Genomic DNA, 56820 nt, shown 5'->3' with positions numbered 1-56820 from the left:
ATCTGCCACGACCGGGCGGTCGTACGGCATTTCGCGGACCGCGTGGTGGAGATGCGGGACGGACGGATCACTTCCGAGTGGCGGCCTGTCACTTCCGAGTGGCGGCCTGAAGCACCTGACGCAACCCCTCGGTGAGCTGCTCCGCGTCGGGCGCGGTCTTCGCGTCGAACGTCCACTGCGCGATGAGACCTGTCATCAGGGTCACGTAGAACATGCCGAGGGTGTCCAGCGTCTCGTCCGGGACGTCTTCCTCCCGTCCGCCCATGAGCAGCGGAATCAGACCGCGCGCGGCCTCCCGCTGAGCCAGCGCCAGATGGTCGCGGACCTCCGGCAACTGGTCGCCCATGACGACGATCTCCATGCTGAGGTGCCACAGCGAGCCGGGCCCGCGCATGGTGCCGATGATGTTCGACCACACCTCCTGGAACCGTTCGATCGAACCGGGCTCCGCGCTGATCCCGGTGGTCCCGCCGCCCTCGAAGGCGTCGCCCATCCCCTCGACCAGCGCCACATACGCCTGCGCGAGCAGCGCGTCCTTCGAGCCGTAGTGGTAGCCGATCGAGGCCAGGTTGGTCCCCGACTCCTTGACGATGTCCCGCGCCGTCGTGCGCACGAACCCCTTGTCGAGCAGGCAGCGCTTGGCGCCCTCGAGCAGATCCTCACGGTGTCCCATGCGACCACACTACCGCCGATCCATACGACCGTCCCATACCAGCGTCTTATACGTACGTTCTAGACAAGCGTTTAAGACGCGCGTACATTCACCGCCATGACAACCAACCCGACGAGCACCACCACGCCGCCGCCCCCGCCCGCCCGCGCCGGCCGCCGCGAATGGACCGCCCTCGGCGTGCTGATGCTTCCGCTGCTGCTGGTCTCGATGGACGTCTCGGTCCTCTACTTCGCGATCCCGTCGATCAGCGCGGACCTGGAGCCGAGCGGCACCCAGCAGTTGTGGATCTTCGACATCTACGCCTTCGTCCTGGCCGGCCTGCTGATGACGATGGGCTCGCTCGGCGACCGCATCGGCCACCGCCGCCTGCTCCTGATCGGCGCCGCCGCCTTCGGTACCGCCTCACTGGCGGCGGCGTACGCGAACAGCGCCGAGATGCTGATCGCGGCCCGAGCGGTCCTCGGCATCGGCGGTGCGACCCTGATGCCGTCGACGATGGCCCTGCTTCGCACGATGTTCGCCGACCCCGGGCAGCGCGCGAAGGCCATCGGCATGTGGTCCGGCGTGATGACGGCCGGGATCGCGCTCGGCTCGGTGATGAGCGGGGTACTGGTCGAGTTCTTCTGGTGGGGCTCGGTCTTCCTGGTCAACCTGCCCGCGATGGCGCTCCTGCTGGTCCTCGGCCGGCTCCTGCTCCCCGAGTCGAAGGACCCGGCGCCCGGCCGCTTCGACCTGCTGAGCATCCCGCTGTCGATGGCGGCCGTGCTCCCCGTGATCTACGGCCTCAAGGAGATCCCCTCCGAGGGCTGGTACGTCCGCTACGTCGTCTCGATCACCGTCGGCCTGCTGTTCGCGGCCCTCTTCGTGCACCGCCAGCGCACGGCCGCCGCACCGATGATCTCCCCGGCCCTGTTCCGGGGGCGGGGCTTCGCGCCGTCGGTCGCCCTGAACCTCCTGTGCATGTTCGCGGTGATGGGGTCGGCCTACTTCACCACGCAGTATCTGCAGTCGGTGCTCGGCAAGGGCGCGCTGGAGGCGGCCCTTTGGGCGCTGCTGCCCTCGGTGCCGATCGGGGCCGCGGGGCCGGTCGCGACCCAGCTGGTGCAGCGGGGCGTCAACCGCGCCTACGTCGTCACGGCGGGCTTCGCGATCGCCGCGGCCGGTTTCGCGCTGCTGGCCCTCGCCGGAACGGACTCGATGTGGCTGGTGCTGACCTCGTGCGCGGTCCTCGCCGTCGGAGGCGTCACGGTGATGTCCCAGATCATGGACCTCGCGATGGGCACCGCCCCGGTGGAGCGGGCCGGCGCCGCGTCCTCCCTGATGGAGACCGGCGCGGAGTTCGGCGGGGCGCTGGGCATGGCGGTGCTCGGCTCGATCGGCACGGCGATCTACCGCCACGAGATCCCGGCGTCGGCCCCGGACGTGGCCCGCGAGACGCTGGGCGGGGCGCTGGCGGTCGCGGATCAGGTCCCGGGGCTGGCCACCGCGGCTCGGGAGGCGTTCACCAACGGGATGCAGGGGGCGGCGATCGCGGGCGCAGTACTGCTGGCGGGGGCGGCGGCGCTGGCGGCGGTGACGCTGCGACGGGTCGTGCCGCGGGAGCCGGCATGCAAAACGCCGGACGAGCCGAGTCACCTCAGCCCGTCCGGCGTTTGAGGACGAGGCCCCTTCAGGGCCGAAAGCGGGGGTCTGGGGGCCGCAGCCCCCAGCTACCGCGACCTCAGACCAGGTTCACCGCGCGAGCGGACGTCGCCCCGATCTCCTCGGCGACCTCGGTCAGCACCCCGGCCGGCACCGTGTCGTCCACGGTCAGGACGGCCAGCGCCTCGCCACCGGCGACCGCACGCGACACCTGCATACCGGCGATGTTGATGCCCGCCTCGCCAAAGATACGACCGACCGTGCCGACGACACCCGGACGGTCCTCGTACTTCAGGACGACCATGTGCTCGGCGAGCGCGAGGTCCACGTCGTAGTCACCCACCGCGACGAGCTTCTGCAGGTGCTTCGGGCCGGCCAGCGTGCCGGACACCGACACCTCCTCGCCGTTGCCGAGCGTGCCGCGCACGGTGACGACGTTGCGGTGGTCGGTCGCCTCCGAGCTGGTGGTCAGCCGCACCTCGACGCCGCGCTCCTGGGCGAACAGCGGGGCGTTGACGTACGACACCGTCTCGTCGACGACGTCCTCGAAGACACCCTTGAGGGCGCTGAGCTCCAGCACCTTCACATCGTGCTGGGTGATCTCGCCGTAGACCTCGACGTCGAGGCGGACCGCGACCTCACCGGCGAGCGCCGTGAAGATACGGCCGAGGCGCTCCGCGAGCGGCAGACCCGGCTTGACGTCCTCGGCGATGACCCCGCCCTGGACGTTCACCGCGTCGGGCACGAGCTCACCGGCGAGGGCGAGACGCACCGAGCGGGCGACGGCGATACCGGCCTTCTCCTGCGCCTCGTCGGTGGAGGCACCGAGGTGCGGGGTGCTGACGACCTGGTCGAACTCGAACAGCGGGGAGTCCGTGCAGGGCTCCTTCGCGTACACGTCGAGACCGGCGCCGGCGACGCGGCCCTCCTTGAGCGCCGAGTACAGCGCCTCCTCGTCGACGATCCCGCCGCGCGCGGCGTTGACGATGCGCACGCTCGGCTTGACCTTGCGCAGCGCCTCGTCGCCGATGAGGCCGAGGGTCTCGGGGGTCTTGGGCAGGTGGACGGTGATGAAGTCGGAGACCTCCAGCAGCTCGTCCAGCGACAGCACCTTGACGCCCATCTGCGCGGCGCGCGCGGGCTGCACATAGGGGTCGTACGCGACGACCTTCATACCGAAGGCGGACATGCGCTGCGCGACGAGCGCACCGATGCGGCCGAGGCCGACCACACCGAGGGTCTTCTCGGCGAGCTCCACACCCGTGTACTTGCTGCGCTTCCACTCGCCGACCTTCAGCGCGGCGTTGGCCTGCGGGATGTTGCGGGCGGTGGCGAGCAGCAGACCGCAGGCCAGCTCGGCGGCGGTCACGATGTTCGAGGTGGGGGCGTTGACGACCATCACGCCGGCCTTGGTGGCGGCGGAGACGTCGACGTTGTCCAGGCCGACGCCGGCTCGTGCGACGACCTTGAGCTTCTTCGCCGCGGCGATCGCCTCGGCGTCGACCTTGGTGGCGGAACGAACCAGGATCGCGTCCACATCGGCGATGGCCGGGAGCAGCTCCGCCCGGTCCGCGCCGTTGCAGTGGCGGATCTCGAAGTCCGGGCCAAGCGCGTCCACAGTCGCGGGCGACAGCTCTTCAGCGATGAGTACGACGGGTTTCGAGCTCACGTGAGTCCTCACAAGTCCAATGCGGACGGCCGTCCCGACGGCCGCAGGCGGTGGAGGGTACTGGCCGCGTGGAAGACGCACGACGCTGTGGGCCTGACGCGTATGTTGTGCGCCAGTGTAGTGGCGCGGCGGAGGCAGTCTTGCGCCTCTGCGGAAGGATCACCCGTCCGTGATGCGACGGGTTGGACAACGGGGCCGGAGCGGCATGCTCCGGCCCCGTCGGCTGAGGCTTACGCCTCCTCGTTCACCCAGCTCATGAGCTTGCGCAGCTCCTTGCCGGTGGTCTCAAGCAGGTGCTCGGAGTCCTGCTGCTTGTACTCGTTGTACTTCTTCAGACCACCGTGGTACTCGTCCATCCAGGCCTGGGCGAAGGTGCCGTCCTGGATCTCGGCGAGGACCTTCTTCATCTCGGCCTTGGTGGCGTCGGTGATGATCCGCGGGCCGGTGACGTAGTCGCCCCACTCGGCGGTCTCGGAGATCGACCAGCGCATCTTCTCCAGGCCGCCCTCGTACATGAGGTCCACGATCAGCTTCAGCTCGTGCAGGCACTCGAAGTACGCGATCTCCGGCTGGTAGCCGGCCTCGGTCAGCGTCTCGAAACCGGCCTTGACCAGCGCGGCCGTACCACCGCAGAGAACGGCCTGCTCACCGAACAGGTCGGTCTCGGTCTCCTCGGTGAAGGTCGTCTTGATGACGCCGGCGCGGGTGCCGCCGATGCCCTTGGCGTACGAGAGGGCCAGCGCGAAGGCGTTTCCCGTGGCGTCCTGCTCGACGGCGGCGATACACGGAACGCCGCGGCCCTCCTCGTACTGGCGGCGGACCAGGTGGCCCGGGCCCTTGGGGGCGACCATGCAGACGTCGACGCCGGCCGGGGGCTTGATGAAGCCGAAGCGGATGTTCAGGCCGTGACCGAAGAACAGCGCGTCGCCGTCCTTCAGGTTGTCCTTGATGTGCTCCTCGTAGACCTGGGCCTGGATCGGGTCCGGGACGAGGATCATGATGACGTCGGCCTCGGCGGCGGCCTCCGACGGGGTCACCACGCGCAGGCCCTGCTCCTCGGCCTTCGCCTTGGACTTGGAGCCCTCGTGCAGACCGACACGCACGTCGACACCCGAGTCACGGAGCGACAGCGCGTGGGCGTGGCCCTGGCTGCCGTAACCGATGACCGCGACCTTGCGGCCCTGGATGATGGACAGGTCGGCGTCGGCGTCGTAGAACAGCTCGGCCACTTTGGGTTCTCTCCTTGTGTGCAGGTGTTGCGTCCCACCGTATGCCGGGGGGCGGAAGGGAAGTCGCGGGGTCTCGGTATACGGGCGGCCGGTGTCCCCCGGCCGCCCGTATCCATCGTTACGCCGACCGGTCCAGCGCGCGCAGCGAGCGGTCCGTGATCGAACGCGCGCCGCGTCCGATCGCGATCGTGCCGGACTGGACGAGTTCCTTGATGCCGAACGGCTCCAGCATCTTCAGCATGGCCTCCAGCTTGTCGCTGGAGCCGGTGGCCTCGATGGTGACGGCCTCCGGGGAGACGTCGACGGTCTTGGCGCGGAACAGCTGGACGATCTCGACGATCTGGGAGCGCGTCTCGTTGTCGGCGCGCACCTTCACCAGAACGAGTTCGCGCTGAACGGCCGCACCGGGCTCGAGCTCGACGATCTTCAGCACCTCGACGAGCTTGTTGAGCTGCTTGGTGACCTGCTCCAGCGGCAGGGCCTCAACGCTCACCACGATCGTGATGCGGGAGATGTCGGCGTGCTCGGTGACGCCGACGGCGAGCGAGTCGATGTTGAAACCGCGGCGGGAGAAGAGGGCGGCGATCCGGGCCAGGATGCCCGGCTTGTTCTCCACCAGGACGGAGAGCGTGTGCTTGGACATGTCTCTTGGGTCTCTCTCGCTCAGTCGTCTTCGTTGTCGCCGAAGTCGGGGCGGACGTCCCGAGCGGCCATGATCTCGTCGTTGGAGGTGCCGGCGGCGACCATCGGCCACACCATCGCGTCCTCGTGGACGATGAAGTCGACGACGACGGGGCGGTCGTTGATGGAGTTCGCTTCATCGATGACCTTGTCGAGGTCCTCCGGCCGCTCACAGCGGATCGCGTAGCAGCCCATGGCCTCCGACAGCTTCACGAAGTCGGGGACGCGGGTGCCGGCGCTCGGCTGCTTGCCGTCGGCCTCGGGGCCGGAGTGCAGCACGGTGTTGGAGTAGCGCTGGTTGTAGAAGAGGGTCTGCCACTGCCGGACCATCCCGAGGGCACCGTTGTTGATGATGGCGACCTTGATCGGGATGTTGTTCAGGGCGCAGGTGGTGAGTTCCTGATTGGTCATCTGGAAGCAGCCGTCGCCGTCGATCGCCCAGACCGTCTGGTCCGGCTGACCGGCCTTGGCACCCATCGCGGCCGGAACCGCGTAGCCCATCGTGCCCGCACCACCCGAGTTCAGCCAGGTCGCCGGCTTCTCGTACTGGACGTAGTGCGCGGCCCACATCTGGTGCTGGCCGACGCCCGCGGCGAAGATCGTGCCCTGCGGCGCGAGTTGGCCGATGCGCTCGATGACCTGCTGCGGGGCGAGCGAGCCGTTGTCGGGCTGGTCGTAGCCCAGCGGGTACGTCTCGCGCCAGCGGCTGAGGTCCTTCCACCAGGCGGTGTAGTCGCCCTGGTGGCCCTCGGCGTGCTCCTTCTGGACGGCCTGGACCAGGTCGGCGATGACCTCGCGGGCGTCACCGACGATCGGCACGTCGGCGGCGCGGTTCTTGCCGATCTCGGCCGGGTCGATGTCGGCGTGGACGATCTTGGCGTACGGGGCGAAGCTGTCCAGCTTGCCGGTGACGCGGTCGTCGAAGCGGGCTCCGAGGGCGACGATCAGGTCGGCCTTCTGCAGCGCGGTGACGGCGGTGACCGCACCGTGCATGCCCGGCATTCCCACGTGCAGCGGGTGGCTGTCGGGGAATGCGCCGAGCGCCATCAGGGTGGTGGTGACGGGCGCTCCGGTGAGTTCCGCGAGGACCTTCAGCTCGGCGGTGGCGCCGGCCTTGATGACACCGCCGCCGACGTAGAGGACCGGCCGCTTGGCGGCGGTGATCAGCTTGGCGGCCTCGCGGATCTGCTTGGCGTGCGGCTTGGTGACGGGCCGGTAGCCGGGCAGGTCCATCACGGGCGGCCAGGAGAAGGTGGTCTTCGCCTGGAGGGCGTCCTTGGCGATGTCGACCAGGACCGGGCCCGGGCGGCCGGTGGAGGCGATGTGGAATGCCTGCGCGATCACCCGCGGGATGTCCTCGGCCTTGGTGACCAGGAAGTTGTGCTTGGTGATCGGCATCGTGATGCCGACGATGTCCGCCTCCTGGAAGGCGTCCGTGCCGATCGCCTTGGACGCGACCTGCCCGGTGATCGCCACGAGCGGCACCGAGTCCATGTGCGCGTCCGCGATCGGCGTGACCAGGTTGGTGGCGCCGGGGCCGGAGGTCGCCATGCAGACGCCGACCCTGCCGGTGGCCTGCGCATAGCCGGTGGCCGCGTGGCCGGCGCCCTGCTCGTGACGGACCAGGACGTGGCGCACCCTGGTGGAGTCCATCAGCGGGTCGTACGCAGGCAGGATCGCACCGCCCGGAATGCCGAATACCGTGTCGGCGCCGACCTCCTCGAGCGAACGGATGAGGGACTGCGCACCCGTGACGTGCTCGGGGGCGGACTGCTGTCCTCCGGATCGGGGCCGCGGCTGCGGATTATGGGCCCCGGTGGCCTGCTCGGTCATCGGCATTCTCTTCTCGATGCTGAGGGTTTTTGCGAAGTTTGAGCGGAGTTTCGGTGCTGCACCGACTGGGCCTGTGCAACAAAAAACCCCTCGTGCCATAAGGCAAGCGAGGGGAGCGCGCCGGATGCGGTCGCTGGGAGTTCCGGGTCGGTCCGGACGTCACCAGCTTCAGCCGACGCGCTTTCCAAGTACGAGAATTCGGGTGCGCATGGCACTGACCCTCCCCCCGGCACACACCCACTGTCAAGCGGGTGGGACGGGAGTCTCATTATGTGAGCGAAGGGCACTTCCGCCTCCGAGAACGGCCGACACACCACTGGTGTACACCCCGGAGCCGCCACCCGCGAACGCGGGCTCCACCGGTCCGTGCGGCACCGGATAGTGGCCGGAACCGATCGCCCGGCGCAGCCGGTACTCGTCCAGCGGCCCGGAGAACGCCATGCCCTGCCCGTGCGTGCACCCCATCGCCCGCAACGCGACGACCTGCTCCGGCAGGTCCACGCCGTCGGCCACGGACTGCAGCCCGAGGTCTCCGGCGATCCGCAGCAGCCCGCCGGTGATCTTGTGCAGCCGAGCGGACTCGACGACCCCCTCGACCAGACCGCGGTCGAGCTTGAGGACGTCGACGGGAAGCCGACGCAGGGCCGTGATGGCGCCGTATCCGCTACCGAAGCCGTCCAGGGCGACCCGGACACCGAGTCTGCGCAGGCCGCTCAGGCGGCGCTCCAGTTCATCCAGTGAGACACGGGGGTCCAGGTCGGACAGCTCGATGATCAGCGACCCGGACGGCAGCCCGTGCCGGGTCAGCAGCGCCTCGATCGAGCCCAGCGGCATCGACCGGTCCAGCAGCCGACGCGCACCCAACCGCACCGCGACGGGTACCGCGAGCCCGGTCGCGGTGCGCTCGGCGGCCTGCTCGACGGCCTCCTCCAGCATCCAGCGGCCCAGCTCGGCGGTCTTGTCGCTGTCCTCCGCCACTCGCAGGAACTCGGCCGGTGTGAACAGCACCCCTTGCGAGGACCGCCAGCGCGCCTGGGCGGCGACCGACGTGATCCGGCCGTCCGCCAGACACACCACCGGCTGGTGCAGCAGCGCGAACTCGCCGTCGTGCAGCGCGGCACGCAGGCGCGTGGCCAGCTCCGCCTTGCGTACGACGTCCTGCTGCATCTGCGGCTTGTAGAGCTCGACACGGCCCTTGCCGCCCGCCTTGGCGCGGTACATGGCCAGGTCGGCGTTGCGCAGCAGCTCGCCCGCGCCGAGGCCCGGCTCGGCGAAGGCGACGCCGATGGAGGCGTTGACCCGGACATCGTTGCCGTCGATGAGGTACGGCTGCGACAGCGTCACCCTGAGGCGGTCGGCGAGCTCCAGGATGTGTCGTTCGCGGGCGGTGCGGTCACGGGTGTTGTCCCCGACGATCAGTGCCGCGAACTCGTCACCGCCCAGCCGGGAGGCGGTGTCCCCGTGCCGGACCGCCTCCTGGAGTCTGCGGGCGGCCTGGACGAGCAGTTCGTCGCCGGCCTGGTGTCCGATCGTGTCGTTGACGCCCTTGAAGCCGTCGAGGTCGATGAAGAGGACGGCGGTGTTGCGCAGGGCGAGGCCTCGGTCGGTGGCGCGGCGGCCGGACAGGGCCTGCTGCACGCGCTGGGTGAACAGCGCGCGGTTGGGCAGGTCGGTGAGCGGGTCGTGCTCGGCGTTGTGCTGGAGCTGCGCCTGGAGGCGCACTCTTTCGGTCACGTCCCGGCTGTTGAAGATGAGGCCGCCGTGGTGCCGGTTGACGGTCGACTCGACATTGAGCCAGCGGCCCTCGCCGGACCGGAAGCGGCACTCGATGCGCGTAGTGGGTTCCTCAAGTGGGCTGGCGGCGAGGAAGCGGCGCACCTCGTGCACCACGCAGCCCAGGTCCTCCGGGTGGATGAGATTGGCCAGTTCCGTACCCACGAGTTCCTCGGCGGAGCTGCCGTAGACCCCGGCGGCGGCCGGGGAGACGTACCGGAGGATCCCGTTGGGCGCGGCGATCATGATGACGTCGCTGGAGCCCTGCACCAGGGAGCGGAAGTGGTTCTCCTTCTGCGCCAGTTCCTGGGTGAGGGTGATGTTGTCGAGCAGCATGATGCCCTGGCGCACCACGAGGGCGAGCACGACGGTGCCGCCGGTGATGAGCACCACGCGGTCGACGCTGCGGCCGTTGAGGACGTTGTAGAGGATCCCCAGGGTGCACACCGCAGCGGCGAGGTACGGCGTGAGCGCGGCCAGGGAGCCGGCGATCGGCCGGGTGACCGGGTACCGGGTGTGATCACCTCCCGGCGCGGGTGTGTGGTGATGGCTGGTGGCGCGCTGTCCGGGCACATGCTCGTGCACCACGCGCGTGTGCCCTGTGTGGTGCCGGTCGGCCTCCTCGTGCCCCCGCCAGGGCGTGGCCCACGGCGCGTATGCCAGGAGCAGCGAACCGGCGAACCAGCCCGCGTCGAGCAGTTGGCCGGAGCGGTAGCTGTTGTGCAGCAGCGGCGAGGTGAACAGGGCGTCGCACATCACGGTCAGGGCGAGCGCGCCGATCGCGGTGTTGATCGCGGTGCGGTTCGTCGAGGAACGGCGGAAGTGCAGCGCGAGCACCATGCTGACCAGGGCGATGTCGAGCAGCGGGTAGGCGAGCGAGAGCGCGGTGTGCGCCACGCTCGCCCCACCGCCGGCGTCGATCTTGGCCGCCTGAGCCAGGGCGAGGCTCCACGCCAGCGTCAGCAGTGAGCCGCCGATCAGCCAGGCGTCCAGCCCGAGGCAGACCCAGCCGGCCTTGGTCACCGGCCGCTTGGCGAGCACCAGGAGTCCGACGATGGCGGGTGGCGCGAAGCACAGGAAGAACCCGTCGGCGTAGGAGGGGCTGGGCACGGGCCGCTCCAGGACGACCTCGTACCACCCCCAGACCAGGTTGCCGAGGGCGGCCATCGCCGAGGAGAGGGCGAACAGCAGCCAGGCGGGCCTGAAGCGGATACGGCCGCTGCGGGCGTAGCGGAAGCAGGACACGGCGGCGGCGCCGGCCGCGGCCGCCAGACCGAAGTCGCCCATGATCAGCGCGAGTTGGGCCGAACCCCAGCCGAGCGCGGCACCGACGGCGTATCCCGCGCACACCACGGCCAGAACAACTTGCGGGAGCAACCCCGAGCCGTCGCCACAGGACGACAAACGGGGCAGCATCGCGCCGGGCGAAGACTGTGCCCGCAGCGCCGAGTCGAGAGTGGTCGTGGAGGGCGGCGGGCTCACCGGGCCCTCCCGGTCCCCGCCGCTCCCGGGTCCCGAGTGTCCCGGAGCGCCGGCTGCGGATGCCGCCTGCGACTGCTGTGCGTGCGGGGGTGATGGGTGTGACGGCAGGCGTGGCTGCCGTGGTGGCCGCGTCTGCGCGTGGCCGTACCCCAGGGTCGCCGACGGCGGCCCCGCCGCGTCGGATCGCTCGTCCATAGGCCGTGCATCGCCCGTCGCCCCCCTCACAAATCTGAAATGTCCATCCCCGGCGCCGAATGTGCGCGGCGCAACCCCTGTCCGGACGATACACCAGTCTCGTCACTCAGGGACATAGTGCCTCTACGCTCCGTGACGACCAGCGCATATGCGAGTACGGACCGCTTCCACAGGGTTGCGGAGGGTACTCGGACCGGATGAAAAAGCTGTTACGCGCCCGTCGTAAGGATCACGTTGCGCAGAGGTTCGCGGTTCACATAACGACTCAACTGGTCCACCAGGAGCCGCTTGGCGCGCGGTAGGAACGCGGACGTCGGCCCGCCGACATGCGGGCTGATCAGCACGCCCGGCGCACGCCACAGGGGGTGTTCGCGCGGCAGCGGTTCGGGGTCGGTGACGTCCAGGGCGGCGGTGATGCGCCCGGTCTCCAGCTCGGCGAGCAGCGCCTTGGTGTCGACGACGCCTCCCCGGGCCACGTTGACCAGCAGCGCGCCGTCCCTCATGCGGGCGAGGAAGTCGGCGTCGACCAGGTGCCGGGTGGCGTCCGTCAGGGGCGTGGACAGGATGACGACGTCGGCTTCCGGGAGCAGAGCGGACAGTTCGGTGAGCGGATGCACAGGTCCGCGCGCCGTGGTGCGCTCAGAGCGCGCGACGCGCGCCACCCGCGCGAGTTCAAAAGGCGTGAGCCGGTCCTCGATCGCGGCCCCGATCGAGCCGTATCCCACGATGAGGACGTTCTTGTCCGCCAACGCGGGCCGGAACCCGCCGCGCCACTCCCCCTTGTCCTGGGCGCGCACGAAGTCGGGGATGCCGCGCAGCGAGGCCAGGATCAGGGTGAGGGTGAGCTCCGCGGTGCTCGCCTCGTGCACCCCGCGCGCATTGCACAGCCGCACGCCCGGCCGCAGGTGCTTCAGGCCCGGCTCCACATGGTCGGTGCCGGCGGAGAGCGTCTGCACGACCTCCACGGAGCTCATCTCCGGCAGGGGACGCTGCCCGAGCGCGGGCGGCTTCATGTACGGGACGACGTAGAAGGCGCAGTCGGCCGGGTCGGCGGGGAAGTCCTCGGCGCCGTTCCAGAAGCGGTAGTTCGGGCCCTCAGGAAGGCCTTCGATCTCTTCCGGTGGGATGGGGAGCCACACGTCAGCAGTCATGGTCAGGAGGCTATGTCAGGCGAACAGGAGTGCAGAGGTTAGGTTGGGGTGCCGGAAGAGGGAGGGTTACGGCCAGGTGGAGCGTAGGACGATCGGCGCGGCGGCACTCGCGGTGGGAGCCGTCGGGCTCGGGTGCATGCCGATGAGCTGGGCCTACAGCTCGTCGCGGCAGCGGGGCGAGGAGTCGGTCAGGGCGGTGCACCGGGCGCTCGATCTGGGCTCGACGCTGCTGGACACGGCCGACATGTACGGCCCGTTCACCAACGAGCTGCTGGTGGGGCGGGTGTTGAAGGAGCGCCGCCAGGATGCCTTCGTGTCGACCAAGGTCGGCCTGCTGGTCGGCGAACAGCACATCGTGGCCAACGGCCGCCCCGGCTATGTGAAGCGAGCCTGCGACGCCTCTCTGCGCCGCCTGCAGACGGACGTCATCGACCTCTACCAACTGCACCGCGCGGACCCCGAAGTTCCCGTCGAGGAGACGTGGGGCGCGATGGCGGAACTCGTCCAGGCCGGAAAGGTACGGGCGTTGGGGCTGTGCGCGATGGGCGCGCGAGGCGGCCGCCGCAACGGAGCGCGCCTGCACGACGCGACGATCCGGCAGTTGCGGCGGGTGCAGCAGGTCTTCCCGGTGAGCGCCGTGCAGGCGGAACTGTCGGTGTGGTCGCCGGAGTCGCTGGAGACGCTGCTGCCGTGGTGCGAGGCGCGTGGCGTCGGCTTCCTCGCGGCCATGCCCCTGGGCAACGGCTTCCTGACCGGCACGCTGACCCCCGGGCAGGGCTTCGAACCGGACGACGTCCGCGCCCGGCACCCGCGCTTCACCGCGGAGATGATGGCGGCGAACCAGCCGATCGTCGTCGGCCTGCGCCGGATCGCGGCCCGCCACGGGGACGGCGTCACGCCCGCGCAGGTGGCGCTGGCGTGGGTGCTGGCGCAGGGACGGAACGTGGTCGCGGTGCCGGGGGCCAAGCAGGAGCACTGGGTGACGGAGAACGCCGGGGCCGAGGGGTTGCGGCTGACGCGGGAGGACCTGGCGGAGGTGGCGGAGCTGCCGGGGGCGCGCGGATCCTGGGACTGACGTCCGCAAGGCCCCGGCGGCTCTGATTCAAGGTTCACGGATCGGGAACCTCTGAGGCGCGAGCGGTGTAAGAAAAGTAGAACCCGCCGCGTCGAAGGGACCTTGATCGTGCAACGTCGAGTTGTGGCGGCCGTGACGGCCGCTGCCGCACTCCTGCTGACGGCCGGCTGTTCCTCCGACGGCGGGGGAACGCCGGACGAGGGCAAGAGCGGGGCGTCCAGCAGTGCGGATCCGGGATCGTCGCCCACCCGGCAGGCGGCGGAGACCCCGCCCGCGCAGGGCACGGTCAAGGTGGTGCGCACCGTCGCCGAGGGCCTGAACACCCCCTGGGGCCTGGCCCCGCTCCCCGACGGCGACCTGCTCGTCTCCTCCCGCGACGAGGCCACGATCACGCGGGTCGACGGGGAGACGGGCAAGAAGACCGAACTGGGCGAGGTACCGGGGGTGTCACCGGCAGGCGAGGGCGGCCTCATGGGCCTGGCGCTGTCGCCGGACTACGCCTCGGACCACATGGTCTACGCGTACTTCACCTCGGCCTCGGACAACCGCATAGTCCGCATGCTGTACGACGAGCAGCGGCCGTCCGGCGAGCAACTGGGCGCGCCCGACACGATCTTCAAGGGCATCCCCAAGGGCTATATCCACAACGGCGGCCGGATCGCCTTCGGCCCGGACAAGATGCTGTACGCGGGCACGGGCGAGAGCGGTGACACCGGGCTGTCCCAGAACAAGGAGTCCACGGGCGGCAAGATCCTGCGCCTGACACCGGAAGGCGAACCGGCCCCCGGCAACCCCTTCCCGAACTCCCCGGTGTACTCGTACGGCCACCGGAATGTGCAGGGCCTGGCCTGGGACGCCCAACAGCGCCTGTTCGCCGCCGAGTTCGGCCAGGACACCTGGGACGAGCTGAACGCGATCAAGCCGGGCGGCAACTACGGCTGGCCCGAGGTCGAGGGCAAGTCCGACGACAGCAAGTACCAGAACCCGCTGGCCCAGTGGGGCACCGACGACGCCTCCCCCAGTGGCGTCGCCTACGCCGAGGGCTCCGTCTGGATGGCCGGTCTGAAGGGCCAGCGTCTGTGGCGCATCCCGCTGAACGGCACGGAGGCCTCGGCGGACCCGCAGGCGTTCCTGGAGGGCGAGTACGGCCGTCTGCGCACGGTCGTCCCGGCGGGCGGCGACAAGCTGTGGCTGACGACGAGCAACACGGACGGACGGGGCGATCCCAAGGACGGGGACGACCGGATTCTGGAGGTGCAGGTGAGCTGAGAGCCCCCCTACTCCGCCCCGTCTGTCTCCTCCGCCGACGGCTCGGGCGGCCGTACGACCACCTTCCCGGACGCGAGATCTATCGGACCCCGCCCGGGGTCGTTGTCCCCGACGTCCTCACGGGTCAGTTCCAGACGGTTCTGCTCGTCGCGGGTGTGCTTGCGGCCGGGAGCGAAGAGTTCCTCGAAGGCGTTGAACACCGAACCTCCCTTGGCCGACGCGACGTCCCTTACAGCGTAAACCTCAGCTTCTCGTTCCGGATGTGACTGTTTCAGCCGAGAACAACCCCATCCGATGCGCCATCGCGGCTGCTTCCCCTCTCCCTGAGACGCCGAGCTTCCCGAGAATGTTCGAAACGTGGACGCTGGCCGTCTTCGGGGAGATGAAGAGCTCCTCGGCGATCTGGCGGTTGGTGCGGCCGGCGGAGACCAGACGCAGGACGTCCCGTTCCCGGGTGGTGAGGCCGAGGGAGTCGGCCGGGTCGGCCGGGGGCGGGGCCGCGGTGAGGGAGAGGCGGGCCCGCTGGGCCAGGTGGGCCGTGGCCTCGGCGAGGGGGCGGGCACCCAGGTGGGTGGCGGTGGCCCGGGTCAGGCGGAGCAGTTCCGTGGCGCGGGCGCGCTCGTCCTCGCCGCCGATCTCCAGCAGTGCCTCGGCGAGGCGGTGGCGTACCTGGGCGAGGTCGTAGGGGCGCTCCAGGGCTTCGAAGGCGGTGACCACGTCCGACCAGGTGTCGGCGGTGGCCCGGCTCTGGGCGCGGTCGAGTTCGGCTCGGGTCCACTTGTCGTAGGCCAGCCACAGGGGTGCGCCCGTGGTGAGCTTGCGGACGGTCTCGAAGAGCCGTTCCAGGTAGGCGGCGCGGCCCTTCTGCGCGGCGGGCAGCGTGTGGGCGCGGGCGTCGGACTCGGCGAGGGCGGCGGCCAGCAGCAGCGGCCAGGCGTAGCGCTGGGTGCCGGGTGGGAAGCCGGCGCTCAGGGCCCGGTCACCCTCGGCTCGGGCGTCGAGGAGGCGGCCCTCGGCGGCGGCTATGCCGATGGTGAGGCAGGCCATCGGCAGGTTGCTCTGCGGCACGGAGTCGTGGGTGCCGTAGGTGGCGCGGGCGGCGGCCAGATGGCCGGCGGCCTCGCCGACCTCGCCACGGGAGAGCGCAAGGTGGGCAAGGCTGTTGGCGCCGCCGCCGTGCGGCTTGGCGGCACGCCCCGTGCGCTGGGCGTTGATCGCGGCCTCGACGGCCTCGTCCCAACGGCCCAGGGCGATCAGTGACTCGGCGAGGTTCGCCCAGATCCAGGCCTCGGTGTCGCGCAGGCCCGTCTTCTGGGTCAGCAGCAGTCCCTCCCGCAGAAGGCCCACGGCCTCCTCGGAGCGGCCGACGCCTTCCAGGACGGACGGCAGGTTCACATGGCTGCGTCCGACCACGGCGGTGAGACCGCGAGCCAGCGCCTCGTCCTTGACCTCGTACATCTGGGCCAGTCCGGCCTCGATCTGGCCGGCGTCGACCATGAGTCCGCCGAGTGTGAGCCGCGCGTTGAGTTCGATGTCCTCGGCGCCGACCATGCGCGCGTACTCGACGGCCCGCTCGGCGGCGGACATGGCGTCGGGGCCGGGGTCACGCAGCATCGACCAGTTGGCGGCGGCGGCGAGCACCTCGGCGTGCACCTCGGACGGCGGCAGACCGCGCACCAGCTGCTGCGCGGTGGCCAGCTCCTTCCAGCCGTCGCCGCGGGCCTGGGCCTGGACCAGTCGGGAGCGCTGGACCCAGAACCAGGCGGCGCGCAGGGGGTCGCCGTCCTCCTCCAGCAGATGCAGGGCCCGCTTGGTGATCTTCAGGGCGCGTTCGCGCTCCCCGCAGAGCCGTCCGGCGACGGCGGCCTCGGCCATGAGGTCGAGATAGCGCAGGGGTGTGGTGGCGGGATCGCAGCCGCAGGGAGGATAGACCTCGGTGTAGTCGACGGGGCGCAGCGTGGCCCGTACGTCCTCGGGGGCGGAGTCCCACAGCTCCATCGCGCGTTCCAGCAGCCGCAGTTGCTCGGAGTGGGCGTGCCGGCGGCGGGCGGTGACCGAGGCGTCCAGGACGGCGGGCAGGGCCTTGGCCGGGTCGTGGGCGTGGTACCAGTAGCTGGCCAGCCGCATGACGCGTTCGTCGGCCGGGACGAGCGTCGGATCGGTCTCCAGGGCCTCGGCGTAGCGGCGGTTGAGGCGGGAGCGCTCGCCGGGCAGCAGGTCGTCGCCGACGGCCTCGCGGACCAGGGAGTGCCGGAAGCGGTAGCCGTCGCCGCCGGGCGCGGCGGCGAGGATGTTGGCGTTGACGGCGGCCCGCAGCGCCTCGATGAGGTCGTCCTCGGCGAGCCGGGCGACGGCGGCGAGCAGCGGGTACTCGACGGTGGAGCCGCCCTCGGCGACGATCCGGGCGACCCGTTGTGCGCTCTCGGGCAGTCGCTCGACGCGGACCAGGAGCAGGTCGCGCAGGGAGTCGGTGAGGCCGGTGCAGCTGCCCTCGTGGGCGGCGACGGCGAGTTCCTCGACGAAGAAGGCGTTGCCGTCGGAGCGTTCGAAGATCGCGTCGACCTGGGCCGGGTCGGGTTCGCAGGCCAGGATTCCGGCGATCTGGCGACCGACCTCGGCACGGTTGAAGCGGCCGACTTCGATACGGCGGACCGTGCGCAGGCGGTCGAGTTCGGCGAGGAGCGGGCGCAGGGGGTGGCGGCGGTGGATGTCGTCGGAGCGGTAGGTGGCCAGGACGACGAGGCGGCCGGTGCGCAGGGTGCGGAAGAGGTAGGCGAGGAGGTGGCGGGTGGAGGCGTCGGCCCAGTGCAGGTCCTCCAGGGCGACGACGACGGTGCGGTCGGCGGCGAGGCGTTCCAGGAGGCGGGCGGTGAGTTCGAAGAGGCGGGCCATGCCCTCCTCGTCGGACCGGTCCGCGCCGCGGGCCGGCGCCGTCTCGCCCAACTCGGGCAGCAGCCGGGCCAGTTCCTCCTCCTGGCCGGCGGCAGCGGCGGCGAGCTCGTCGGGGAGTTCGCGGCGCAGGGCGCGCAGTGCGGTGGAGAACGGGGCGAACGGCAGTCCGTCGGCGCCGATCTCGACACAGCCGCCGAGCACGACGACGGCGCCCGCGCGGGCGGCCGCGTCGGCGAACTCCTCGACGAGGCGGGTCTTGCCGACCCCGGCCTCGCCGCCGATCACCAACGCCTGCGGCGGCGCGGGCGAGGGAGTCGTGCAGCGTCTCCAACTCTGCTGCGCGACCTACGAATACGGGGCTGACGGACCGGCTCTCCACTTGGCCGAGCATCGCACGTGGTGGGGGCAGATGGGCAACGGTTTTCGCCGGGCTCGGCGTCTTGGGCGCCGCCCTCTGGGCTGGGATTGCCTCCCCCGCCTTCACGCGGCACGCGGACGTCGGTGCCTTCGGCTGCGCCAAGTATGCGACTCCGCCTCCCCCACCCCCTCAGCGGAGCGTTCCCCGGCCTGGCGGCGGGTCGCCCGGCGGGAGCGGACGGCCTCACGGACCAGGCGCTCGTGCTCGGCCCGGCGGATCAGTTCGGCGGAACGGATGTGGTGGCCCTCGTAGTCGTACACGGGTGGTCCCTCGTTTTCCCTGGTGAGACGCGGGTTCTGGCGTCGCATTGCGCGATGCCTCCACCTTCGTCTCCCAGGCGGGTCCGCCACATCGGGAGAGTTCCGCATCTTCGCCGGTGGGCGGGGCCTTAGACACGCGTGAGGGGCCTCAGGGCGCCGTCTGAGGTGCTTACGGCGGCCCTGGGACCCCTCGGGGACCTGCGGTGACTCAGCTCGCTGTCGGCAGGCCGAGCAGGACGTCGGTGTACTTGAGCACGGCCAGTAGCAGGCCGATGACGCCGAGCGCGACACCGCCCCAGGCGACCGACTTGATCCACGTGGCCTGCGGCTTGCCGGGCGCGCCGAAGGCGGGACGGGCGAGCACCACGACGCCGACGATCAGCGCGGCGAGCGCGAACACGCCGGCCCACACGGCGGAGGTCTGCCAGGCGTCGCCGTAGACCTCCTTGATCTGCTGGGCGACGCTCGCGTTCGAGGCGGTCTCCAGCTGGCCGACGAGGGTCTCGCGGGCGGCGGCGACCGTACCGATCCAGCCGCCGGTCAGGGAGACGAGGCCGAGCGCCGCGGAGACGATCGCGCCCGCGCCCTGGCCGACGCCGGTGGGGCCCTCTTCCGTGGCCTCGGCGGTCACCTCGTCCTCGGCCTCGATCTCGTCGTTCTCCGTCACCTCGTCGGAGTCGGTCGCCTCGGGGGCCTCAGTGGCCTTGGTCGTCTTGACGACGTCCACCTTCTCCTCGTCGGTCTTCGCCTCGGTGCCGGAGTCGGCTCCGCTCTCGTCCACTGTCTTCGTTCCCATGCCTCGCACCGTACGGACGCTGTCTGAGAGGTCTCTTAATTTTCGCCGAGGCCTCTTATCGGTCGTTGTGAGCGGCACGCGTGCGTGCCTCACGCCACTCGGGGGCCAGGATCGACCACACCTCGAGGTCGTGCCGCACCCCACGATAGGGGTAGCTCTCCCGGCGCACCCCTTCGCGGGTCATTCCGAGCCTCCGGGCGACATCGAGGCTCGGCGTGTTCCCGGCGGACGCGATCCACTCGACGCGGTGGATGCGGCGCTGCTCGATCGCGAAGTCGATGAGGACACGCATCGCGCGCGTGACGAGCCCGCGTCCGGTGCCGGCGGGCTCCAGCCAGCAGCCGACCTCGGCGTTGCCGTTCTCGGCGTCGAAGTTGAGGAAGAGCACCCCGCCGACGAGTTTGCCGTCCAGCCAGATGCCGTGCAGGGAGCCGATGTCGGCGGCGCGCATGTCGGCGTAGCGCTGGAGCACCTCGCGCGCGGAGTCCACGTCCGTGGCCTTCGCCCCGAAGGGGATGTACTGGTTGATGAAGTCGCGCCCCCGCTCCAGGTGGGCGAGGAACTCCTCGGCGTACCAGGGCTCCAGGGGGCGCAGTTCGGCTCCGTCGTCACCCAGCGATATCGCGTACATCCCGCTGTCGCTCCTCCTTGGCCAGCACGTCCGCCACCTCGGCGTCCGTCGCGGCGGCCAGCCTCTCATGGGCGGCGCGGGACTCGGGCGGCTCGATGCTGATGCGGGGCAGGCGCCGGTCGAGCCAGCGGGGCAGCCACCAGTTGGCGCCGCCGAGCATGTGCATCAGGGCGGGGACGAGGAGGGTGCGCAGGACGAAGGCGTCCAGGGCGACGGCTGCGGCCAGCGCGATGCCGAACATGGCGATCACGCGGTCGCCGCTGAGGACGAAGGCGAGGAAGACCGAGATCATGATGACCGCGGCGGAGTTGATCACCCGGCCGGTCTCGGCGAGGCCGATCCGCACGGCCCGCCGGTTGTCGCCGGTCTCCAGCCACTCCTCGTACATCCGGCTGACCAGGAAGACCTGGTAGTCCATGGACAGGCCGAACAGCACCGACACCATGATCACCGGAAGGAAGGGCTCGATCGGGCCCGCGCGGCCCAGCCCGAGGAGCTCGCTGCCCCAGCCCCACTGGAAGATCGCGACGACGACACCGAAGGCGGCGGCGACGGCGGCAACGTTCATCGCGGCGGCCTTCAGGGGGATCCCGACGGACCGGAAGGCGAGCAGGAGCAGCAGACAGCCCAGGCCGATGACGACGCCCACGAACAGCGGCAGCTTGCCGACGATCACGTCGGCGAAGTCGTCGTAGCCGGCCGTCATGCCGCCGACGTGCACATCGAGCGAGGTGCCGGTCTCGGCGCGCGGCAGGTCCTCGTCGCGCAGCCGGTCGACGAGCTCGCTGGTCTGCCGTGACTGCGGGGAGGACTCCGGTACGACGGTGAGGTACGCGGTGTCACCCTCGGCGTTGTACGTCACCGGGGTCACCGACGCGACGCCCTCGGTGCCCCGCAGGGTGGCGTCGAGGTTGTCCAGGGCGAGCTTGTCGTCGCCGCCGTCGACCTGGGTGACGAGGGTGAGCGGGCCGTTCACGCCGGGGCCGAATCCGTCGGCGAGGAGGTCGTAGGCCTGGCGGGTGGTGGAGGACTCCGGGTTGTTGCCCTGGTCGGAGGTGCCGAGGCGCAGGCCGAGGGTGGGCAGGGCGAGGACCGTGATGACGGCGAGGGCGATCGCGCCGAGCGCCTTGGGGTGGCGCTCGACGAACGCCGACCAGCGGGCGGCGAACCCGGTCGGCAGCTCGGGCTCGGGCCCGTGCTCGACCAGCCGGCGCCGCTCGCGGCGGCTCAGGGCGCGCATGCCGATGAAGGACAGCAGGGCGGGCAGCAGGGTCACGGAGGCGGCGACCGTCAGGACCACGGTCAGGGACGCGGCTATCGCGACGCCGCCCAGGAAGCTCAGCTGCAGGATCAGCATCCCGAGCAGGGCGATGCACACCGTGGCACCCGCGAACACGACCGCACGTCCGGTGGTGGCCACGGCGTTCGTGATCGACTCGGTGACGGCCAGTCCGCGTTTCAGTCCGCGGCGGTGTCTGGTGACGATGAACAGCGCGTAGTCGATGCCGACGCCGAGCCCGATGAGCATCCCGAGCATGGGCGCGAAGTCGGCCACGGTCATGGTGTGCCCGAGCAGCACGATCCCGGCGTACGCGGTGCCGACGCTCACCAGCGCGGTGGCGATGGGCAGCAGCGAGGCGGCGAGCGAGCCGAAGGCGAGGAACAGCACGACCGCGGCGACGGCCACCCCGACGGCCTCGGCGAGATGCCCGCCCGGCGACTCGGTGAGCCCGACGGCGCTGCCGCCCAGCTCCACCTGGAGCCCGTCGGCCTCGGCCTCCCTCGCGGCGTTCACGACGGCCTGCGCCTCGCCCTTGTCGAGGTTCTCGGCGCTGTCGTCGAAGGTGACGACGGCGTACGCCGTGTGCCCGTCCTCGCTGATCCGGGCGGCGCCCTGCTTGCCGTACGGGCCGCCGACGGTCGCGACACCGGGCAGCTCCGCGATCTCGTCCAGGGTGCGGGTCATGGTCTGTTCGACGTCGGCGGCGCGGACGGTGCCGGACGTGGTGTGCCAGACAACGGTGTCACTGTCGCCGCCGAGGCCGGGGAAGCCGTCCTCCAGGAGCTGGGTGGCACGGCCGGACTCGGTGCCGGGGACGTGGTAGTCGTTCGAGTACGCGGAGCCCGTGACGGCGGCGGCCGCGGTCGCCCCGCCGAAGGCGAGCAGCCAGAGCAGTACGGCGACGAGGCGACGTCGGACACACCGGCGTGCAAGAGCTGCCACGGACGTGCTCCCGGGGACTATGTGTGGATCTTTGACCGGGATCAGTCGTTCAGAAAAGTGAACAGCCCGCAAAGAACGCATGAGCGATGTGAGGCAAACTCTGGCAGGCGGTGGAGATCGTTTAGCGCGTTCATGGGTTTATTCACACGAGTGGGAGGCAGATCACAGGACAGTAACGGCCGCTCTGTCGTTCACGCGTGACGCCTCTCACATCAGTCGAACTGGTCGCCCATCGCCATCACCATCACTCCGCCGACCAGCAGCCACAGCGCCCGCCGGGTACGACCCCGGGACCCCAGGAACGCGGCGAGCGCGCAGACAGCGGCCCCGAAGGCGTAGGCGGCCGGGACGAGGGCCGGGGCGGAACCTGTGGCACGAAGGGTCGATGCGGCCAGCCCCGCCAGGGCGAGGAGCATGCCGGTCACGACCGCCGTCCAGCGGGCCCGCCGCGCCACCTGCGCCGGATCCCCGACGTCCGCCAGGTCTTCGTCGCGCTCGTCCTCCAGCGCCTCGGGCTGCTCCGCCTGCTCCTCCCGCGTCTCGGATATCTCGGAATCACCGCGTCCACTCATGGCGGGCGAGCGTAGCGCGTCGCGCTGAGAAACCAGATGCCGGTCCGAAGGGCGGGCTGCTAGCTTCCGAAGGTCAGCCATGACCGCGGCACACCGCCGCCGACCTGGGCAGGTGCATTGTTTGAGCGTCCGACCGAGCTCCTCCGTATCCCCTTCCGCTTCCCCGGACTCAAGGAGCCCGTTCACCGATGCCAGACATCATCCCGCCGGCGACGGGGCCCTCGAATGAGGATCTCGCCAAGCGGCTGACCCACCCCCGCTACCCGCGCAGCAACAGCTACGACCCCCGCTGGGTCGTCGACAACCAGATGGGCCCGAACGCACTCTGGCTGCTGGAGTGGCTGGCCCCCGCCCTCGGCCTGGACGCCCTGCGCCCCTGTGCGCGCGTCCTCGACCTGGGCTGCGGCCGGGCGATGACCTCCGTCTTCCTGGCCAGGGAGTACAACGCCCAGGTCACCGCCGCCGACCTGTGGATCAAGCCCGACGACAACGCCCGGCGCGTGGCCGAGGCGGGCTTCGCCGACCGTGTGCTGCCGGTACACGCCGAGGCGCACGACCTGCCGTTCGCCGAGGGCAGCTTCGATGCGATCGTGAGCATCGACGCGTACCAGTACTTCGGTACGAACGACCTGTATCTGCCCACGCTCACCCGCCTGTTGAAGCCGGGCGGGCGGATCGGCGTCGTCGTGCCGGCGCTGCGGGAGGAGCCGGACGGCATCGAGCCGCCCGAGCATCTGGGGCCGTGGTGGGAGCCCGACTTCTGGTGCTTCCACTCCGCCGACTGGTGGCGCCGGCACTGGACGCGCAGTGGCGCCGTCGAGGTCGAGGCGGCCGACTGGCTGGACGACGGCTGGCGGGACTGGCTGCTGTGGTGCGACGTGATCGCCGAGGAGAGCCCCGAGGAGTTCCATCGCACGATGGCCCGCCGGGTCGGCGAGATGGTGCGGCTCGACGAGGGCCGCGCGCTGGGCTTCGTACGGCTCGTAGGACGCCGTAAGTGACCCTGTGAGCACGACAACGGCCCCGGAGGTACTGCCTCCGGGGCCGCTTGTCCGGGTCTCGGCGCTCAGCCCTCGCTGACGCCCAGCTTCTCCAGGATCAGTTCCTTGACGCGCGCGGCGTCGGCCTGGCCCCGGGTCGCCTTCATGACCGCGCCGACCAGGGCGCCGGCCGCGGCCACCTTGCCGCCGCGGATCTTGTCGGCGATGCCCGGGTTGCCGGCGATGGCCTCCTCGACGGCGGTGGTGAGCGCGCCCTCGTCGGAGACGACCTTCAGACCGCGCTTGTCGACGACCTCGTCCGGGGTGCCTTCGCCCGCGAGAACGCCCTCGATGACCTGGCGGGCCAGCTTGTCGTTGAGGTCGCCCTTCGAGACCAGCTCGGAGACGCGGGCGACCTGGACCGGCGTGATGGCCAGCTCGTCGAGCGACGTGCCCGACTCGTTGGCGCTGCGCGCCAGTTCGCCCATCCACCACTTGCGGGCGGAGGCGGCGTCGGCACCGGCGTCGATCGTGGCGACGATCGGGTCCAGCGCACCGGCGTTGAGGATCGCCTGCATCTCGACGGTGGAGATGCCCCACTCGGCGAGCAGCCGGGTGCGGCGGGCCAGCGGCATCTCCGGCAGCCCGGCGCGGATCTCCTCGACCCACTCGCGGGACGGAGCCACCGGGACGAGGTCCGGCTCGGGGAAGTACCGGTAGTCCTCGGCCTCTTCCTTCACCCGGCCCGAGGTCGTGGACCCCGTGTCCTCGTGGAAGTGCCGGGTCTCCTGGATGATCGTGCCGCCGCTGCTGAGGACGGCCGCGTGCCGCTGGATCTCGAAGCGGGCCGCACGCTCCACGGAACGCAGCGAGTTCACGTTCTTCGTCTCGGAACGCGTGCCGAACTTTTCGGTGCCGTTCGGGCGCAGCGACAGGTTCACGTCGCAGCGCATCTGCCCCATCTCCATGCGGGCTTCCGACACCCCGAGCGCCTTGATGAGCTCGCGCAGCTCACGGACGTACGCCTTGGCGACCTCGGGGGCGCGCTCGCCCGCACCCTCGATCGGCTTGGTGACGATCTCGATGAGCGGGATGCCGGCGCGGTTGTAGTCGAGCAGCGAGTGCGAGGCGCCGTGGATACGGCCCGTCGCGCCGCCGACGTGCGTCGACTTGCCGGTGTCCTCCTCCATGTGGGCGCGCTCGATCTCCACGCGGAAGGTCTCGCCGTCCTCCAGCTGGACGTCGAGGTAGCCGTTGAAGGCGATCGGCTCGTCGTACTGGGAGGTCTGGAAGTTCTTCGGCATGTCCGGATAGAAGTAGTTCTTCCGGGCGAAGCGGCACCACTCGGCGATCTCGCAGTTCAGCGCGAGACCGATCTTGATCGCGGACTCGACGCCGGTCGCGTTGACGACCGGAAGCGCGCCGGGCAGGCCGAGGCAGACGGGGCAGGTCTGCGTGTTGGCGTCCTGACCGAGTTCGGTCGAACAACCGCAGAACATCTTGGTCTTGGTGCCGAGTTCGACATGGACCTCAAGGCCCATGACGGGGTCGTACGACGCAAGCGCGTCCTCGTACGACACCAGGTCGGTCGTGGTGGTCACGGTGAAACTTCCCTCTCAGCCCAGCAGGACGTCGTCGTCGCCCAGCCGCTTCAGCTCGCGGTAGAGGATGGCGAGGCCGCTGACGATCGCGGCGGCGGACACGGCGGCGTCGATCAGGCGCAGCGTGTCGCTCTCCACGCGGGCCTTCTTGGCCTGCTTGGCGACGTTGACCGCACCGAACGCGGTGGTGGCCATGGACAGGTACAGACCGGACTTGGACTTCTTGAAGCCCTTGGCCTTGGACAGTGCCTTACTCACAGCGACGGAGCCTCCTCGAGCAGCGGGTGCCCCCACTTTTCCACGAAGGCGGCCTCGACGGCGGCGCCGACCTTGTACAGGCGGTCGTCCTTCATCGCCGGGGCGATGATCTGCAGGCCGACCGGGAGGTTGTCCTCCGGGGCCAGACCGCAGGGCAGGGACATGGCCGAGTTGCCCGCGAGGTTCGTCGGGATGGTGCAGAGGTCGGCGAGGTACATCGCCATCGGGTCGTCGGCGCGCTCGCCGATCGCGAAGGCGGTGGTCGGCGTCGTCGGGGAGACGATGACATCCACCTGCTCGAAGGCCTTCTCGAAGTCGCGCGTGATGAGCGTGCGGACCTTCTGGGCGCTGCCGTAGTACGCGTCGTAGTAGCCGGAGCTGAGCGCGTACGTGCCGAGCATGATGCGGCGCTTCACCTCGGGGCCGAAGCCCGCCTCACGGGTGAGGGAGGTGACCTCCTCGGCGGAGCGCGTGCCGTCGTCGCCGTTGCGCAGGCCGTAGCGCAGGCCGTCGAAGCGGGCGAGGTTGGAGGAGCACTCGGAGGGCGCGATCAGGTAGTACGCGGAGAGCGCGAGGTCGAAGGACGGACAGTCCAGCTCGACGATCTCGGCGCCCAGCCCCTTGAGCAGCTCGACGGACTCGTCGAACCGCTGGATGACGCCGGCCTGGTAGCCCTCGCCGCGGAACTGCTTGACGACGCCGACGCGCATGCCGGCGACGCTGCCGTTGCGGGCGGCCTCGACGACCGGCGGGACCGGGGCGTCGATCGACGTGGAGTCGAGCGGGTCGTGCCCGGCGATGACCTCGTGGAGCAGGGCCGCGTCCAGGACCGTACGGGCACAGGGCCCGCCCTGGTCGAGGGAGGACGAGAAGGCGACCATGCCGTAGCGCGAGACGGCCCCGTACGTCGGCTTCACGCCGACCGTGCCGGTGACGGAGGCGGGCTGGCGGATGGAGCCGCCGGTGTCGGTGCCGATGGCGAGGGGCGCCTGGAAGGAGGCGAGCGCGGCGGAGGAGCCGCCACCGGAGCCGCCGGGGATCTTGGTGAGGTCCCAGGGGTTGCCGGTCGGGCCGTACGCGCTGTTCTCGGTGGAGGACCCCATGGCGAACTCGTCCATGTTGGTCTTGCCGAGAATGACGACGTCAGCGGCCTTCAGACGCTTGGTGAGGGTGGCGTCGTACGGCGGAATCCACCCCTCAAGGATCTTCGAGCCGACGGTCGTCGGAATGCCCTCGGTGGTGAAGATGTCCTTCAGCGCGAGCGGGACGCCGGCCAGCGGGCCGAGCTTCTCGCCCTTGGCGCGCTTGTCGTCGACGGCGCGGGCCTGCGCGAGGGCGCCCTCGCGGTCGACGTGCAGGAAGGCGTGCACCTTCTCGTCGACGGCCTCGATGCGGGCGAGGTGGGCCTCGGCGACCTGCACGGCCGTGAGCTCACCGGAAGCGATCTTCGCGGCGGTCTCGGCGGCCGTGAGCTTGATGATGTTGTCCGTCATGGCGGTTAGTCCTCCCCCAGGATCTGCGGCACCTTGAAACGCTGCTGCTCCTGGGCCGGGGCGCCGGAGAGCGCCTGCTCGGGGGTGAGCGACGGACGGACCTCGTCCACGCGCATGACGTTCGTCAGCGGGAGCGGGTGCGAGGTCGGCGGTACGTCTTGGTCGGCGACCTCACTGACGCGTGCGACCGCGCCGATGATGTCGTCCAGCTGTCCCGCGAAGTGCTCGAGCTCTTCGGGCTTCAGCTCCAGACGCGCCAGCCGTGCGAGGTGGGCGACCTCCTCGCGCGTGATGCCAGGCATGCAGCGATCCTCTGGGGTGAGTGTGTGGTGTTTGGGCCCAATCCTATGGGGCGGGGGCCTGTGCCCGTGAAACGGATTCCCCGGGGCGGGCGTACGCCTGCCCCGGCACTCACATGTACGCCCCACAAGTTACTCGGCGGCAGGAAGCGCCGCCCGAGGCCTCTGCCACCCCCGCGAACCCCGTGCCCGCAGCCAAGCCGTCGTCTCCTCCGGCGGCATCGCCGCCGCGACCAGCCACCCCTGGACGGCGTCGCAGCCCAGGTCCCGCAGGCGTTCCCAGGTCTCGTCGTCCTCGACGCCCTCGGCGACGACGAGCAGACCGAGGGAGTGCGCCAGGTCCACCGTGCAGCGCACGATCTCCGCGTCCTCGACGTCGAACGCGAGCCGCGCCACGAACGAGCGGTCGATCTTCAGCTCGCTCACCGGCAGCCGTCTGAGGTGCACGAGGGACGAGTACCCCGTGCCGAAGTCGTCCAGGGACATCTTCACGCCGTGCCCGGTCAGCCCGGCGAGCGTGTCGGCGGCCCGCTGCGGGTCCTCCAGGAGGACGTGTTCCGTTATCTCCAGCTGGAGCGCTCCCGCCGGAACACCGTGCCGGGCCAGCCGCGCCGCGACGGAACCCGCGAATCCGGGGGTGTGGACGTCACGGGGCGAGACATTGACCGCCACCGGCACGAACAGACCCTGCGAGCGCCACTGCGCCACCTGCCCGAGCGCCGTCTCCAGCACGTACTCCGTCAGATGCGGCATCAGACCGGACGACTCGGCGATCGCTATGAACTCGTCCGGCGGCACCTTCCCGCGTTCGGGATGCACCCAGCGCACCAACGCCTCAAGGCCGGCGACCTGTCCGTCGAAGCGGACCTTCGGCTGGTAGTGCAGTTCGACCTCGTGCGCGTCGAGCGCCCGGCGCAGATCCCCCAGCAGGCCCAGCCGGTCCGGGGTGTTGGAGTCCCGCTTCGACTCGTAGACCTCTACGCCCGTACGGTCCCGCTTCGCCTGGTACATCGCCACGTCCGCGCGCCGCAGCAACCCCTCGGCGTCGAGGGCGTGGTCGGGGAAGACGGCGACTCCGGCGCTGGCCTCCAGGACCAGGGTGAGCCCGTCGAGGTCGAGCGGGGAGCTGAGGGCGGTGACCAGGCCGCGGGCGACCCGGGTCGCGGACGTCGTGGAGTCGGCGACCGGCAGTAAGACGGCGAACTCGTCGCCGCCGAGCCGCGCGGCCTCCGCTCCGCGCGGCAGGGCGAGCCGCAGTCGGTCCGCTATCTGCAGCAGCAACCGGTCACCGGCGAGATGACCGAGCGTGTCGTTGACCGATCGGAACCGGTCGAGGTCGATCAGCATCAGGGCGGACCGGGCGCCGATGCGCTCGGCGTCGTCGAGCGCGGTCCAGATGCGCTCCAGCAGCCACTGCCGGTTGGGCAGCCCGGTCAGCGGGTCGCGCAGCTGCTCCTCCGCCCTGGCCCGGGCGATCCACAGGGTGGAGTCCAGGGCGATGAGGGGGATGGAGAACAGCGGCAGCAACAGGGGCTTGGCGATGGCGACAACGCACACCAGCGGTGCGATGCCGAGCAGCGCGACGGCGACCAGGCCCTGCCTGACGAGGGCGGTGCGGGCGACGGTGGGCAGGCCGCCGTGCGGGGTGTGCAGATACCAGAGCAGGACGCGGGTGACCGCCAGGTATGCGGCGGCGACGAGCACCACGCCGGGGGCGGTGTAGAGCGTCCAGGTGTCGGGGTTCCAGGGGTTCTCGACGGTGGGCACGCGGCCGAAGGCGGCCAGCACGAGGGCGCCGGCGGCGATGCCGAGGATGTCCACCGCGCCGTGCAGTACGCCCTGCCGCCAGCGGCCCCGGCGGGCGATGCCGACCAGGACGACGACGGTGAGGCTGACCATGCCCGCGGGCACCCAGCCGTACAGCATCAGCACGGCGAGGGTGAGCGCGGCGCCGGAGCCGGTGCCGCCCCACCAGCGGGCGCGGCCGAGCGCCACCAGATGGCCGACGATGACGCCGGTCAGCACCGCCAGGGACCAACCGACGGTGCCGGACGGGAAGAGGGCGTGGTTTCCGGTGAACGCCCGGTAGAACCCGGCGCCCAGCACGAACCCGGCCGCCGCGACGACCGCCGCGGGCAGCGCGGGCCAGGACAGGTGCCGTTCGTGGTCGGACCCCGGCAGCCCGGCGGCGCGCGCGGCGGCGCCGCCGTCCGCCACGGTGTGCGGTCCGGCGGCGCTCCCCGCGCCTCTTTCCGCGCGCGAACGTTGCGCGGTCCGCGTCGCCCACCCTCGCCATGCGCCGGCGAGCCGGCGCAGTCGTGAGTCCGGGGCGGCACTCTCGGTCGGTTCCATTCCCGTCCCTCTCACAGCCGGCGGTGCCCACGCCACGCGGCCCGATGCCCGACAACAACCCTCAACGGCACCGCGTTGGAAAACCCTTCCCCCTCCCTGCAAAAGCCCTTCAAGAGCAAGGGGATGCCCCAACCGCAGCTGGGCACGGCAGGCGCACCCCTCAACAGTAGGCCGCAGAAGGCTTCCACGGGCCCCGGTCGTCGACGGTTGCCCGAATGCGCCCCAGCCACCCGTATGCATCTGGTATGCGCCTATCGGGTGGCCTTCAACCGTTACTCCTCTGTGGGGAGGGCAACTTCGGCCGCCGCTTCGGGCCCCTGTTCCAGCAGGACTTTGAATCCGTCCTCGTTCAGAACAGGCACCTTGAGCTGCATGGCCTTGTCGTATTTGGACCCCGGGCTGTCACCTACGACAACAAAAGATGTCTTCTTCGAAACGGAACCGGTCACCTTCGCTCCGCGACTTTGCAGCGCATCCTTGGCGCCGTCACGGGTGAAGTGCTCCAGCGTGCCGGTGACGACGACGGTAAGCCCTTCCAGCGGGCGCGGCCCCTCGTCCTCGCCGGAGCCCTCCTCCTCCGTGCGGACGCCGGCGGCCTTCCACTTGCGAAGGATCTCCTGGTGCCACTCCTCGGCGAACCACTCCTTGAGCGAGGCCGCGATGATCGGGCCCACGCCGTCGGTGTTCGCCAACTCCTCCTCACTGGCCTGTTCGATGCGGCCGATGGAGCGGAACTCGCGGGCCAGCGCCTCGGCGGCGACCGGTCCGACGTGACGGATCGACAGGCCGGTGAGGATACGCGCGAGCGGGCGTTGCTTGGCGGCGGCGATGTTCTCCAGCATCGCGATCGCGTTCTTCTTCGGTTCGCCCTGCTGGTTGGCGAAGACCGTGGCGATCTTCTCCTCGCCGGTCTTCGGGTCGCGCTTGGGCAGCCCGCTGTCCTGGTCGAGGACGTACGCCTTGATGGGCAGCAGCTGCTCGACGGTCAGGTCGAACAGGTCGCCCTCGTCCACCAGCGGCGGCTCGGCCGGCTCCAGCGGCTTGGTGAGCGCGGCGGCGGCGACATAGCCGAAGTGCTCGATGTCCAGCGCCTTGCGGCCCGCGAGGTAGAACAGGCGCTCGCGCAACTGGGCCGGGCAGGTACGGGCGTTCGGACAGCGCAGGTCGACGTCGCCCTCCTTCATGGGCCGAAGCGCCGTACCGCACTCGGGGCACTCGGCCGGCATCACGAACTCGCGCTCGCTGCCGTCGCGCAGGTCGACGACGGGCCCGAGGATCTCGGGGATGACGTCACCGGCCTTGCGCAGCACCACCGTGTCACCGATGAGGACGCCCTTCAGCTTCACGACGTCCTGGTTGTGCAGGGTGGCGAACTCGACCTCCGAGCCCGCGACCGTGACCGGCTCGACCTGGGCATACGGCGTGACCCGGCCCGTACGGCCCACGCCCACTCGGATGTTGATGAGCTTGGTGTTGACCTCCTCCGGCGCGTACTTGTACGCGATCGCCCAGCGCGGCGCGCGCGAGGTGGAGCCGAGGCGGCCCTGGAGGGGGATCTCGTCGAGCTTGACGACGACGCCGTCGATCTCGTGCTCCACGGAGTGCCGGTTCTCGCCGAAGTAGGCGATGAACTCCCGGACGCCGTCGAGGTCGTCGACCACCTTGTTGTGCCGGGCGGTGGGCAGGCCCCAGGTCTTCAGCAGGTCGTACGCCTCCGAGAGGCGGGTCATGCCGTCGAAGCCCTCCAGGGCGCCGATGCCGTGGACCACCATGTGCAGGGGGCGGGTCGCGGTGACGCGCGGGTCCTTCTGGCGGAGCGAACCGGCGGCGGCGTTGCGCGGGTTGGCGAAGGGCTTGTCGCCGGCCTCGACCAGGCGGGCGTTGAGCTCCTCGAACTTCTCCATCGGGAAGTAGACCTCGCCGCGGATCTCCACCAGGTCCGGGATGCGGTCGCCGCTCAGCCGGTCCGGGATGTCCGCGATCGTACGGACATTGGGCGTGATGTCCTCACCGGTGCGGCCGTCGCCCCGAGTTGCCGCGCGCGTGAGGCGGCCCTGCTCGTAGGTGAGGTTGACGGCGAGGCCGTCGACCTTGAGTTCGCACAGGAAGTGGAACTTCGACGTGCCGACGTCCTTGTGGACGCGCTCGGCCCAGGCGGCCAGCTCCAGGTCGTCGAAGGCGTTGTCGAGCGAGAGCATCCGCTCGCGGTGCTGGACCGCCGTGAACTCCGTCTCGTACGCGCCCGCGACCTTCTGGGTCGGCGAGTCCGGGGTGCGCAGCTCCGGATGCTCGTCCTCCAGCGCTTCGAGCGAGCGCAGGAGCTTGTCGAACTCCGCGTCGCTGATGACGGGAGCGTCCTTCACGTAGTACCGGAAGCGGTGCTCCTCGATCTGCTCAGCGAGCTTCGCGTGCTGCTCCCGTGCCTCGGCGGGCACCGTCGTCTCCGCTTGCTTGTCGCCGGCCACCGTAATGTCCTCCCGTTACTCTGGGTTGTCCGCGAGGGATCTCGCCGCCCGGACACAGTGGGCGAGAGCCCCCCGCGCATACTCGGGGGAGGCCCCCGCGAGTCCGCACGACGGCGTGAGCGTGACCGCCTCCGCGAGAAGCCCCGGTGACAGCCCCAGCCTGCGCCACAACGTCCTGACACCCATGACGCTACCGGCAGGGTCTGACAACGGGCCGTCCGTGCCCGGGACGACACCGGCGAAGAGCCGCGTGCCCCCTTCCACCGCCTCACCGATCGCGTCGTCGTCACGCTCGGTGAGAAGGGAGAAGTCGAAGGAGATCGCCGCCGCGCCCGCCCGGCGCAGCAGGGCGAACGGGACGTCCGGTGCGCACGAGTGGACCACGACGGGGTCGTCGCCGTGAACCCCGACGACGTCGCGGAGGGTGGCCTCGACGATCTGCCGGTCCACGGCCCGGTGGGTGCGGTAGCCGCTGGCGGACCTGACCTGGCCGCGCAGTACGGCGACGAGGGAGGGCTCGTCGAGCTGGAGGACGATGCGGGCGCCGGGTACGCGCCGCCGGACCTCCTCCAGATGCAGCCGCAGCCCTTCGGCGAGGGAGGCTGCCAGGTCGCGGCAGGCGCCGGCGTCGGAGAGGGCGGCCTCGCCGTTCCTCAGCTCCAGCGCGGCGGCCAGCGTCCACGGCCCCACGGCCTGGACCTTCAGCAGCCCCTCGTACTCCTGCGTGTGCTCCTCCAGCGCGTCGAGGTCCTCCCCCAGCCACGACCGGGCCCGCCTGGTGTCCCGCCCCGGCCGGTCCCCGAGCCGCCACCCGCTGGGCTCCACGCGCGCGTACAGCTCGACGAGCATTCCGGCGGACCGCCCGATCATGTCCGCACCGGGTCCGCGGGCGGGCAGCTCGGCGAGGTGCGGGAAGTCCTCGAAGGACCCGGTCACGGTCTTGGCGGCCTCACGGGCGTCACCGCCGGGCATGGAGCCGACGCCGGTGGCGGGGGCGAAGGTGAACTGGGTGTTGTCACTCACCTGGACAGCGTATGTAACCGGCGGCCCCCGGTTTCACCACCCGAGCCGCGTCAGCGCCCCGGCCGCACCGTCAGATCGTTGACCTCCGCGTCCCTCGGCAGGTCCAGGGCCATCAGGATCGTCGTCGCCACCGACTCGGGGTCGATCCACTTCGAGGCGTCGTACTCCTTGCCCTCCTGCTGGTGGACCTTGGCCTGCATGGGGCTCGCCGTGCGCCCGGGATAGACGGTGGTCACCCGGACCCCGTTGCCGTGTTCCTCGTGGCGGAGGGAGTCCGCGAGGGCCTTGAGGCCGTGCTTGGAGGCGGCGTACGCGGACCAGCCGGCGTGGGCGTTGAGGCCGGCGCCGGAGTTCACGAAGATCACGTGGCCGCCGGTGGCGCGGAGTTGGGGGAGGAAGTGGCGGGTCAGCTCGGCCGGGGAGATCAGGTTGACGTTGAGCTGGTGGCGCCAGGTCTTCGGGGTCAGGTCGCCCACCGGGCCCAGGTCCACGACCCCGGCGATGTGGAGCAGGGAGTCCACCCGGTCGGGCAGGGACTGGTGGGAGAAGGCCCAGGACAGCTTGTCCGGGTCCGCCAGGTCGCCGACCAGGGTCCTAGCGCCGGGAAACTCGGCCGTCAGCTCCTTCGCACGGCCCGCGTCGCGCGCGTGCAGGACGAGCTCGTCCCCGCGCGCGTGCAGGCGGCGGGCGACGGCCGCGCCGATGCCGGAGCCCGCTCCGGTGATCACATGAGTAGCCATGCCCGCCATGCTCGCATCAGGAGGAGGTCACTCGATCCCCTGGCTCTCCTCCAGGTAGGCCAGCGCGCCCACCGGCTCCTCCGCGAAGAACACCAGGTCGGTCAGCGGGCGGGGCAGGAAACCCTCGTCCTCCATGCGCCGGAACTGCTCCTTCAGGCCGTCGTAGAACCCCGCGGTGTTGAGCAGCACCACCGGCTTGTCGGTGTGACCGTGCTTCTTCAGCTCCAGGATCTCCGTCGCCTCGTCCAGGGTCCCCGTGCCGCCGACCATGATCACCACCGCGTCGGCCTTCTCCAGCAGCAGCCTCTTGCGCTCGGCGAGGTCCTTGGCGATGACCATCTCGTCGACACCGGCGCGCGCCTTGGCCGCCAGGAACTCGACGGAGACCCCGACGAGCCGACCACCCGCCTCCTGCACCCCGTCGGCGACGACCTTCATCAGCCCGACGTCGGAGCCGCCCCACACGAGCGCGTGCCCGCCCTTGCCCAGCAGTTTCGCGAACTCGCGCGCGGGGCGCGTGTAACGGTCGTCGAGGTCGGCGGCGGAGAGGAAGACGCAGATTCGCATGCAGCCACCGTACGCGGGAAGAACCGGGGGCCCGCGAGCGCTTTTCCGGTATGGCTCAAGGACACGAGATCACGATCGAGCAGGGCACGCGACGCGTGCGGGTGCTTCACGGCGACCAGATCCTGGCCGAGAGCGACCGCCCGCTCATCCTGCGGGAGACAGGCTGCCCCGCGCGGTACTACATCCCGCCCGAGGACGTACGCCTGGACCTGCTGACACCCTCCGAGACGCACACCTACTGCCCCTTCAAGGGAACCGCCTCCTACTGGTCGCTGCCGGACGCGACGGACCTCGTCTGGTCGTACCCGGACCCGAAGCCGGACGTGACCGCGATCAAGGACCACCTCTGCTTCTACGAAGTCGAAGTGTCGTGAGCGGTTAGATCCGCGCCGTGCGGCAACCTGCACAAGCATGGACAAGAAGACCATTTCGGCCGACGGCACCTCCATCGCCTACCAGATCACGGGTGAGGGTCCGGTCGTGATCCTCGTCAGTGGGGCGATGTCCACCGGGGGCACGGTGGCACCGCTCGCCGTGCCTCTGTCCGACCGCTTCAGGGTCGTCGCCTACGACAGGCGCGGACGCGGAGAGAGCGGGGACACGGCGCCGTACACGGTGGAGCGCGAGGTCGAGGATCTCGCCGCGCTGATCGAGGCGGTGGGCGGCGAGGCGGCCCTGTGCGGCGTCTCGTCGGGCGGTGCGCTCGTGCTCGACGCGGCGGCGAGCGGGCTGCCGGTGCGTCAGGTCGCGGTGTACGAGGTGCCGTTCGCCGACTTCCTGGAGGGCGGCGCCGCACAGCAGGCCGAGTACACCGCGAACCTGGCCGAGGCGCTCGCGCAGGGGCGACGCGGCGACGCCGTCGAGCTCTTCCTCCGGCTCACCGGCATGGCCGAGCAGACGATCCAGGGCGCCCGCCAGTCACCCATGTGGGCCGGGATGGAGGCGATCGCACCGAGCCTGGCCTACGACAACGCCGTGATGGGCGACGGTCTGGTGCCCCGGGAACGACTGGCCTCGATCACGGCCCCGCTGCTGGCCGTGGCGGGCGGCGCCAGCCCTTCCTGGATGCGCGAGGCGACGCGGACGATCGCGGAGACCGTGCCCGAGGGGACGTACCGGAGCCTGGAGGGGCAGACCCACATGGTGGAGCCGAATATCCTCGGGCCGGTGCTCGCGGAGTTCTTCGAGGGGTGACCCGACCGGCGCGGGGAGCACCGCCTCAGACGGTCGTCGGCGTCGCCCGCACCGTGGACGCGATCGTCGCCGAGCCCACCACGCGCGTGCCGTCGTACAGGACGATCGCCTGGCCGGGAGCCACGCCGCGGACCGGCTCGGTGAACGTGACCTCCAGAGAGCCGTCGACGAACTCGGCGGTCACCTCGGTCTCGCCGCCGTGGGCGCGCAGCTGGGCGGTGTAGGTGCCGGGGCCGGTCGGGGCGGCGCCGCACCAGCGGGGCTTGATGGCGGTGAGGGCGGTGACGTCCAGGGCGGACGCCGGGCCGACCGTCACCGTGTTGTCGACCGGTGAGATGTCGAGGACGTAGCGCGGCTTGCCGTCGGCGGCCGGGGTGCCGATGCGCAGGCCCTTGCGCTGGCCGATGGTGAAGCCGTACGCGCCCTCGTGGGTGCCGAGCTTGGCTCCCGACTCGTCGACGATGTCGCCCTCCGCCTTGCCGAGGCGGTTCGCGAGGAAGCCCTGGGTGTCGCCGTCGGCGATGAAGCAGATGTCGTGCGAGTCGGGCTTCTTGGCGACCGCGAGGCCCCTGCGCTCGGCCTCGGCGCGGATCTCGTCCTTCGTCGTCAGCGTGTCGCCGAGCGGGAACAGCGCGTGCGCCAGCTGCTGCTCGTCCAGGACGCCGAGGACGTACGACTGGTCCTTGGCCATGTCGGAGGCGCGGTGCAGCTCGCGCGTGCCGTCCTCGCCCAGGACGACCGTCGCGTAGTGGCCCGTGCAGACCGCGTCGAAGCCGAGGGCCAGCGCCTTGTCGAGCAGCGCCGCGAACTTGATCTTCTCGTTGCAGCGCAGGCAGGGGTTGGGGGTGCGGCCGGCCTCGTACTCGGCGATGAAGTCGTCGACCACGTCCTCGCGGAAGCGGTCGGCGAGGTCCCACACGTAGAAGGGGATGCCGATGACGTCGGCGGCGCGGCGGGCGTCGCGGGAGTCCTCGATGGTGCAACAGCCTCGCGCGCCCGTGCGGAAGGATTGGGGGTTCGCGGAGAGCGCGAGGTGGACGCCGGTGACGTCGTGGCCCGCTTCGACCGCGCGGGCGGCTGCGACGGCGGAATCGACCCCGCCGGACATGGCGGCGAGGACGCGGAGGGGGCGGGAGGGCTGCGCGGTGTCAGTCATAACCCTTCCAGGGTACGGGGCGCGGGAACCAGGGCCCGCGGGTATCCGTTGACGATCACATGGGACAGCGGAAGGCTCCGAAGGACGGCGACCGGAAGGTCGGGCGTCGCGCGTTGCTGATCGGTGGGGCAGTGGCGGCGGCGGGCTCGGCCGTGCTGGCCCGCGACGAGCTCGCGAGGTTGTGGTGGCGGGTGCCGGGCGTGGAGAAGCCGCGCAAGGAGGGCGAGGTCGACTTCGCGGGCGCGCGGTGGGTGGCGGCGTCGGACGCGAACTGGCGGCGGGCGGACCGGCCCGACGACTACGGCATAGACATGGTGATCATCCATGTCACCCAGGGCAGCTTCGCCAGCGCGGTGAAGGTGTTCCAGGACCCGGATCACGGCGCCGCCGCGCACTACATCGTCCGCAAGGACGGCCACATCACGCAGATGATCCGCGAGCTGGACGTGGCGTACCACGCGGGCAACCGCGACTACAACGAGCGCAGTATCGGCATCGAGCACGAGGGCTTCGTGGACCGGCCGCAGGACCTCACGGACGAGATGTACGAGGCCTCGGCGCGGCTCACGGCCGGGATATGCGCGCGCAACGACATTCCTGTCGACCGCGAGCACATCATCGGGCACGTGGAGGTGCCGGGGACCGACCACACGGATCCCGGGGAGCACTGGGACTGGGACCGGTACATGAAGCTGGTGCGGGCGGCTCGTACGGCGCCCGCGTAGCGGCCTACGTGAGCCCGGCCGCCCGCGCCCGTTCCACGGCCGGCCCGATCGCCTTGGCGACCGCCTCGACGTCGGCCTCCGTGGAGGTGTGGCCGAGGGAGAAGCGCAGGGTGCCGCGGGCCAGGTCGGGGTCGGTGCCGGTGGCGAGGAGGACGTGGCTGGGCTGGGCGACGCCCGCGGTGCAGGCGGAGCCGGTGGAGCACTCGATGCCCTGGGCGTCCAGGAGGAGGAGCAGGGAGTCGCCCTCGCAGCCCGGGAAGGTGAAGTGGGCGTTGGCCGGGAGGCGGCCGCCGGGTGCGGGGTCGCCGCCGAGGATCGCGTCCGGGACGGCCGTACGGACCGCCTCGACCAGGGCGTCGCGCAGGGCGCCGATCTCGGTGGCGAACCATGCGCGCTGCTCGGCGGCGAGCCGGCCGGCGACCGCGAAGGAGGCGATGGCGGGGACGTCGAGGGTGCCGGAGCGGACGTGGCGTTCCTGGCCGCCGCCGTGCAGGACGGGTACGGGGGTGTACTCACGGCCGAGCATCAGCGCACCGATGCCGTAGGGGCCGCCGATCTTGTGTCCGGAGACCGTCATCGCCGCGAGGCCCGAGGCGGCGAAGTCGACGGGGACCTGACCGAAGGCCTGGACGGCGTCGGCGTGCAGGGGGACGTCGAACTCCCTTGCCACGTCCGCGAGTTCACGGATCGGCATGAGGGTGCCGATCTCGTTGTTGGCCCACATCACGGTCGCCAGGGCGATGTCGTGGGGGTTGCGGGCGATGGCCTCGCGCAGGGTGTCCGGGTGGACGCGTCCGTGGGAGTCGACCGGGAGGTACTCGACGTTCGCGCCCTCGTGCTCGGCGAGCCAGTGGACGGCGTCGAGGACGGCGTGGTGTTCGACGGGGCTGGCCAGGACGCGGGTGCGGGTGCCTGCCGGGTCGGCGTCGCGGCGGGACCAGTAAAGGCCCTTGACCGCGAGGTTGTCGGCCTCGGTGCCGCCGGAGGTGAGGACGACCTCGCTGGGGCGGGCGCCGAGCGCTTCCGCGAGGGTTTCGCGGGCCTCCTCGACGGTGCGCCTCGCGCGGCGGCCGGATGCGTGGAGGGAGGAGGCGTTGCCGGTGACGCCCAGCTGGGCGGTGAGTGCCTCTGCCGCCTCCGGAAGCATGGGGGTCGTCGCGGCGTGGTCGAGGTAAGCCATGGTGACGCCGATTCTACGGGCCACGGTCAGCCGGCCTTGCGCCAAGGTTGCCGCGGGCTGCGGGCAGGTCGTACGCCTTGCCCCGCGCCGCCGTTGAGGTGGGTGGCGGCGCACCCGGCGGTACGCGGTCGTCTCGCGGCTGCGGCTCGTCCCCGGCCGCTCGCCGTCAGCTCCGCATACCCCTGCTCGCGACTCCTAGAAGCTCCACGACAAGGTGTTGTCCATCTGCACGAACGCCAGCAGGACCAGCAGGTCGGCAACGCCCAGGCCCATGCCCAGGTACGCCCGGCCCTTGCGCTTCGTGCCGCGCCACAGGGACACCGCCGCAAGGACGATGGCGACCGGGCCGAGGAAGATGTTGAAGACGAGGAGGCCGAGGAGGCCGAGGACGAAGGACGCCACGGCCATGCCGTCGGCGTCGCGGGTGCGGGTGCCGGGGCGGGCGGTGGCCGGTGCGGTGAGTTGCATGGGTATCAGCTCCTGAGAAGTCGGTTCGGTCCGGTTGACGGAGTCAGTGGCGGCGGGCGAGTCGCTCGCGGGCGGCGAAGACGGCCAGCCAGACGGCGATCACGGCGGCGGCGACGACGGTGAAGCCGAGCGGTGCGTGGGCCACGGCGCCCAGCAGCACGCCCAGCAGCAGGAGCGCGGCAACGAGGAACAGCATGGGTCGGATCCCCCTTTGAGATCGTTCGCGATCTCTCGTGATCTCTTGTGTGATCTCTCGCGTTACGTTTCGGTGAACAGTTGTAGTAACAGTTGTTCACTGACTCAGAGTCTAGCGCGCCCCACGGCTTTTCAATTCCAGAGAACAGTTGTTAACTGCATGGTATGAGTCACACCCTCGGCATCCGGCAGGCCCAGAAACAGAAGACCCGGCAGTCCCTCCTGGACGCGGCGTTGGGACTCCTGGAGGAGCAGAGCCTGAGCAGTCTGGGTCTGCGCGAGGTCACCCGTGCGGTCGGCGTCGCCCCGACGGCCTTCTACCGGCACTTCCGCTCCACCGCCGACCTCGGCGTCGCCCTCGTCGAAGAGGCGCTCGGCAGCCTGCACCCCATGATCCGCAGGATCGTCACGTCCGCCGGCGACAGCGACCAGCGCATAGAGCGCGCCGTCGAGTTGATCGCCCGGCACGTCGAGACGCACCCGGCCCACATCCGCTTCATCGCCCGTGAACGGCACGGCGGAGTGCAGTCGGTCCGAGAGGCGATCCAGGATCAACTGGCCCGTTTCGCCGAGGAGGTGAAGGTCGCGCTCACCAAGGACCCGGTCTCCGAGGGCTGGAACGACGACGACCTCCTCATGCTCGCCAACCTCTACGTCGACCAGATGCTGATGGCTGCCTCGCTGTTCCTGGACGCCCTGGAGGCGTCGGAGGAGGAACGGCGGCGCGTCGCCCAGGTCGCGACCCGCCAGATGCGGTTGATCAGCATCGGCCGCGAGCACTGGCTGGACTGAACGGCGGTCACGACGACCGGCAACACCAAGGGGCGGCACCCCCGTTCACCGGGAGTGCCGCCCCTGCCGTACAGCGATTTGCGTCAGTTCTTGGTCGCCGAGGCCGCCGCGCTCGGCGCGCCGCTCGGGGCACCGCTGGGGGCCGCCCCGCCACCCTGGCCACCGCCCGGACCGCCGCAGCCGCCGCCCTGACCACCGCCGGGGCCACCCTGACCGCCGCCCTGAGCCCCACCCTGACCGCCGCCGGGGCCGCCGCTGGGCGCGCCGCTCGGAGCGCCCGAGGGTGCCCCCGACGGAGCACCGGAGGGCGCACCGGACGCCTGGGCGGTCGGCGCGCCGGACGGGGCACCGCTCGGCGCACCCGACTGAGTGCCGCTCGGCGGCTGGCACGACGACGATGACTGCTGACCGGAGTTGCCGCTGTTCGAGTTCGACGACGAGTCGCCGGACCCGCAGGCCACCAGGGCCAACGGCGAGAGCGCCAGCAGGGCCACGGCGGGAAGGAGACGCGCACGCTTCATGAGAAACAGCTCCATGGAAGATGAGGAAAGTCCTGGGAGCCGGAACTCAACCAACGCCGCTTAGGGCTTCCTTGAGGGCCTGCTGTCGACGGCCTGTGCGCCGGGCAAAGCACACCTCAAGTCACCTCGCTGACCTGCGAGTTTCCTCGGAGCGTCACGCTACTCGCTGGTACAAGGCCGTGACAGAAGCGACCGCCCCTGCCCGCCTCAACCCAGCCTGACCCGCGCCAACTGCCGCGACTGCGCCACGAGTCGGTCCGCGCTGTCCCACACCTCCGCGTCCTCCTCCAGGAATCCGCCCGCGAGGTTGCGCGTCGTGATCGACACCCGCAGGGGGCCCGGGGCCGGGCGGCAGCGTACGTGGACCGTCAGTTCCACCGTCGGGACCCAACCCGAGATGCCGATCTCGAAGGCCGTGGGCGGGAGGGCGTCCACCGCCAGCAGCAGGGAGAACGGGTCCGCGTCGCGGCCGTCGGCCAGACCGAACCAGGCGCGCATCTCGCCCTTGCCGGAAGGGCTGCCGAGGGCCCAGCCCAGGGTGGACGGGTCGAGCTTGAGCATCAGGCGGTCGGCGATGGCGGAGCTGCCGGAGACGGGGGCGGGTCCGTCCTCGGGGCCGAAGCAGTGGCCCATGGGCGGGATCGCCGGTGGCTTGGCCGTCGTACGGACGTCGTCGGGGAGGGAGTCGAGGTCGCCGTAGGAGGCGAGGACGCGGATGCGCTCGATCTCGCGGCCCTGCTCGTCGTACTGGAAGAGCGAGGCCTGGCCGGTCGACAGCGTGCGCCCCGTGCGCACCACGTCCGTGCGGACGACCGCCGGGCCCGGCTGGGACGCGGTCAGGTAGTGCGCGGAGATGGTGAACGGGTCGCCGTGCGGCAGGGCGTCCGCGAGGGCGCGGCCGAGGACGGCGAGCAGATAGCCGCCGTTGACGGCGCTGATGATGGTCCAGCCGGCGGAGAGGTCGATGTCGTAGACGCCGGGTTCGCGCAGGGTGAGCGCGGTGTCGCGGTCGAACTCGCTGTCGCCGATCGTGGCCCGCTGGGCCGTCGGTGCGGAGGCTGCTTCTGGCATGGAGGCACGGTACAACAGCAAACTACTAAGCGGTAGCTTTCCAGCCTGGCGACCGTCCGGACGCTCGGCGAGACGTGGGCAACTTTTCGGTAAGTGTCCTTGCTCGCCCGAAACCCGGAGCCCGGTCTCGCCCTCTATGAGGACATGAGTCTCACTGGGACCCCGTTCCTCTACACGCTGATCGCGCTGTGCGTCGCCGCCGTCGCGCTGCCGCTCATCCTCTGGTCGCGGGTGCGCGGACCCAAGGTCGTGCGGGCCGCCGCCAGACTGCTGATGGTGCTGTTCGCCCAGGGCACGGCGGTCGCCCTGGTCTTCACCATGGTCAACAACTCCAACCAGCTGTACGACAACTGGGGCGACCTGCTCGGCACCAGCGACCATGTGCAGGAGGCGGCCGATCTCGGCGCGAGCGGCACCGGTGGGATCGTGCTGGAGAAGCTGCCCAAGGTCCGGCAGGCCTTCCAGCATGCCAAGGGGCCGGGCATGCGCGCGGACGGCGGGGTGCTGGTGACGCAGCTCAAGGGCCGGGTGTCGGGAGTGCACGCCGAGGTCCACGTCTGGCTGCCGCCGCAGTACGACGACCCCGCCTACCGCAATCACCGGTTCCCGGTCGTCGAGGTGCTGCCGGGCTATCCGGGCTCGTCGAAGGCCTGGTACGGGACGATGGACGCGCCCGAGCAGCTGGCACCGCTGATGCGCGGCGGGCAGATCGCGCCGTTCATCATCGTCTCGCCGCGCACCACGCTGCTGCCCGGCAAGGACACCGGCTGTGCCAACATCCCCGGCAAGGTGAACGCCGACAGCTGGCTCAGCGTCGACGTGCCGAAGATGGTCATGGACAATTTCCGCGCCCAGGCCGCGCCGGACGGCTGGGCGGTCGCCGGGTACTCGGCGGGTGCGCACTGCGCGGCCAAGCTGGCCGTCGCCCACCCCGACCGCTACCGGGCCGCGGTCAGCATGTCGGGGTACAACGACCCCGTCGCCGTACCCCAGTCGCTCGCCGGCAAGTCCCCCGCCCTGCGGGCGGCGAACAACCCGTATGCGCTGCTCAGGGGCTACCGTGTCCCGCCGCGCGTCGCGCTCTACCTGTCCGGCCAGCCGGGGGACGGGTACGAGGCGGCCATGGCCCTCAAGCGGGCCGCGAAGGCGCCGACCACCGTGGACGTGGTGTTCATACCGAGCAGTGCGGGCGGCCACACCATGGCGCTGTGGAAGCCGCAGGTCGTGCCCGCGTTCCGTTGGCTGACCCAGGTGATGGAGCCCCGGCACCAGGCCGGTTCGACGCCGGGGACTACTCCTCTCGTACCGTCGACCGCCGGTTCCAGGCACGCGGAGCTCGCCAGTGGTAGCGCATCGCCAGCAGACGCAGCACGAAGGCAGTGACGGCCGCGAGTGTGCTGGTGAACGGGGTGAGGACGTCGTAGTGGATGCACAGGACGGTCATCGTGGCGCCGACGATCGCCGGCACCGCGTACAGGTCGCGGTCCCAGCGCAGCAGTGACGGCACCTCGTTGGCCAGGACGTCGCGCAGCACACCGCCGCCCACGGCGGTCGCGAGGCCCAGGGCGACGGAGGATGTGAGGTTGAGGCCGTAGGCGTACGCCTTCGTCGTCCCGGCGACGCAGAACAGGCCGAGGCCCGCCGCGTCGAAGACGTTCACGCCGGCCTGGATGCGCTCCACGTGCGGGTGCAGGAAGAAGACGAGGAGCGCGGCGAGCAGTGGGGTGAGGAAGTACCCCAGATCCGTGAACGCGGCCGGTGGTACGGCGCCGATGATCACGTCCCGGAACAGCCCGCCGCCCAGGGCGGTGACCTCGGCGAGGACGGCGATGCCGAAGACGTCGAAGTTCTTGCGGACGGCCAGCAGGGCGCCGGAGATCGCGAAGACGAAGATGCCGATCAGGTCGAGCGTGTGCTGGACGGACGGGCTGAACAGTTGCTGAAGCACCCGCACATTCTCGCTCAGCGCAAGGCCCCCGCCTTGCAAAGGAAGGCGGGGGCCAGGGCTGGGCTACTTCTTTTCGTCCGGAGTGTCCGCGGAGGACTCCGCAGAAGCCTCGGCGTCGGGGGCCTCGTCAGAAGCCTCGTCCGCCGGTGCCTCCTCGGAAGCCGCAGCCGCCGGTGCCTCCTTGGAAACCTGAGCGTCAGCGGTCTGCTCCGCCGGCACCAGCTCCGCGGCCTCCTTGGCCACGGTCAGCAGCACCGTGTCCTGCGGCTGCTGGTCCTCGAAGTTCTCCGGGTGGTGGCAGGCCACCCGCTGGCCGGGCCTCAGCTCCAGCAGCGGCGGCTCCGTCGTCCGGCAGACCTCGGTCGCCTTCCAGCACCGGGTGTGGAAGCGGCAGCCGCTCGGCGGGGCGATCGGCGAGGGCACGTCGCCGCGCAGCAGGATGCGCTCGCTCTTGGCGCCCCGGCGCTTGGGGTCCGGCACCGGCACGGCCGACATCAGGGCCTTGGTGTACGGGTGCATCGGCGCCTCGTACAGCGAGGTGCGGTCGGCGAGTTCGACGATCTTGCCGAGGTACATCACCGCGATGCGGTCCGAGACGTGCCGGACGACCGAGAGGTCGTGGGCGATGATCACGTACGTCAGGCCGAGCTCCTCCTGGAGGTCGTCCATCAGGTTCACGACCTGGGCCTGGATCGACACGTCCAGCGCGGACACCGGCTCGTCCGCCACGACCAGCTTCGGCTTCAGGGCGAGCGCCCGGGCGATGCCGATGCGCTGGCGCTGACCGCCGGAGAACTCGTGCGGGTAGCGGTTGTAGTGCTCGGGGCTGAGACCCACCAGCTCCAGGAGCCGTTGGACCTCCTTCTTCACCCCGCCCTCGGGCTCTACGCCCTGGAGCCGGAACGGCGCCGAGACGATACCGCCGATGGTGTGCCGCGGGTTCAGGGAGCCGTACGGGTCCTGGAAGATCATCTGGATGTCCCGCCGCAGCGGACGCATCCCGGCCGTGTTCAGCCGCGTGATGTCCTGGCCCTCGAAGTGGATCGAGCCGCCCGTCGGGTCCTGGAGCCGCGTGATGACCCGGCCCATGGTCGACTTGCCGCAGCCGGACTCGCCGACCACGCCGAGGGTCTCGCCCTTGCGCACCTCGAAGTCGATGCCGTCGACCGCCTTGACCGCGCCGACCTGGCGCTGCAGCACGCCCTTGCGGATCGGGAAGTGCTTCTGCAGGCCCTCGACCTTGAGCAGCACCTCACGCTCGTCGGGAGCGGAGCCCTGGGCGGGCACGGTGGCCACGCCCGCTTTCTCCTCGTCCGATTTCTTCGTCTCACTCACAGCTTCGGCGCAATCTCTTCGGTCCAGATCCGCGTACGGTCCTCCTGCGGGAGGTGGCAGGCGGAGAAGTGCCCGCTGCCGACCGGCTGGAGCTCCGGGCGCACGGTACGGGTGACATCGCCCTTGGGGATGTCCGCGTACGGGCAGCGGGGGTGGAAGGCGCAGCCCGAGGGGACGTTGATGAGGCTCGGCGGCTGCCCCTTGACGGGGATGAGCCGTTCGGAGGTCTCGCGGTCGATGCGCGGCATCGAGCCGAGCAGGCCCCAGGTGTACGGGTGCTGCGGCCGCTCGAAGACGTCGTCGACGGAGCCGCGCTCCACGCACCGGCCGCCGTACATCACCAGGACGTCGTCGGCGATCTCGGCGACCACACCGAGGTCGTGGGTGATGAGGACGACCGCGGAGCCGAACTCCTTCTGCAGGTCCCGGATGAGATCGAGGATCTGCGCCTGCACGGTCACGTCGAGGGCGGTCGTCGGCTCGTCCGCGATGAGCAGTTCGGGGTTGTTGACGAGAGCCATGGCGATCATCGCGCGCTGGCGCATACCGCCGGAGAACTCGTGCGGGTAGTTGTCGACGCGCTTGTCGGGCTCGGGGATGCCGACCCGGTCGAGCATCTCGACGGCCCGCTTGCGTGCGGTCTTCTTGTTGACGTCGTGGTGGACCCGGTACGCCTCCACGATCTGGTTGCCGATCGTGTAGTACGGGTGCATCGCGGACAGCGGGTCCTGGAAGATCATCGCCATCTCGCGGCCCCGCAGCCGGCGTACCTCGTCCGGGTCGGCGGAGACCAGCTCCTTGCCGTCGAGCCAGATCTCGCCGGACATCTGCACGTTCTTGCCGCGCGCGCCGAGCCGGTGCAGCCCCATGATCGCCAGCGAGGTGACGGACTTGCCCGAGCCCGACTCGCCCACGATGCAGAGGGTCTTGCCCTTGTCCACCTGGAAGGTGAGCCCGTCGACGGACTTGACCAGGCCGTCGTCGGTGGGGAAGTGCACCTTGAGGTCTCGGACCGCGAGGAAGGCGTCGGGCGCGTTCGAGGGTGAGCTCGTGGGCTCGCCCACTGCGGCGCCGGTCTTGGAGAGTTCGGTCACGAGAGCCTCACGCGCGGGTCGGCGGCGGCGTAGAGCAGGTCCACCAGGAGATTTGCGATCACTACGAAGAAGGCGGCGAGCAGGGTGACGCCGAGGATCGGGGGCAGGTCGTTGTCGGTGATGCCCTGCACCGCGTACTGGCCGATGCCGGGCAGCGAGAACACGGTCTCGGTGATCACCGCGCCTCCGAGCAGCAGGCCCAGGTCCATACCGAAGACGGTGATGATCGGGGTCAGCGCGGCCCGCAGCCCGTGCCGGGCCACGACGTTGCGCTCGCGCAGGCCCTTGGCGCGGGCCGTGCGGATGAAGTCCTCGTTCATCGTCTCCAGCATGCCCGAGCGGGTGAGCCGCGCGTAGATGGCGGAGTACAGCAGGGCGAGTGAACACCAGGCCGGGAAGAGCGTGTTGGCCCACTGGGCCGGGTTCTCGGTGAACGGTACGTAGGTGCGGCCGAAGATCGGCCACTGGAAGGTGAAGAGCAGCAGCGCCAGGTTGCCCGTGAAGAACATGGGCAGCGAGACACCGGCGAGCGCGACGCCCATGAACGCGCGGTCGAAGAAGCTGCGCGGCTTGAGCGCGGAGATCACGCCGATCAGCACACCGGACACCAGCCACAGCACGGCGGCGCCGCCGGCCAGCGAGATGGTCACCGGAAGGCGGGAGGTGAGCTGCGGCCAGACCTCGACGTGGTTCTTGAAGGAGTAGCCGAAGCACGGCGCGTTGCAGTGCGTCGTGGTGGGGCCCAGGTCGTAGGTGGCGCCGGCCACGATCCCCTTGATGAAGTGCCAGTACTGGACGTACAGGGGCTGGTCCAGACCGAGGTTCTGCTTGACCGCGGCGATGTCGGCCTTCGTCGGGCTCTTTCCGATGTACTGCTGCGCGAGCTGGTCGGCGGTCTGGCCGGCCATCCGTGGCAGCAGGAAGAAGATCGCGAAGGTGACCGCGGTGACGACCAACAGCAGGATCACTGCCGCGAGCGTCCGACGGAGGATGTACGAGATCACGGGGACCGGCGCTGGTGCCCGCGGGCCGCTGAGCCCGCGGGCACCAATGCCTTCACCTGCCTTCCGGGGCTACTTCTTGGTCGTGCCGATGTTGAGGTAGTCGTACTGACCGCTGAAGGCCGCCGTGGACACCAGGTTGGTGAAGTTGGCGGGGCGGTACAGCAGGACCTTGAAGTAGGTCAGCGGGACGATCGCCGCCTGGTCCATCGCGCGCTGGTCGATCTGGGCGTACAGGCTGTTGCGCTCGGCCTCGTCCTCGGTGGCGATGGCCTTCTCCAACGTCTCGTTGATCTCCTTGTCGTTGATGTACGAGAGGTTGGTGTTGCCCGAGGCACCGATCGCGTCACCGTGCAGGATCTGCTGGAGGAAGCCGTAGCCGGACGGCCAGTCGGCACCCCACTGCATCATGTGCAGACCGATGTTCTGCTTCTTGTCGAACTCCGGCACACCCGCGTAGTCGGTGAAGTACTTGCCCGACGGGTACTGCTTCAGGCTGGCGTTGATGCCGACCTTCTTCAGCGAGGCGATGATCGCGGTGGCCGCGTCGATCTCCTGCGGGCGGTCGCTGCGCGCCGAGATGTTGGTGGTGATGGTCGACTTGCCGCAGGCCTTCAGCTGCTCCTTGGCCTTGGCCGCGTCGCCCTTGTTGCCGTCGGTCGCGTAGACGTCCGCCTTCTTGTAGCCCGGGATGTCCGGCGGAAGGACGGTGGTGGCGATGTCACCGCGGATCGGGCCGCCCTCGGCGGTCTGCACGGAGACCTTGTCGATGGCGTACTGGACGGCCTTGCGGCACTCGACCTTGTCGAACGGCGCGACCTGGTTGTTGATCGCCATGTAGACCAGGCGGCCACCGTAGGTGTTGTCCGTGTTGGCCTTCAGGGAGGCGTCGTTGACGACCTTCGCCTGCGTCGCGGCCTGGACACCGGTACCACCGAGGTCGATCGCCGTGCCGGCCTGGACGTCCTGGTCGATCGTCTCGGCGTTGACCTTGAGCTTGACGACGATCTTGTCCGGGTACTGCTTGCGCAGCGGGTCCGTCTTCGCGTCCCAGTTCTTGTTGCGGACGAGGACGGCCTGCTTGCCCTCCTCGTAGCTCTCGAACTGGTACGAGCCCGAGGACACGATGCTCTTGATGTAGTCGATGCCCTTGTCCTTGGCCTGGGGCACCGGCGCGGTCTGCGGCGTCGCGACCAGGTAGTCGAACTCCTGGAAGGCGCGGTTCAGCTTGAAGACGACCGTGGTGTCGTCCGGCGTCTCGATGGACTTCAGGCCCTCGGCGCTCTTGTCCTTGTAGGGGCCCTTGTACTTGTCGCCGCCCTCGAGGAACTGCTGGAAGTAGTTCGGGCCGAGGGAGAGCACGTCACGCGCGAAGTTGGAGCGCTCGACGGCGTACTTGACGTCCTTCGAGGTGATCGGCGTGCCGTCCTGGTACTTCAGGCCCGAACGCAGCTTGTACGTCCAGGTCTTGCCGCCGTCGCTCGGCACGCCCGCGCTCGCGGCGAGGTCCGGGACCAGCTCGTTGCCGGCCTCGCCGGCGGCGGGCTTGAAGGTCATCAGCGGGCGGGCGTACAGCCGGCTGAGGTTGTACATGTACGCGTAGTACGTGTTGCCGGGGTCGAAGGAGTCCGGCACGTCCGAGAGTTCGTACGTGACCGTCCCACCCTTCTGGGTGGAGGCGTTGACGACACCCTTGGTCGCTGCGTTGGCCCCAGCCGACTTGTTTCCGTTGTTGTCCGAGTTGTCATCGGCCTTGCTGCAAGCCGAAAGCAGCAAGCTCGCACTGCCGATGGCCGCGATCGCGGCCAGCGCTGACCTTCGCATGATGGTCTGCTTCCCCTCCATTGTTGGAAAACCTGTTGGACTCTCTCCGCGGCCGCAGGTCAGCGGCTGCGCGGGTCGAGAGCGTCACGGAGACCGTCACCGAGCAGATTGAACGCCAGCACGGTCACGAAGATGGCCAGACCAGGCACGATCATGAACTGGGGGTCGACCTGGTAGTAGTCGACCGCCTGGTTGATCATGCCGCCCCAGGACGCCTGCGGGGGCTGGATGCCGACGCCGAGGAAGCTGAGGGACGCCTCGAAGAGGATGTTGGTCGGGATGAGCAGCGTCGAGTAGACGATGATCGGGCCCACCAGGTTCGGCAGCAGCTCCCGGAAGAGGATGTACGGCCCCTTGGCCCCCATCCCCCGGGAGGCGTCGACGAACTCCCGCTCGCGCAGGGCCAGCGTCTGACCCCGCACGATGCGGCCCAGATAAGGCCAGTTGAAGAAGCCGATGACGAAGATCAGCACGCTGATGTGCAGCGGCAGGCCTTCCAGCCCGAAGGCACCGCCCTGCAGGGTGGCGGAGATGGCGATCGCGAACAGCAGGAGAGGGAACGCCAGGAAGGTGTCCATCAGCCGGCTGATGATCGTGTCGACCCGTCCGCCGTAGTAGCCGGCCACGACACCGAGGACGGCGCCGATCGTGTTGGACAGGATCGTGGCGCCGAAGGCGACGACCAGCGAGACCCAGGAGCCCTCCAGGATGCGGGTGGCGATGTCCCGGCCGAACTTCGGCTCCACACCGAGCGGGTGGTCCCAGCTCATGCCGCCGAAGTCACCCTTGGGCAGCGAGGTGTTGGGGTCGATCAGATCCTGGTTGAGGGCGTTGGGGTCCAGGCCGAACATCGCCTGGATGGGGCGGGAGAGGATCGCGAGCAGGATCAGCAGGATCACGACGACCCCGCCGGCGACGGCGACCTTGTCCTTCTTGAAACGGGACCAGGCGATCTGCCCCAGGGAACGACCCTCGATCTGCCCCTTGTCGGCGCCGACGAGTACAGCCTCCGGCTGCACCTCGGCCTGCGCCCCAGTGGTCTCGATCGGTGCGGCCACAGTGACCTGACCCCTCTCGCCGGCGGTAACCGGCCTACACCTGCCGCGGATTACGGCTTTGTCGACTTTCACCCGATCGCGGGATCGACCGATCCCGCGTCTGACTGGGGAGTCTTCAACGTCGCCGCGATCACCCGCCAGGCCTGGCGAAGAAAGTATGCGCAACCGTGATGCAGCACGAGGGTTTCCGTTATCCGAACACCAGATAGTGCCTCCCGGACGGGAGGCAGTTGGGACACAGTGGCCAAATCGCAGACATTCGCGACTATTCGCCGCTATCTACGCGCGAAGAAATGTGGACGTCACGCAGAGACCGCAGCAACGCGCAGGGCACGGGTACGGGTACGGCTCACCCATGACCGGGGAGGCCGTCAGCCGGCCCGTCAGTACGGAGACGGGCCCGGGTAGCCGTACCCGGCCGCCGGGGCCTGGGCCGGGGCGGCCGCGTGGGCCTCACGGTCGTAGAAGGGGCGGGCACTTGCCCGCATCCACATCGCGACCGGATCGCACTCGTCGGACATCGCCACCGTCGAGACGGGCAGCCCGTCCGGGACCGCGCCGATCGACTGCGACATCATCGAGCGCACAGAGTCCACGGCGGGCGGGCTGGTGTCGTACACGTCGAGCCCGATGGCGAGATACGGCGCGCCGAGCGCCGGCTGCACCCAGGCGCGGCGCAGCGAGCGGACGGCCGGGGTGCGGTGGGCGTTCTGTGCGAGCAGGGCGTAGAACTGCGGGATCTCGATGCCGGGCTCCGACAGCCGCAGCGGGCCGGCGGGCTGGCGGTCCAGGCCCGTGGCGATGCGGCGCAGGTCGAGCCAGGGGATGCCGACGCCGCCGCCGGGGGCGTGCGGGTTCAGCCACAGGCCGAAGTGGTCCGGGTAGAGGGTGCGGGCCACGTCGACGCCGTCGACCACCTCGTACGAGCGGTTCCAGCCGCTGGCCGACAGCTCCTGGGCGGAGGTGACGCACGGGGCGTAGCCGTAGCCGTCGACCCCCATGTTTCCGTACTGGGCGTCCGGGGAGCCGGACTGGCCGTGCCACAGGAGCATCCAGACCTGGCCGGTGGACGGGGTCGCGAGCGCGCGCAGGAGGGCCTCGTAGGCGTCGTAGCGCCCGGGCGTCACCTGGCGCAGCATGTGCTCGACGCTGCCGCTGAGGCTCGCGCTCACCTCTGGTACCGCCCCTTCTATGTGTTGCCCCGCATTGAGTGACAGCTTAGGCGCCCAGTAGCTCGGGGCTTGTTCCGCGTGCGCGAGTGCGGGTGCAATTGTGGCTGGTCGCGCCCACGCGGCGGAGCCGCACATGTATACAGCCCCGCGCCCCTTTCAGGGGCGCTGCCCCCCTAGGGACGCTAAAAGTCCCGCTGATAGAAGGGGCGGACCTTCTGGCGCATCCACTCGATCACCGGGTCCTGGGCCACGTCCAGCAGGACCAGGTTGACCGGCCACGGGAGCGGGGTTCGGCCCAGGGTGCGGGCGAGGGCGTCCATGGGGGCGGCGCGCAAGTCGCCCTCCCAGTGGGTGAGTTCGACGCCTATGAACATCACCGGGGCGGCCGTCTCGATGGCGGCCAGGCAGCGGCGGGCTGTCGCGACCACGCCGGTCTGCGCGAACTCGGCCGAGGCGGCGGCGAGGAAGTCGATCGGGTCCTCCTGCCAGTCGGGCTCGTAGAGCTTGACGCGACCGCCGGAGGTGAGGCCGTCCAGCGGGGTGCGCCCCTGGCGGCAGAGCTCGGCGACCGCCGTCGGGGGCAGGGGGACGCCGACCACGCCGTCGGGGTTCACGGCGATGCCCACCTGCGGGGGCAGGCCGCGGGCGAACTCGACGGCGGGGGCGATGGTGTACGCCATGTGGGAGCCGGCGACCTGGCGGAACTGCTCCTCGGAGCTGAAGACCGGGACGTACACCTGTCCCTCGATCTGCACGGTGGGCAGGTCCAGCGGGCCGCTGTGCGGGCCGCCGCCGTTGGGCAGGGGCACCCAGACGAAGCTGCGGCCCAGCACCTCGATGATCCGTCCGCCCGCCGACGGCAGGCCGAGGGAGGCCGAGAGCACCTCCTCCAGCTCGTTGCCGGGCCAGCCGCCGTGCGGGTGGAGGTGCGGGTGTGCCGGGAAGTCCGCGGGGAGATCCGCTGGGAAGTCCATCTGAATGACCGCCTGCTGTGAACCACGTCTGTGGCTCAGAAGGCTATCCGGTGTCCGGCCCGAGCAGGTCTACGGCCGCTCAGCCCGTGAACCCGATCCGGCGCAGGACGTCCGCCGCCGAGCGGTCGACCAGCACCGCCGAGCCGCACCCCTGGGGCAGGTCACCCTTCTCCACCGAGCGCAGCAGCCGGGCGGCGGCACTGCGGTGGCGCAGGAAGGCATACCGGGAGACACCGCGACCGCGCTCGCGCTGGCCCTCCAGGGCCGTGTGCGGGGTGACGTCGAGCAGGAGCAGGTGCAGGGCGCCGCCCCGGCGGCGGGCCGCGCGGGCCAGCCAGCCGCGCACCCAGGCCTGCGTACCGCAGTCGTGCACGACGACGCCCGCGCCGGAGCGCAGGGCGCGGCGCAGTCCGGCGTAGTGCGCGAGGCGGACCAGGGGGCGGTAGACGGCGTAGGGGAGGAAGCCGGGCATGAGGGCTTCCCAGCGGTCCCGGGTGTCCTGGGAGTCGATACGGACGCCCTGCACGGTCCGCTTCATCAGCGTGGACTTGCCGCTGCCGGGCAGACCGGTGACCACCACGAGGTCCTGGGGGCCGAAGAGCAGGGCGTGCGGGCTGCGGCCGGAGCGCTCGCGCAGATCGCGGACCACGGGCGCGGGGCACGTGGCGCGGGCTTCGACAACGGGGGCAGCGGGCTGCTTGGGCAGCGCGAGGCCCGAGGTCGTGGCGTACGCCGTGGTGCGGTTCACCGTCATCGTCCTCCTCCGGGGGTCAGGAGTCCCTATCCCCACTGAGCGTAAAGAGAAGGTAATGGATGATCTCTCGCATTTTCGTTCGCTTCCTGCCACAAGCTGGTTACAGACTCGGCCTGCCGAAGACGGGCCCGCCGTGCAATGATGTGCCCGCCAACTGCATACCGGCCGCTTGAATCCGCGCGGGAGAGTCCCCAGCAGTCCACCGCTGGGGCGCCGAAGGAGCAAGTCCCTCCCTTGAATCTCTCAGGCCCCGTTACCGCGCGGGCGAGGCACATCTGAAAAGCGGGCCGCTGGTTCCAGTGGCCCCACCCAAGGTGCAAGCCGTGTCCTCCAGGGATCACGGCGAACCTCTCAGGTTCCGATGACAGATGGGGAGGAACGACCTCGCCCTTGATGTCTTGCCCTGGGAGACGACCGACCGATGAGCAGCACAGGAGAACTCCGTCACACCGCGCTCGATGCCCTGCATCGCTCGCTCGGCGCGACGATGACCGACTTCGCCGGCTGGGACATGCCGCTTCGCTACGGCTCCGAGCGCGACGAGCACCTTGCCGTACGCACCAAGGCCGGCCTGTTCGACCTCTCGCACATGGGCGAGATCACGGTGACGGGACCCCAGGCGGCCGAGCTGCTGAACCACGCCCTCGTCGGCAACATCGCCTCCGTCGGTGTCGGCCGCGCCCGCTACACCATGATCTGCCGGGCCGACGGCGGCATCCTCGACGACCTGATCGTCTACCGGCTCGCCGAGACCGAGTACATGATCGTCGCCAACGCCTCCAACGCCCAGGTCGTGCTGGACGCGCTGACCGAGCGCGCCGCCGGCTTCGACGCCGAGGTCCGTGACGACCGGGACGCCTACGCGCTGCTCGCCGTCCAGGGCCCCGAGTCGCCCGGCATCCTGAAGTCCCTCACCGACGCCGACCTCGACGGTCTGAAGTACTACGCCGGCCTGCCCGGCACCGTCGCCGGCGTCCCCGCCCTCATCGCGCGCACCGGCTACACCGGCGAGGACGGCTTCGAGCTGTTCGTGAAGCCGGAGCACGCCGTCGAGCTGTGGCAGGCGCTGACCAAGGCGGGCGAGGGCGTCGGCCTGGTCCCCTGCGGCCTGTCCTGCCGGGACACGCTGCGCCTCGAGGCGGGCATGCCGCTGTACGGCCACGAGCTGTCGACCTCCCTCACCCCCTTCGACGCCGGGCTCGGCCGGGTGGTGAAGTTCGAGAAGGAGGGCGACTTCGTCGGGCGCGCGGCGCTCGCCGAGGCCGCCGACCGCGCCTCGCAGAACCCGCCGCGCGTCCTGGTCGGCCTGGTCGCCGAAGGGCGTCGCGTCCCGCGGGCCGGGTACCCGGTCGTCGCCGGCGGCGAGGTCATCGGCGAGGTCACCTCCGGTGCGCCCTCCCCCACGCTGGGCAAGCCCATCGCGATGGCCTACGTCGACGCGGCGCACTCGGCGCCGGGCACGGCCGGGGTCGGCGTGGACATCCGCGGCAGTCATGAGCCGTACGAGGTCGTGGCGCTGCCGTTCTACAAGCGCCAGAAGTAACAGTGGATGCGGCGGATCCAGCGCCGAAAAGTACACACTGACAGCGGCGACCGCGTGACCCTGCGCACATTTCCGCTGCTCACGCACGTTTCCAGCAGTCCCCCATTCATCACCACTCCCGCGCGTACAGGAGAATTCAGGCCATGAGCAACCCCCAGCAGCTGCGCTACAGCAAGGAGCACGAGTGGCTGTCGACCGCCGAGGACGGCGTCTCGACGGTCGGCATCACCGAGTTCGCGGCGAACGCGCTCGGCGATGTCGTCTACGCCCAGCTCCCCGAGGTCGGCACGACCGTGACCGCGGGTGACACCTGCGGCGAGCTGGAGTCGACCAAGTCGGTGTCCGACCTGTACTCCCCGGTCACCGGCGAGGTCACCGAGATCAACGAGGACGTGGTGAACGACCCGGCCCTGGTGAACTCCGCGCCCTTCGAGGGCGGCTGGCTGTTCAAGGTACGCATCACGGAGGAGCCGGCCGACCTGCTCTCCGCCGACGAGTACGTCGCCCACACCGCCGGCTGAGGAGTCGTAGCCCCTTATGTCTGACAAGTCGCTTCTGAACACGCCCCTGCATGAGCTCGACCCGGCGATCGCCGCCGCGCTCGACGCCGAGCTGGAGCGCCAGCAGTCCACTCTCGAGATGATCGCCTCCGAGAACTTCGCGCCGGTCGCGGTCATGGAGGCGCAGGGCTCGGTCGCCACGAACAAGTACGCCGAGGGCTACCCGGGCCGCCGTTACTACGGCGGCTGCGAGCACGTCGACGTAGCCGAGCAGATCGCCATCGACCGGGTCAAGGAGCTGTTCGGCGCCGAGTACGCCAACGTCCAGCCCCACTCCGGCGCCTCCGCGAACCAGGCCGCCCTGTTCGCCCTCGCCCAGCCCGGCGACACCATCCTGGGCCTGGACCTCGCCCACGGCGGCCACCTCACCCACGGCATGCGGCTGAACTTCTCCGGCAAGCAGTTCAACGTGGTCGCCTACCACGTCGACACCGCCACCGGCCTGGTCGACATGGCCGAACTGGAGAAGCTCGCCAAGGAACACCGGCCCAAGGTGATCATCGCCGGCTGGTCCGCCTACCCGCGCCAGCTCGACTTCGCCGAGTTCCGCCGCATCGCCGACGAGGTCGACGCCTACCTGTGGGTCGACATGGCGCACTTCGCCGGACTGGTCGCGGCCGGGCTGCACCCCAACCCGGTCGAGCACGCGGACGTGGTCACCTCCACCACCCACAAGACCCTCGGCGGCCCGCGCGGCGGCATCATCCTCGCCAAGCAGGCCTTCGCGAAGAAGCTGAACTCGTCCGTCTTCCCCGGCTTCCAGGGTGGTCCGCTGGAGCATGTGATCGCGGCGAAGGCGGTCTCCTTCAAGGTCGCCGCCAGCGAGGAGTTCAAGGAGCGCCAGCACCGCACGGTCGAGGGCGCCCGGATCCTCGCCGAGCGCCTGACGGCCGCCGATGCCCGCGAGGCCGGCGTGAACGTGCTGTCCGGCGGCACGGACGTGCACTTGATCCTGGTCGACCTGCGCGAGTCCGAGCTGGACGGGCAGCAGGCCGAGGACCGCCTCCACGAGGTCGGCATCACGGTCAACCGCAACGCGGTCCCGAACGACCCGCGCCCGCCGATGGTGACGTCGGGCCTGCGCATCGGCACCCCGGCCCTGGCCACCCGCGGCTTCACCGCCGATGACTTCACCGAGGTCGCCGACGTCATCGCCGAGACGCTGAAGCCGGCCTACGACGCGCACGCGCTCAAGGCCCGGGTCAAGGCGCTCGCGGACAAGCACCCGCTGTACCCCGGTCTGAACAAGTAGTTCCTTTTTGTGGGGTGTCCCGCACACTGGTCAGTGAGCGGGCGGGGCACCCCGCAGAAACTTTCTGCACCACCCCGTATTGAGGAGTCCCCGTGGCCATCTCGGTCTTCGACCTGTTCTCGGTCGGCATCGGTCCGTCGAGTTCCCACACGGTCGGCCCGATGCGAGCGGCTCGTATGTTCGCCCGTCGACTGCGGGGCGAGGACCTGGTGCCCTCCGTCGCGTCGGTACGGTCCGAGCTGTACGGCTCGCTCGGCGCGACCGGTCATGGCCATGGCACGCCCAAGGCGGTGCTGCTGGGTCTGGAGGGCGCTTCGCCGCGGACGGTGGACGTGGAGACGGCGGACGAGCGGGTCGAGGCGATCAAGTCGTCGGGCCGGCTCCGGCTGCTCGGCGAGCACGAGATCGCGTTCTCCTTCGACGACGACATGGTCCTGCACCGTCGTAAGGCACTCCCCTACCACGCGAACGGCATGACGCTGTGGGCGTACGACGCCTCCGGTAGGGAGCTGCTGTCGAAGACGTACTACTCGGTGGGCGGCGGCTTCGTCGTCGACGAGGAGGCGGTCGGCGCGGATCGCATCAAGCTCGACGACACGGTGCTGAAGTATCCCTTCCGCACCGGCGACGAGCTGCTGCGTCTGACGAAGGAGACCGGCCTGTCGATCTCCTCGCTGATGCTGGAGAACGAGCGGGCCTGGCGCACCGAGGGGGAGATCCGCGCGGGCCTGCTGGAGATATGGCGGGTCATGCGGGAGTGC

General features: G+C 70.3%; 51 protein-coding genes, 1 pseudogene and 1 riboswitch (2 of these 53 running past the window's edge). Of the genes and pseudogenes, 14 read left to right on the top strand and 38 right to left on the bottom strand.

Annotation, left to right across the window (positions count from 1 at the left end):
- A protein-coding gene (locus ACIA8X_RS20295; protein ID WP_393450818.1) for an ATP-binding cassette domain-containing protein crosses the window boundary here: on the top strand, positions 1–135 show its end. The gene continues 603 nt to the left of window position 1, outside the view; only the last 135 of its 738 coding nucleotides appear in the window; the start codon falls outside the window, past its left edge; the stop codon is at positions 133–135.
- Here ACIA8X_RS20295 and ACIA8X_RS20290 read toward each other — a convergent pair.
- A complete protein-coding gene (locus ACIA8X_RS20290) occupies positions 89–673 on the bottom strand; it encodes a TetR/AcrR family transcriptional regulator (protein ID WP_393450821.1) in 585 nt (194 codons plus the stop codon). The two genes, ACIA8X_RS20295 and ACIA8X_RS20290, sit on opposite strands and share 47 nt — an antisense overlap.
- 96 nt (positions 674–769) lie before the next feature.
- Here ACIA8X_RS20290 and ACIA8X_RS20285 point away from each other — a divergent pair, with 96 nt between their 5' ends.
- Positions 770–2329 carry an MFS transporter gene (locus tag ACIA8X_RS20285; protein WP_399458810.1) on the top strand — a complete coding sequence of 520 codons (1560 nt, stop codon included), beginning with the start codon at positions 770–772 and terminating at the stop codon, positions 2327–2329.
- A 64-nt stretch (positions 2330–2393) separates the two neighbouring features.
- Here the strand turns inward: ACIA8X_RS20285 and serA are convergent, their stop codons facing one another.
- The 6 genes from serA to ACIA8X_RS20255 form a co-directional block, all read right to left on the bottom strand.
- A complete protein-coding gene (serA, locus tag ACIA8X_RS20280) occupies positions 2394–3983 on the bottom strand; it encodes a phosphoglycerate dehydrogenase (RefSeq protein WP_393450827.1) in 1590 nt (529 codons plus the stop codon).
- 230 nt (positions 3984–4213) lie between these two features.
- Complete coding sequence (gene ilvC, locus ACIA8X_RS20275) at positions 4214–5212, bottom strand: ketol-acid reductoisomerase (protein ID WP_393450830.1); 999 nt, start codon at positions 5210–5212, stop codon at positions 4214–4216.
- A gap of 118 nt (positions 5213–5330) precedes the next feature.
- The gene (gene ilvN, locus ACIA8X_RS20270) at positions 5331–5855 is read right to left on the bottom strand and encodes an acetolactate synthase small subunit (RefSeq protein WP_393450833.1); all 525 of its coding nucleotides are present in this window, start codon (positions 5853–5855) and stop codon (positions 5331–5333) included.
- 20 nt (positions 5856–5875) lie between these two features.
- Positions 5876–7732, bottom strand: coding sequence for an acetolactate synthase large subunit (locus ACIA8X_RS20265; RefSeq protein ID WP_399458809.1), 1857 nt, complete (start codon positions 7730–7732; stop codon positions 5876–5878).
- 237 nt (positions 7733–7969) lie between these two features.
- Positions 7970–10981 carry a putative bifunctional diguanylate cyclase/phosphodiesterase gene (locus tag ACIA8X_RS20260; protein WP_393450839.1) on the bottom strand — a complete coding sequence of 1004 codons (3012 nt, stop codon included), beginning with the start codon at positions 10979–10981 and terminating at the stop codon, positions 7970–7972.
- Positions 10982–11385: 404 nt separating this feature from the next.
- Positions 11386–12327: a 2-hydroxyacid dehydrogenase gene (locus tag ACIA8X_RS20255; RefSeq protein WP_393450842.1), complete on the bottom strand. Its 942-nt coding sequence runs from the start codon at positions 12325–12327 to the stop codon at positions 11386–11388.
- Between the two features lie 76 nt (positions 12328–12403).
- Here ACIA8X_RS20255 and ACIA8X_RS20250 point away from each other — a divergent pair, with 76 nt between their 5' ends.
- Positions 12404–13402 carry an aldo/keto reductase gene (locus ACIA8X_RS20250; RefSeq protein ID WP_393450845.1) on the top strand — a complete coding sequence of 333 codons (999 nt, stop codon included), beginning with the start codon at positions 12404–12406 and terminating at the stop codon, positions 13400–13402.
- A gap of 102 nt (positions 13403–13504) precedes the next feature.
- A complete protein-coding gene (locus ACIA8X_RS20245; protein WP_399458808.1) occupies positions 13505–14671 on the top strand; it encodes a PQQ-dependent sugar dehydrogenase in 1167 nt (388 codons plus the stop codon).
- A gap of 8 nt (positions 14672–14679) precedes the next feature.
- Here ACIA8X_RS20245 and ACIA8X_RS20240 read toward each other — a convergent pair whose 3' ends face one another.
- From ACIA8X_RS20240 to ACIA8X_RS20210, 7 genes and pseudogenes are all read right to left on the bottom strand, one after another.
- Positions 14680–14871: a DUF6191 domain-containing protein gene (locus ACIA8X_RS20240; RefSeq protein ID WP_393450851.1), complete on the bottom strand. Its 192-nt coding sequence runs from the start codon at positions 14869–14871 to the stop codon at positions 14680–14682.
- A gap of 43 nt (positions 14872–14914) precedes the next feature.
- Positions 14915–17954, bottom strand: a pseudogene (locus ACIA8X_RS20235) (AAA family ATPase).
- A gap of 89 nt (positions 17955–18043) precedes the next feature.
- On the bottom strand, positions 18044–18241 hold the full coding sequence (locus ACIA8X_RS20230) for a hypothetical protein (protein ID WP_399458807.1): 198 nt from the start codon (positions 18239–18241) through the stop codon (positions 18044–18046).
- Between the two features lie 208 nt (positions 18242–18449).
- The gene (locus ACIA8X_RS20225; protein ID WP_399458806.1) at positions 18450–19037 is read right to left on the bottom strand and encodes a hypothetical protein; all 588 of its coding nucleotides are present in this window, start codon (positions 19035–19037) and stop codon (positions 18450–18452) included.
- 55 nt (positions 19038–19092) lie between these two features.
- Positions 19093–19668, bottom strand: a complete 576-nt coding sequence (locus tag ACIA8X_RS20220; RefSeq protein ID WP_399458805.1) for a GNAT family N-acetyltransferase — start codon at positions 19666–19668, stop codon at positions 19093–19095.
- Positions 19646–21892, bottom strand: a complete 2247-nt coding sequence (locus ACIA8X_RS20215) for an MMPL family transporter (RefSeq protein WP_399458804.1) — start codon at positions 21890–21892, stop codon at positions 19646–19648. The genes ACIA8X_RS20220 and ACIA8X_RS20215 overlap by 23 nt, the downstream gene beginning before the upstream one ends.
- Before the next feature lie 212 nt (positions 21893–22104).
- The gene (locus ACIA8X_RS20210; RefSeq protein WP_399458803.1) at positions 22105–22464 is read right to left on the bottom strand and encodes a hypothetical protein; all 360 of its coding nucleotides are present in this window, start codon (positions 22462–22464) and stop codon (positions 22105–22107) included.
- Between the two features lie 188 nt (positions 22465–22652).
- Between ACIA8X_RS20210 and ACIA8X_RS20205 the strand changes: the two genes are divergently transcribed.
- A complete protein-coding gene (locus ACIA8X_RS20205; protein ID WP_399458802.1) occupies positions 22653–23465 on the top strand; it encodes an SAM-dependent methyltransferase in 813 nt (270 codons plus the stop codon).
- A gap of 65 nt (positions 23466–23530) precedes the next feature.
- On the opposite strand, the gene gatB is transcribed toward ACIA8X_RS20205, so the two are convergent.
- The 9 genes from gatB to ACIA8X_RS20160 form a co-directional block, all read right to left on the bottom strand.
- Positions 23531–25045, bottom strand: a complete 1515-nt coding sequence (gene gatB, locus ACIA8X_RS20200; RefSeq protein WP_393450875.1) for an Asp-tRNA(Asn)/Glu-tRNA(Gln) amidotransferase subunit GatB — start codon at positions 25043–25045, stop codon at positions 23531–23533.
- 15 nt (positions 25046–25060) lie between these two features.
- Positions 25061–25303 (bottom strand): hypothetical protein, encoded by a 243-nt coding sequence (locus ACIA8X_RS20195; protein WP_393450878.1) that lies wholly within the window; start codon positions 25301–25303, stop codon positions 25061–25063.
- Complete coding sequence (gatA, locus tag ACIA8X_RS20190) at positions 25300–26796, bottom strand: Asp-tRNA(Asn)/Glu-tRNA(Gln) amidotransferase subunit GatA (protein WP_393450881.1); 1497 nt, start codon at positions 26794–26796, stop codon at positions 25300–25302. Before gatA ends, ACIA8X_RS20195 begins: the two co-directional genes overlap by 4 nt.
- 5 nt (positions 26797–26801) lie before the next feature.
- Positions 26802–27098 carry an Asp-tRNA(Asn)/Glu-tRNA(Gln) amidotransferase subunit GatC gene (gene gatC / locus ACIA8X_RS20185; protein ID WP_031485327.1) on the bottom strand — a complete coding sequence of 99 codons (297 nt, stop codon included), beginning with the start codon at positions 27096–27098 and terminating at the stop codon, positions 26802–26804.
- A gap of 129 nt (positions 27099–27227) precedes the next feature.
- Positions 27228–29447 (bottom strand): putative bifunctional diguanylate cyclase/phosphodiesterase, encoded by a 2220-nt coding sequence (locus ACIA8X_RS20180; RefSeq protein WP_393450884.1) that lies wholly within the window; start codon positions 29445–29447, stop codon positions 27228–27230.
- Positions 29448–29719: 272 nt separating this feature from the next.
- Positions 29720–31912 (bottom strand): NAD-dependent DNA ligase LigA, encoded by a 2193-nt coding sequence (ligA, locus tag ACIA8X_RS20175; protein ID WP_393450887.1) that lies wholly within the window; start codon positions 31910–31912, stop codon positions 29720–29722.
- A gap of 15 nt (positions 31913–31927) precedes the next feature.
- A complete protein-coding gene (locus ACIA8X_RS20170) occupies positions 31928–32935 on the bottom strand; it encodes a methionine synthase (protein ID WP_399458801.1) in 1008 nt (335 codons plus the stop codon).
- 50 nt (positions 32936–32985) lie between these two features.
- A complete protein-coding gene (locus ACIA8X_RS20165; protein ID WP_399458800.1) occupies positions 32986–33684 on the bottom strand; it encodes an SDR family oxidoreductase in 699 nt (232 codons plus the stop codon).
- 18 nt (positions 33685–33702) lie between these two features.
- Positions 33703–34242, bottom strand: a complete 540-nt coding sequence (locus ACIA8X_RS20160; RefSeq protein ID WP_399458799.1) for a TIGR00730 family Rossman fold protein — start codon at positions 34240–34242, stop codon at positions 33703–33705.
- 50 nt (positions 34243–34292) lie between these two features.
- Here ACIA8X_RS20160 and ACIA8X_RS20155 point away from each other — a divergent pair, with 50 nt between their 5' ends.
- Both ACIA8X_RS20155 and ACIA8X_RS20150 read left to right on the top strand, forming a co-directional pair.
- Positions 34293–34616: a DUF427 domain-containing protein gene (locus tag ACIA8X_RS20155; protein ID WP_393450899.1), complete on the top strand. Its 324-nt coding sequence runs from the start codon at positions 34293–34295 to the stop codon at positions 34614–34616.
- Positions 34617–34653: 37 nt separating this feature from the next.
- Positions 34654–35436, top strand: coding sequence for an alpha/beta fold hydrolase (locus tag ACIA8X_RS20150; protein WP_393450902.1), 783 nt, complete (start codon positions 34654–34656; stop codon positions 35434–35436).
- Between the two features lie 25 nt (positions 35437–35461).
- Here ACIA8X_RS20150 and mnmA read toward each other — a convergent pair whose 3' ends face one another.
- On the bottom strand, positions 35462–36592 hold the full coding sequence (gene mnmA, locus ACIA8X_RS20145; protein ID WP_399458798.1) for a tRNA 2-thiouridine(34) synthase MnmA: 1131 nt from the start codon (positions 36590–36592) through the stop codon (positions 35462–35464).
- 59 nt (positions 36593–36651) lie between these two features.
- Here mnmA and ACIA8X_RS20140 point away from each other — a divergent pair, with 59 nt between their 5' ends.
- A complete protein-coding gene (locus ACIA8X_RS20140; protein ID WP_393450908.1) occupies positions 36652–37317 on the top strand; it encodes an N-acetylmuramoyl-L-alanine amidase in 666 nt (221 codons plus the stop codon).
- A gap of 4 nt (positions 37318–37321) precedes the next feature.
- On the opposite strand, the gene ACIA8X_RS20135 is transcribed toward ACIA8X_RS20140, so the two are convergent.
- From ACIA8X_RS20135 to ACIA8X_RS20125, 3 genes are all read right to left on the bottom strand, one after another.
- Positions 37322–38497, bottom strand: coding sequence for a cysteine desulfurase family protein (locus ACIA8X_RS20135; RefSeq protein ID WP_393450911.1), 1176 nt, complete (start codon positions 38495–38497; stop codon positions 37322–37324).
- 195 nt (positions 38498–38692) lie between these two features.
- On the bottom strand, positions 38693–38965 hold the full coding sequence (locus ACIA8X_RS20130; protein ID WP_393450914.1) for a DUF4190 domain-containing protein: 273 nt from the start codon (positions 38963–38965) through the stop codon (positions 38693–38695).
- A 43-nt stretch (positions 38966–39008) separates the two neighbouring features.
- Complete coding sequence (locus tag ACIA8X_RS20125) at positions 39009–39161, bottom strand: hypothetical protein (protein ID WP_393450917.1); 153 nt, start codon at positions 39159–39161, stop codon at positions 39009–39011.
- A 164-nt stretch (positions 39162–39325) separates the two neighbouring features.
- On the opposite strand from ACIA8X_RS20125, the gene ACIA8X_RS20120 reads away from it, so the two are divergent.
- On the top strand, positions 39326–39952 hold the full coding sequence (locus ACIA8X_RS20120) for a TetR family transcriptional regulator (RefSeq protein ID WP_393450920.1): 627 nt from the start codon (positions 39326–39328) through the stop codon (positions 39950–39952).
- A gap of 83 nt (positions 39953–40035) precedes the next feature.
- Here the strand turns inward: ACIA8X_RS20120 and ACIA8X_RS20115 are convergent, their stop codons facing one another.
- A complete protein-coding gene (locus ACIA8X_RS20115; protein WP_393450923.1) occupies positions 40036–40473 on the bottom strand; it encodes a hypothetical protein in 438 nt (145 codons plus the stop codon).
- Positions 40474–40680: 207 nt separating this feature from the next.
- Positions 40681–41544 carry a thioesterase family protein gene (locus ACIA8X_RS20110; RefSeq protein ID WP_393450926.1) on the bottom strand — a complete coding sequence of 288 codons (864 nt, stop codon included), beginning with the start codon at positions 41542–41544 and terminating at the stop codon, positions 40681–40683.
- 144 nt (positions 41545–41688) lie between these two features.
- Between ACIA8X_RS20110 and ACIA8X_RS20105 the strand changes: the two genes are divergently transcribed.
- The gene (locus tag ACIA8X_RS20105) at positions 41689–42927 is read left to right on the top strand and encodes an alpha/beta hydrolase (RefSeq protein WP_399458797.1); all 1239 of its coding nucleotides are present in this window, start codon (positions 41689–41691) and stop codon (positions 42925–42927) included.
- On the opposite strand, the gene ACIA8X_RS20100 is transcribed toward ACIA8X_RS20105, so the two are convergent.
- The 9 genes from ACIA8X_RS20100 to ACIA8X_RS20060 form a co-directional block, all read right to left on the bottom strand.
- Entirely contained in the window at positions 42836–43492 is a 657-nt protein-coding gene (locus tag ACIA8X_RS20100) for a trimeric intracellular cation channel family protein (RefSeq protein WP_393450932.1), read from the bottom strand. The two genes, ACIA8X_RS20105 and ACIA8X_RS20100, sit on opposite strands and share 92 nt — an antisense overlap.
- A 63-nt stretch (positions 43493–43555) precedes the next feature.
- Positions 43556–44788, bottom strand: coding sequence for an ABC transporter ATP-binding protein (locus tag ACIA8X_RS20095; RefSeq protein ID WP_393450935.1), 1233 nt, complete (start codon positions 44786–44788; stop codon positions 43556–43558).
- A 35-nt stretch (positions 44789–44823) separates the two neighbouring features.
- Entirely contained in the window at positions 44824–45921 is a 1098-nt protein-coding gene (locus ACIA8X_RS20090; protein WP_393450938.1) for an ABC transporter ATP-binding protein, read from the bottom strand.
- Positions 45918–46925 (bottom strand): ABC transporter permease, encoded by a 1008-nt coding sequence (locus tag ACIA8X_RS20085; protein ID WP_393450941.1) that lies wholly within the window; start codon positions 46923–46925, stop codon positions 45918–45920. Before ACIA8X_RS20085 ends, ACIA8X_RS20090 begins: the two co-directional genes overlap by 4 nt.
- 69 nt (positions 46926–46994) lie before the next feature.
- Complete coding sequence (locus tag ACIA8X_RS20080; RefSeq protein ID WP_399458796.1) at positions 46995–48767, bottom strand: ABC transporter substrate-binding protein; 1773 nt, start codon at positions 48765–48767, stop codon at positions 46995–46997.
- A 38-nt stretch (positions 48768–48805) separates the two neighbouring features.
- A complete protein-coding gene (locus ACIA8X_RS20075) occupies positions 48806–49804 on the bottom strand; it encodes an ABC transporter permease (RefSeq protein WP_399458795.1) in 999 nt (332 codons plus the stop codon).
- A gap of 383 nt (positions 49805–50187) precedes the next feature.
- Positions 50188–50943, bottom strand: a complete 756-nt coding sequence (locus ACIA8X_RS20070) for an enhanced serine sensitivity protein SseB C-terminal domain-containing protein (protein WP_399458901.1) — start codon at positions 50941–50943, stop codon at positions 50188–50190.
- A 215-nt stretch (positions 50944–51158) separates the two neighbouring features.
- Positions 51159–51950, bottom strand: coding sequence for an enhanced serine sensitivity protein SseB (locus tag ACIA8X_RS20065; RefSeq protein ID WP_393450950.1), 792 nt, complete (start codon positions 51948–51950; stop codon positions 51159–51161).
- 79 nt (positions 51951–52029) lie between these two features.
- Entirely contained in the window at positions 52030–52704 is a 675-nt protein-coding gene (locus tag ACIA8X_RS20060) for an AAA family ATPase (protein ID WP_393450953.1), read from the bottom strand.
- A 170-nt stretch (positions 52705–52874) separates the two neighbouring features.
- Positions 52875–52973: riboswitch (glycine riboswitch) on the top strand.
- Between the two features lie 152 nt (positions 52974–53125).
- Between ACIA8X_RS20060 and gcvT the strand changes: the two genes are divergently transcribed.
- From gcvT to ACIA8X_RS20040, 4 genes are all read left to right on the top strand, one after another.
- Positions 53126–54247 carry a glycine cleavage system aminomethyltransferase GcvT gene (gene gcvT, locus ACIA8X_RS20055; protein ID WP_399458794.1) on the top strand — a complete coding sequence of 374 codons (1122 nt, stop codon included), beginning with the start codon at positions 53126–53128 and terminating at the stop codon, positions 54245–54247.
- Positions 54248–54390: 143 nt separating this feature from the next.
- Positions 54391–54768 carry a glycine cleavage system protein GcvH gene (gene gcvH / locus ACIA8X_RS20050; protein ID WP_393450958.1) on the top strand — a complete coding sequence of 126 codons (378 nt, stop codon included), beginning with the start codon at positions 54391–54393 and terminating at the stop codon, positions 54766–54768.
- Between the two features lie 16 nt (positions 54769–54784).
- Complete coding sequence (gene glyA / locus ACIA8X_RS20045; protein ID WP_393450961.1) at positions 54785–56059, top strand: serine hydroxymethyltransferase; 1275 nt, start codon at positions 54785–54787, stop codon at positions 56057–56059.
- Positions 56060–56151: 92 nt separating this feature from the next.
- Positions 56152–56820, top strand: the 5' end (the start) of a protein-coding gene (locus tag ACIA8X_RS20040) for an L-serine ammonia-lyase (RefSeq protein WP_393450964.1). Its footprint extends 699 nt past the window's final position; the window shows 669 of its 1368 coding nt (coding positions 1–669); the start codon lies at positions 56152–56154; its stop codon lies beyond the right edge, outside the window.

This window comes from Streptomyces sp. NPDC051738 (assembly GCF_044453205.1).
Classification (GTDB): domain Bacteria; phylum Actinomycetota; class Actinomycetes; order Streptomycetales; family Streptomycetaceae; genus Streptomyces.
This window is presented reverse-complemented; position numbering and strand designations above follow the sequence as displayed.

Coding starts and splice junctions, on each gene's coding strand:
- ACIA8X_RS20255 (WP_393450842.1), bottom strand. CDS start 12,327: ATGACTGCTGACGTGTGGCTCCCCATCCCACCGGAAGAGATCGAAGGC.
- ACIA8X_RS20220 (WP_399458805.1), bottom strand. CDS start 19,668: ATGTACGCGATATCGCTGGGTGACGACGGAGCCGAACTGCGCCCCCTG.
- ilvN (WP_393450833.1), bottom strand. CDS start 5,855: ATGTCCAAGCACACGCTCTCCGTCCTGGTGGAGAACAAGCCGGGCATC.
- ACIA8X_RS20225 (WP_399458806.1), bottom strand. CDS start 19,037: ATGGGAACGAAGACAGTGGACGAGAGCGGAGCCGACTCCGGCACCGAG.
- ACIA8X_RS20070 (WP_399458901.1), bottom strand. CDS start 50,943: ATGCTGCGCCAGGTGACGCCCGGGCGCTACGACGCCTACGAGGCCCTC.
- ACIA8X_RS20065 (WP_393450950.1), bottom strand. CDS start 51,950: ATGGACTTCCCAGCGGATCTCCCCGCGGACTTCCCGGCACACCCGCAC.
- ACIA8X_RS20140 (WP_393450908.1), top strand. CDS start 36,652: ATGGGACAGCGGAAGGCTCCGAAGGACGGCGACCGGAAGGTCGGGCGT.
- ACIA8X_RS20080 (WP_399458796.1), bottom strand. CDS start 48,767: ATGGAGGGGAAGCAGACCATCATGCGAAGGTCAGCGCTGGCCGCGATC.
- ACIA8X_RS20155 (WP_393450899.1), top strand. CDS start 34,293: ATGGCTCAAGGACACGAGATCACGATCGAGCAGGGCACGCGACGCGTG.
- ACIA8X_RS20165 (WP_399458800.1), bottom strand. CDS start 33,684: ATGGCGGGCATGGCTACTCATGTGATCACCGGAGCGGGCTCCGGCATC.
- ACIA8X_RS20135 (WP_393450911.1), bottom strand. CDS start 38,497: ATGGCTTACCTCGACCACGCCGCGACGACCCCCATGCTTCCGGAGGCG.
- gcvH (WP_393450958.1), top strand. CDS start 54,391: ATGAGCAACCCCCAGCAGCTGCGCTACAGCAAGGAGCACGAGTGGCTG.
- glyA (WP_393450961.1), top strand. CDS start 54,785: ATGTCTGACAAGTCGCTTCTGAACACGCCCCTGCATGAGCTCGACCCG.
- ACIA8X_RS20180 (WP_393450884.1), bottom strand. CDS start 29,447: ATGGAACCGACCGAGAGTGCCGCCCCGGACTCACGACTGCGCCGGCTC.
- ACIA8X_RS20125 (WP_393450917.1), bottom strand. CDS start 39,161: ATGCTGTTCCTCGTTGCCGCGCTCCTGCTGCTGGGCGTGCTGCTGGGC.
- mnmA (WP_399458798.1), bottom strand. CDS start 36,592: ATGACTGACACCGCGCAGCCCTCCCGCCCCCTCCGCGTCCTCGCCGCC.
- ACIA8X_RS20130 (WP_393450914.1), bottom strand. CDS start 38,965: ATGCAACTCACCGCACCGGCCACCGCCCGCCCCGGCACCCGCACCCGC.
- ACIA8X_RS20210 (WP_399458803.1), bottom strand. CDS start 22,464: ATGAGTGGACGCGGTGATTCCGAGATATCCGAGACGCGGGAGGAGCAG.
- ACIA8X_RS20265 (WP_399458809.1), bottom strand. CDS start 7,732: ATGCCGATGACCGAGCAGGCCACCGGGGCCCATAATCCGCAGCCGCGG.
- ACIA8X_RS20205 (WP_399458802.1), top strand. CDS start 22,653: ATGCCAGACATCATCCCGCCGGCGACGGGGCCCTCGAATGAGGATCTC.
- ACIA8X_RS20285 (WP_399458810.1), top strand. CDS start 770: ATGACAACCAACCCGACGAGCACCACCACGCCGCCGCCCCCGCCCGCC.
- ACIA8X_RS20110 (WP_393450926.1), bottom strand. CDS start 41,544: ATGCCAGAAGCAGCCTCCGCACCGACGGCCCAGCGGGCCACGATCGGC.
- ACIA8X_RS20150 (WP_393450902.1), top strand. CDS start 34,654: ATGGACAAGAAGACCATTTCGGCCGACGGCACCTCCATCGCCTACCAG.
- ACIA8X_RS20115 (WP_393450923.1), bottom strand. CDS start 40,473: ATGAAGCGTGCGCGTCTCCTTCCCGCCGTGGCCCTGCTGGCGCTCTCG.
- ACIA8X_RS20060 (WP_393450953.1), bottom strand. CDS start 52,704: ATGACGGTGAACCGCACCACGGCGTACGCCACGACCTCGGGCCTCGCG.
- gatA (WP_393450881.1), bottom strand. CDS start 26,796: ATGACGGACAACATCATCAAGCTCACGGCCGCCGAGACCGCCGCGAAG.
- gcvT (WP_399458794.1), top strand. CDS start 53,126: ATGAGCAGCACAGGAGAACTCCGTCACACCGCGCTCGATGCCCTGCAT.
- ACIA8X_RS20120 (WP_393450920.1), top strand. CDS start 39,326: ATGAGTCACACCCTCGGCATCCGGCAGGCCCAGAAACAGAAGACCCGG.
- ACIA8X_RS20160 (WP_399458799.1), bottom strand. CDS start 34,242: ATGCGAATCTGCGTCTTCCTCTCCGCCGCCGACCTCGACGACCGTTAC.
- gatC (WP_031485327.1), bottom strand. CDS start 27,098: ATGCCTGGCATCACGCGCGAGGAGGTCGCCCACCTCGCACGGCTGGCG.
- ACIA8X_RS20105 (WP_399458797.1), top strand. CDS start 41,689: ATGAGTCTCACTGGGACCCCGTTCCTCTACACGCTGATCGCGCTGTGC.
- ACIA8X_RS20290 (WP_393450821.1), bottom strand. CDS start 673: ATGGGACACCGTGAGGATCTGCTCGAGGGCGCCAAGCGCTGCCTGCTC.